At 33.3% G+C, this 57,671-nt stretch carries 62 protein-coding genes and 2 tRNA genes (1 of these 64 running past the window's edge); 40 read left to right on the top strand and 24 right to left on the bottom strand.

From position 1 onward, the window contains the following. Window positions 1-95 carry the beginning of a hypoxanthine phosphoribosyltransferase gene (gene hpt / locus C4F50_RS22180; protein ID WP_194140843.1) on the bottom strand. It extends 436 nt beyond the left edge of the window, so the window shows 95 of its 531 coding nt (coding positions 1-95); the start codon lies at window positions 93-95; its stop codon lies off the left edge, out of view. A 183-nt stretch (window positions 96-278) separates the two neighbouring features. On the opposite strand from hpt, the gene C4F50_RS22175 reads away from it, so the two are divergent. The 7 genes from C4F50_RS22175 to purE all read left to right on the top strand — a co-directional run bounded on the left by C4F50_RS22175 (window position 279) and on the right by purE (window position 8,381). Next, window positions 279-1,553 carry a PQQ-dependent sugar dehydrogenase gene (locus C4F50_RS22175; protein ID WP_194140842.1) on the top strand — a complete coding sequence of 425 codons (1,275 nt, stop codon included), beginning with the start codon at window positions 279-281 and terminating at the stop codon, window positions 1,551-1,553. 223 nt (window positions 1,554-1,776) lie between these two features. Then, window positions 1,777-3,879, top strand: a complete 2,103-nt coding sequence (locus C4F50_RS22170) for a TonB-dependent receptor (RefSeq protein ID WP_194140841.1) — start codon at window positions 1,777-1,779, stop codon at window positions 3,877-3,879. Window positions 3,880-3,904: 25 nt separating this feature from the next. Further along, the gene (locus C4F50_RS22165) at window positions 3,905-4,456 is read left to right on the top strand and encodes a hypothetical protein (protein ID WP_194140840.1); all 552 of its coding nucleotides are present in this window, start codon (window positions 3,905-3,907) and stop codon (window positions 4,454-4,456) included. Window positions 4,457-4,696: 240 nt separating this feature from the next. Continuing rightward, window positions 4,697-5,854, top strand: a complete 1,158-nt coding sequence (locus tag C4F50_RS22160) for a 5-(carboxyamino)imidazole ribonucleotide synthase (RefSeq protein WP_194140839.1) — start codon at window positions 4,697-4,699, stop codon at window positions 5,852-5,854. An 81-nt stretch (window positions 5,855-5,935) separates the two neighbouring features. Then, window positions 5,936-7,228 carry an AAA family ATPase gene (locus C4F50_RS22155; protein WP_194140838.1) on the top strand — a complete coding sequence of 431 codons (1,293 nt, stop codon included), beginning with the start codon at window positions 5,936-5,938 and terminating at the stop codon, window positions 7,226-7,228. 2 nt (window positions 7,229-7,230) lie between these two features. Further along, a complete protein-coding gene (locus C4F50_RS22150) occupies window positions 7,231-7,809 on the top strand; it encodes a hypothetical protein (RefSeq protein WP_194140837.1) in 579 nt (192 codons plus the stop codon). Between the two features lie 86 nt (window positions 7,810-7,895). Further along, window positions 7,896-8,381, top strand: a complete 486-nt coding sequence (gene purE, locus C4F50_RS22145) for a 5-(carboxyamino)imidazole ribonucleotide mutase (protein WP_194140836.1) — start codon at window positions 7,896-7,898, stop codon at window positions 8,379-8,381. A gap of 206 nt (window positions 8,382-8,587) precedes the next feature. Here purE and C4F50_RS22140 read toward each other — a convergent pair whose 3' ends face one another. Then, the gene (locus C4F50_RS22140) at window positions 8,588-9,256 is read right to left on the bottom strand and encodes a hypothetical protein (protein WP_194140835.1); all 669 of its coding nucleotides are present in this window, start codon (window positions 9,254-9,256) and stop codon (window positions 8,588-8,590) included. Between the two features lie 224 nt (window positions 9,257-9,480). Here C4F50_RS22140 and C4F50_RS22135 point away from each other — a divergent pair, with 224 nt between their 5' ends. Together C4F50_RS22135 and C4F50_RS22130 are read left to right on the top strand one after the other, a co-directional pair. Next, on the top strand, window positions 9,481-11,508 hold the full coding sequence (locus C4F50_RS22135; RefSeq protein ID WP_194140834.1) for a M3 family metallopeptidase: 2,028 nt from the start codon (window positions 9,481-9,483) through the stop codon (window positions 11,506-11,508). 127 nt (window positions 11,509-11,635) lie between these two features. Beyond that, window positions 11,636-12,295, top strand: a complete 660-nt coding sequence (locus C4F50_RS22130) for a SanA/YdcF family protein (RefSeq protein ID WP_194140833.1) — start codon at window positions 11,636-11,638, stop codon at window positions 12,293-12,295. Window positions 12,296-12,376: 81 nt separating this feature from the next. Here C4F50_RS22130 and C4F50_RS22125 read toward each other — a convergent pair whose 3' ends face one another. The 4 genes from C4F50_RS22125 to C4F50_RS22110 all read right to left on the bottom strand — a co-directional run bounded on the left by C4F50_RS22125 (window position 12,377) and on the right by C4F50_RS22110 (window position 15,648). After that, the gene (locus tag C4F50_RS22125; RefSeq protein ID WP_194140832.1) at window positions 12,377-13,639 is read right to left on the bottom strand and encodes a cation:proton antiporter; all 1,263 of its coding nucleotides are present in this window, start codon (window positions 13,637-13,639) and stop codon (window positions 12,377-12,379) included. Window positions 13,640-13,765: 126 nt separating this feature from the next. Next, window positions 13,766-14,248 (bottom strand): hypothetical protein, encoded by a 483-nt coding sequence (locus C4F50_RS22120; protein ID WP_228012115.1) that lies wholly within the window; start codon window positions 14,246-14,248, stop codon window positions 13,766-13,768. Between the two features lie 351 nt (window positions 14,249-14,599). Continuing rightward, a complete protein-coding gene (locus tag C4F50_RS22115; protein ID WP_194140830.1) occupies window positions 14,600-15,313 on the bottom strand; it encodes a hypothetical protein in 714 nt (237 codons plus the stop codon). Window positions 15,314-15,426: 113 nt separating this feature from the next. Continuing rightward, a complete protein-coding gene (locus C4F50_RS22110) occupies window positions 15,427-15,648 on the bottom strand; it encodes a hypothetical protein (protein ID WP_194140829.1) in 222 nt (73 codons plus the stop codon). A gap of 539 nt (window positions 15,649-16,187) precedes the next feature. Here C4F50_RS22110 and C4F50_RS22105 point away from each other — a divergent pair. The 11 genes from C4F50_RS22105 to C4F50_RS22055 all read left to right on the top strand — a co-directional run bounded on the left by C4F50_RS22105 (window position 16,188) and on the right by C4F50_RS22055 (window position 23,140). Continuing rightward, on the top strand, window positions 16,188-16,691 hold the full coding sequence (locus C4F50_RS22105) for a GbsR/MarR family transcriptional regulator (protein ID WP_194140828.1): 504 nt from the start codon (window positions 16,188-16,190) through the stop codon (window positions 16,689-16,691). Between the two features lie 67 nt (window positions 16,692-16,758). Next, complete coding sequence (locus C4F50_RS22100) at window positions 16,759-17,094, top strand: hypothetical protein (protein ID WP_194140827.1); 336 nt, start codon at window positions 16,759-16,761, stop codon at window positions 17,092-17,094. Window positions 17,095-17,489: 395 nt separating this feature from the next. Continuing rightward, window positions 17,490-18,563 carry a YqjF family protein gene (locus tag C4F50_RS22095; protein WP_348537027.1) on the top strand — a complete coding sequence of 358 codons (1,074 nt, stop codon included), beginning with the start codon at window positions 17,490-17,492 and terminating at the stop codon, window positions 18,561-18,563. Window positions 18,564-18,579: 16 nt separating this feature from the next. Then, window positions 18,580-18,861, top strand: coding sequence for a hypothetical protein (locus C4F50_RS22090; protein WP_194140826.1), 282 nt, complete (start codon window positions 18,580-18,582; stop codon window positions 18,859-18,861). Then, window positions 18,858-19,205, top strand: a complete 348-nt coding sequence (locus C4F50_RS22085; RefSeq protein ID WP_194140825.1) for a hypothetical protein — start codon at window positions 18,858-18,860, stop codon at window positions 19,203-19,205. Before C4F50_RS22090 ends, C4F50_RS22085 begins: the two co-directional genes overlap by 4 nt. A 17-nt stretch (window positions 19,206-19,222) precedes the next feature. Beyond that, window positions 19,223-19,609, top strand: a complete 387-nt coding sequence (locus C4F50_RS22080) for a hypothetical protein (RefSeq protein ID WP_194140824.1) — start codon at window positions 19,223-19,225, stop codon at window positions 19,607-19,609. Window positions 19,610-19,620: 11 nt separating this feature from the next. After that, window positions 19,621-20,439, top strand: a complete 819-nt coding sequence (locus tag C4F50_RS22075) for a DCC1-like thiol-disulfide oxidoreductase family protein (protein ID WP_194140823.1) — start codon at window positions 19,621-19,623, stop codon at window positions 20,437-20,439. A 96-nt stretch (window positions 20,440-20,535) separates the two neighbouring features. Further along, on the top strand, window positions 20,536-21,441 hold the full coding sequence (locus tag C4F50_RS22070; RefSeq protein WP_194140822.1) for a TIGR01777 family oxidoreductase: 906 nt from the start codon (window positions 20,536-20,538) through the stop codon (window positions 21,439-21,441). Between the two features lie 2 nt (window positions 21,442-21,443). After that, on the top strand, window positions 21,444-21,848 hold the full coding sequence (locus tag C4F50_RS22065; RefSeq protein WP_194140821.1) for a hypothetical protein: 405 nt from the start codon (window positions 21,444-21,446) through the stop codon (window positions 21,846-21,848). Window positions 21,849-21,890: 42 nt separating this feature from the next. Then, complete coding sequence (locus C4F50_RS22060) at window positions 21,891-22,673, top strand: fatty acid desaturase family protein (RefSeq protein WP_194140820.1); 783 nt, start codon at window positions 21,891-21,893, stop codon at window positions 22,671-22,673. A gap of 14 nt (window positions 22,674-22,687) precedes the next feature. Continuing rightward, the gene (locus C4F50_RS22055; RefSeq protein WP_194140819.1) at window positions 22,688-23,140 is read left to right on the top strand and encodes an SRPBCC family protein; all 453 of its coding nucleotides are present in this window, start codon (window positions 22,688-22,690) and stop codon (window positions 23,138-23,140) included. Between the two features lie 327 nt (window positions 23,141-23,467). On the opposite strand, the gene C4F50_RS22050 is transcribed toward C4F50_RS22055, so the two are convergent. Continuing rightward, window positions 23,468-23,875 carry a DUF1842 domain-containing protein gene (locus tag C4F50_RS22050; RefSeq protein WP_194140818.1) on the bottom strand — a complete coding sequence of 136 codons (408 nt, stop codon included), beginning with the start codon at window positions 23,873-23,875 and terminating at the stop codon, window positions 23,468-23,470. Between the two features lie 636 nt (window positions 23,876-24,511). Further along, window positions 24,512-25,324, bottom strand: a complete 813-nt coding sequence (locus C4F50_RS22045) for a hypothetical protein (protein ID WP_194140817.1) — start codon at window positions 25,322-25,324, stop codon at window positions 24,512-24,514. A 198-nt stretch (window positions 25,325-25,522) separates the two neighbouring features. Here C4F50_RS22045 and gcvP point away from each other — a divergent pair, with 198 nt between their 5' ends. From gcvP to C4F50_RS22015, 6 genes are all read left to right on the top strand, one after another. Then, complete coding sequence (gcvP, locus tag C4F50_RS22040; protein WP_194140816.1) at window positions 25,523-28,372, top strand: aminomethyl-transferring glycine dehydrogenase; 2,850 nt, start codon at window positions 25,523-25,525, stop codon at window positions 28,370-28,372. Window positions 28,373-28,921: 549 nt separating this feature from the next. Then, window positions 28,922-29,980, top strand: coding sequence for a 3-oxoacyl-ACP synthase III family protein (locus C4F50_RS22035; protein ID WP_194140815.1), 1,059 nt, complete (start codon window positions 28,922-28,924; stop codon window positions 29,978-29,980). Between the two features lie 226 nt (window positions 29,981-30,206). Next, window positions 30,207-30,734: a methyltransferase gene (locus C4F50_RS22030; RefSeq protein ID WP_194140814.1), complete on the top strand. Its 528-nt coding sequence runs from the start codon at window positions 30,207-30,209 to the stop codon at window positions 30,732-30,734. Between the two features lie 129 nt (window positions 30,735-30,863). Then, entirely contained in the window at window positions 30,864-31,712 is an 849-nt protein-coding gene (locus C4F50_RS22025) for a glycosyltransferase family 2 protein (protein ID WP_194140813.1), read from the top strand. Window positions 31,713-31,791: 79 nt separating this feature from the next. Then, entirely contained in the window at window positions 31,792-32,538 is a 747-nt protein-coding gene (locus C4F50_RS22020) for an MlaE family ABC transporter permease (RefSeq protein ID WP_194140812.1), read from the top strand. Continuing rightward, the gene (locus tag C4F50_RS22015) at window positions 32,538-33,299 is read left to right on the top strand and encodes an ABC transporter ATP-binding protein (protein WP_194140811.1); all 762 of its coding nucleotides are present in this window, start codon (window positions 32,538-32,540) and stop codon (window positions 33,297-33,299) included. Before C4F50_RS22020 ends, C4F50_RS22015 begins: the two co-directional genes overlap by 1 nt. A gap of 79 nt (window positions 33,300-33,378) precedes the next feature. Here the strand turns inward: C4F50_RS22015 and C4F50_RS22010 are convergent, their stop codons facing one another. The 5 genes from C4F50_RS22010 to C4F50_RS21990 form a co-directional block, all read right to left on the bottom strand. Next, window positions 33,379-33,978 (bottom strand): hypothetical protein, encoded by a 600-nt coding sequence (locus C4F50_RS22010; RefSeq protein WP_194140810.1) that lies wholly within the window; start codon window positions 33,976-33,978, stop codon window positions 33,379-33,381. 100 nt (window positions 33,979-34,078) lie between these two features. Beyond that, window positions 34,079-34,675 carry a SprT-like domain-containing protein gene (locus C4F50_RS22005; protein WP_194140809.1) on the bottom strand — a complete coding sequence of 199 codons (597 nt, stop codon included), beginning with the start codon at window positions 34,673-34,675 and terminating at the stop codon, window positions 34,079-34,081. A gap of 80 nt (window positions 34,676-34,755) precedes the next feature. After that, the gene (locus C4F50_RS22000; RefSeq protein WP_194140808.1) at window positions 34,756-35,433 is read right to left on the bottom strand and encodes an SDR family NAD(P)-dependent oxidoreductase; all 678 of its coding nucleotides are present in this window, start codon (window positions 35,431-35,433) and stop codon (window positions 34,756-34,758) included. 35 nt (window positions 35,434-35,468) lie between these two features. After that, window positions 35,469-36,446, bottom strand: a complete 978-nt coding sequence (locus tag C4F50_RS21995; RefSeq protein ID WP_194140807.1) for a M28 family peptidase — start codon at window positions 36,444-36,446, stop codon at window positions 35,469-35,471. Between the two features lie 142 nt (window positions 36,447-36,588). Further along, on the bottom strand, window positions 36,589-37,731 hold the full coding sequence (locus C4F50_RS21990; protein ID WP_194140806.1) for an acyl-CoA dehydrogenase: 1,143 nt from the start codon (window positions 37,729-37,731) through the stop codon (window positions 36,589-36,591). 494 nt (window positions 37,732-38,225) lie between these two features. On the opposite strand from C4F50_RS21990, the gene C4F50_RS21985 reads away from it, so the two are divergent. From C4F50_RS21985 to C4F50_RS21975, 3 genes are all read left to right on the top strand, one after another. Then, window positions 38,226-38,801, top strand: coding sequence for a chalcone isomerase family protein (locus C4F50_RS21985; RefSeq protein ID WP_194140805.1), 576 nt, complete (start codon window positions 38,226-38,228; stop codon window positions 38,799-38,801). 142 nt (window positions 38,802-38,943) lie between these two features. Next, the gene (locus C4F50_RS21980; protein ID WP_194140804.1) at window positions 38,944-40,170 is read left to right on the top strand and encodes a Glu/Leu/Phe/Val dehydrogenase dimerization domain-containing protein; all 1,227 of its coding nucleotides are present in this window, start codon (window positions 38,944-38,946) and stop codon (window positions 40,168-40,170) included. Between the two features lie 286 nt (window positions 40,171-40,456). Continuing rightward, a complete protein-coding gene (locus C4F50_RS21975) occupies window positions 40,457-41,401 on the top strand; it encodes an energy transducer TonB (RefSeq protein ID WP_228012114.1) in 945 nt (314 codons plus the stop codon). Between the two features lie 260 nt (window positions 41,402-41,661). On the opposite strand, the gene C4F50_RS21970 is transcribed toward C4F50_RS21975, so the two are convergent. Further along, on the bottom strand, window positions 41,662-42,057 hold the full coding sequence (locus C4F50_RS21970; protein ID WP_026728937.1) for an ExbD/TolR family protein: 396 nt from the start codon (window positions 42,055-42,057) through the stop codon (window positions 41,662-41,664). A gap of 3 nt (window positions 42,058-42,060) precedes the next feature. Next, complete coding sequence (locus tag C4F50_RS21965) at window positions 42,061-42,753, bottom strand: MotA/TolQ/ExbB proton channel family protein (protein ID WP_194140803.1); 693 nt, start codon at window positions 42,751-42,753, stop codon at window positions 42,061-42,063. Between the two features lie 131 nt (window positions 42,754-42,884). Here C4F50_RS21965 and C4F50_RS21960 point away from each other — a divergent pair, with 131 nt between their 5' ends. The 7 genes from C4F50_RS21960 to C4F50_RS21930 all read left to right on the top strand — a co-directional run bounded on the left by C4F50_RS21960 (window position 42,885) and on the right by C4F50_RS21930 (window position 48,520). Then, window positions 42,885-44,111, top strand: a complete 1,227-nt coding sequence (locus tag C4F50_RS21960; protein WP_194140802.1) for a bifunctional folylpolyglutamate synthase/dihydrofolate synthase — start codon at window positions 42,885-42,887, stop codon at window positions 44,109-44,111. Between the two features lie 178 nt (window positions 44,112-44,289). Continuing rightward, window positions 44,290-44,364: transfer RNA gene (locus C4F50_RS21955), tRNA-Val, on the top strand. 458 nt (window positions 44,365-44,822) lie between these two features. Beyond that, entirely contained in the window at window positions 44,823-45,344 is a 522-nt protein-coding gene (locus C4F50_RS21950) for a hypothetical protein (RefSeq protein WP_194140801.1), read from the top strand. Window positions 45,345-45,496: 152 nt separating this feature from the next. Further along, window positions 45,497-45,574: transfer RNA gene (locus C4F50_RS21945), tRNA-Val, on the top strand. Window positions 45,575-45,702: 128 nt separating this feature from the next. Next, window positions 45,703-46,110, top strand: a complete 408-nt coding sequence (locus tag C4F50_RS21940; RefSeq protein WP_194140800.1) for a helix-turn-helix domain-containing protein — start codon at window positions 45,703-45,705, stop codon at window positions 46,108-46,110. A gap of 363 nt (window positions 46,111-46,473) precedes the next feature. Continuing rightward, window positions 46,474-47,472, top strand: a complete 999-nt coding sequence (locus C4F50_RS21935) for a hypothetical protein (protein ID WP_194140799.1) — start codon at window positions 46,474-46,476, stop codon at window positions 47,470-47,472. A gap of 145 nt (window positions 47,473-47,617) precedes the next feature. Beyond that, window positions 47,618-48,520 (top strand): alpha/beta hydrolase family protein, encoded by a 903-nt coding sequence (locus tag C4F50_RS21930; RefSeq protein ID WP_194140798.1) that lies wholly within the window; start codon window positions 47,618-47,620, stop codon window positions 48,518-48,520. Window positions 48,521-48,550: 30 nt separating this feature from the next. On the opposite strand, the gene C4F50_RS21925 is transcribed toward C4F50_RS21930, so the two are convergent. Both C4F50_RS21925 and C4F50_RS21920 read right to left on the bottom strand, forming a co-directional pair. Continuing rightward, the gene (locus C4F50_RS21925) at window positions 48,551-48,913 is read right to left on the bottom strand and encodes a MerR family transcriptional regulator (RefSeq protein ID WP_194140797.1); all 363 of its coding nucleotides are present in this window, start codon (window positions 48,911-48,913) and stop codon (window positions 48,551-48,553) included. A gap of 320 nt (window positions 48,914-49,233) precedes the next feature. Further along, window positions 49,234-49,845, bottom strand: coding sequence for a hypothetical protein (locus tag C4F50_RS21920; protein WP_194140796.1), 612 nt, complete (start codon window positions 49,843-49,845; stop codon window positions 49,234-49,236). Window positions 49,846-50,078: 233 nt separating this feature from the next. On the opposite strand from C4F50_RS21920, the gene C4F50_RS21915 reads away from it, so the two are divergent. Next, a complete protein-coding gene (locus C4F50_RS21915) occupies window positions 50,079-50,465 on the top strand; it encodes a VOC family protein (RefSeq protein WP_194140795.1) in 387 nt (128 codons plus the stop codon). 307 nt (window positions 50,466-50,772) lie between these two features. Then, window positions 50,773-51,153, top strand: coding sequence for a hypothetical protein (locus tag C4F50_RS21910; protein ID WP_228012113.1), 381 nt, complete (start codon window positions 50,773-50,775; stop codon window positions 51,151-51,153). A gap of 54 nt (window positions 51,154-51,207) precedes the next feature. Here the strand turns inward: C4F50_RS21910 and C4F50_RS21905 are convergent, their stop codons facing one another. From C4F50_RS21905 to C4F50_RS21885, 5 genes are all read right to left on the bottom strand, one after another. Further along, window positions 51,208-51,732, bottom strand: coding sequence for a hypothetical protein (locus C4F50_RS21905; RefSeq protein ID WP_194140793.1), 525 nt, complete (start codon window positions 51,730-51,732; stop codon window positions 51,208-51,210). Window positions 51,733-51,737: 5 nt separating this feature from the next. Further along, on the bottom strand, window positions 51,738-52,454 hold the full coding sequence (locus C4F50_RS21900; protein WP_194140792.1) for a DUF6882 domain-containing protein: 717 nt from the start codon (window positions 52,452-52,454) through the stop codon (window positions 51,738-51,740). Window positions 52,455-52,528: 74 nt separating this feature from the next. Next, window positions 52,529-53,020, bottom strand: a complete 492-nt coding sequence (locus C4F50_RS21895) for a hypothetical protein (protein WP_194140791.1) — start codon at window positions 53,018-53,020, stop codon at window positions 52,529-52,531. Between the two features lie 27 nt (window positions 53,021-53,047). Next, on the bottom strand, window positions 53,048-53,560 hold the full coding sequence (locus C4F50_RS21890) for an alpha-ketoglutarate-dependent dioxygenase AlkB (protein WP_194140790.1): 513 nt from the start codon (window positions 53,558-53,560) through the stop codon (window positions 53,048-53,050). Between the two features lie 45 nt (window positions 53,561-53,605). Continuing rightward, the gene (locus tag C4F50_RS21885) at window positions 53,606-54,703 is read right to left on the bottom strand and encodes an acyltransferase family protein (RefSeq protein ID WP_194140789.1); all 1,098 of its coding nucleotides are present in this window, start codon (window positions 54,701-54,703) and stop codon (window positions 53,606-53,608) included. 179 nt (window positions 54,704-54,882) lie between these two features. On the opposite strand from C4F50_RS21885, the gene C4F50_RS21880 reads away from it, so the two are divergent. Next, on the top strand, window positions 54,883-55,407 hold the full coding sequence (locus C4F50_RS21880) for a hypothetical protein (RefSeq protein ID WP_194140788.1): 525 nt from the start codon (window positions 54,883-54,885) through the stop codon (window positions 55,405-55,407). A gap of 22 nt (window positions 55,408-55,429) precedes the next feature. Here C4F50_RS21880 and lpxA read toward each other — a convergent pair whose 3' ends face one another. After that, a complete protein-coding gene (gene lpxA / locus C4F50_RS21875; protein WP_194140787.1) occupies window positions 55,430-56,221 on the bottom strand; it encodes an acyl-ACP--UDP-N-acetylglucosamine O-acyltransferase in 792 nt (263 codons plus the stop codon). Between the two features lie 64 nt (window positions 56,222-56,285). Beyond that, the gene (locus C4F50_RS21870; protein WP_194140786.1) at window positions 56,286-56,849 is read right to left on the bottom strand and encodes a Crp/Fnr family transcriptional regulator; all 564 of its coding nucleotides are present in this window, start codon (window positions 56,847-56,849) and stop codon (window positions 56,286-56,288) included. Between the two features lie 242 nt (window positions 56,850-57,091). Between C4F50_RS21870 and C4F50_RS21865 the strand changes: the two genes are divergently transcribed. Beyond that, window positions 57,092-57,526: a hypothetical protein gene (locus tag C4F50_RS21865; RefSeq protein ID WP_194140785.1), complete on the top strand. Its 435-nt coding sequence runs from the start codon at window positions 57,092-57,094 to the stop codon at window positions 57,524-57,526. The last annotated feature ends 145 nt before the right edge of the window (window positions 57,527-57,671 follow it).

Genomic DNA, 57,671 nt, shown 5'->3' with positions numbered 1-57,671 from the left:
TCATCTTCTATCTGAGCTGCCATTTTAGTTAAAGCAAAATCAATTTCTTTAGCCGAAATAAACGGAACAAATTGTTTATCGTGAAGTTGTATCATTATTTTTCTTTTTAAAATAATGGACAAAGATACAGAATTACAACTTAATTGTAATGATCAAAAATAAGGACAGCACACAATTTTTTAGAAATGTTAAACATCGGTTAATATTTACAAAAATTTATTTCAAGCTGTTTTATAATTCTTAAATTGTTGTTAGTAAAATTCTTAACTATAACTAAAATGAAAAATACCACTCCAATACTTTCTCTGTTTCTACTAATATTATTTTCTGCCTGTAACGGACAGGTAAAAAAAGAAGAAAAAGAAGCTTTGGCAAAACAACCAGGAAATACTGTAAAAACTGCCATCGGCGATATTACACTCCCGCCGCCCTATGCAACAGAATCTAAAACGAATAATAGTAAAGTTGTAGGATGGCCAAACGGAATTACACCAAAAGCGCCTGAAGGTTTTAAGGTGACTAAATTTGGAGACGGTTTTGAGAATCCACGCTGGACTTACATTGCTCCAAACCAAGATATTTTTGTGGTAGAAAGCGGTACGCGTGCCAGCAAAAACCAGATTACGGTTTTGCGCGATAAAGACAAAGACGGGAAATTTGAAACTCGTGAAGTTTTTATTAAAGATTTGAATAAACCTTTTGGAATGCTGGTTTTAAAAGACTTTTTCTACATCGCCAATACCGACGGATTATACCGTTATCCTTATAAAAACAATCCGCTGAAACTGGAAACTAAAGGCGAAAAAATATTGGAACTTCCTGCTGGAGGCTACAACAATCACTGGACACGAAATTTACTGGCAAGTCCTGACGGAAGCAAAATTTATGTTTCTGTGGGATCTGGAAGTAATAATGCCGAACATGGTGTGGACAAAGAAGTGCGTCGTGCCGGAATTCTCGAAATCAATCCTGACGGAACAGGCGAAAAAATCTATGCTTCGGGTTTAAGAAATCCTGTTGGAATGGATTGGAATCCTGTTACCAAAGAATTGTGGACGGCAGTTAATGAACGCGATGAACTTGGCGACGATTTGGTTCCTGATTATATTACGAGTGTAAAAAAAGATGGTTTCTACGGATGGCCTTATTCTTATTTTGGAAATATTCCTGATCCAAGAATGAAAGGCGAAAGAAAAGATTTAGTCGAAAAAGCAATTGTTCCGGATGTTCCGGTTGGGGCACACACGGCTTCTTTGGGTCTGGCATTTTATACTAAAGATAAATTTCCCGCAAAATACAAAAACGGTGCTTTTGTAGGACAGCATGGTTCTTGGAACCGCGCAAATATTTCTGGTTATAAAGTTCTTTTTGTTCCGTTTAAAGATGGAAAACCTTCAGGAAAACCAGAGGATTTTTTAACTGGTTTTATTTCAGATCAAAATAAAGCAGAAGTTTATGGGCGTCCGGTTGCGGTTACGGTTATGAATGACGGATCGCTTTTGGTAAATGATGACAGCAGTAATACGATTTGGAAAGTGACTGCGAATAAATAAAGTTTTTTAAAAATAGAAATTCCAAATTCCAAATTCCAAATTCCAAACTATAAAAATTAAACACATAGAGACATAGATTTTTGTTTCTTAGATTAAGATTAAAAAGAAAACTCATTTTCACACATAGCTATGTGACTTTAGGAAAAGTGAAACGCCTTTTTTGCCTCAATGAAACCTATGTTTCTATGTGTTAAATAAAACTGCATTTTTAACCCAGCCATTTATGCCCTCCAAAAAATACCTTCTTCTTTTCTTTATTCTTTTTATTTCTAAAAACATTTTGGCACAGGAAAAAGAAGTTAAAAGTATTGATTCTGTAAAGACCCAAAAACTAAATGAAGTTTTAATAAGTCCGCTTCATATCAATCGTGATTTACAAAACAGTCCAGCTTCAATTGGTATTCTATCCGAAAAAGAATTACTTCAAAATAATACAACCGACATCAGCAACGTCATCAATACGATTCCTGGAGTTTTTATGCAGTCGTCTAATATTACTACAACCCGAATTTCGATTCGAGGTATTGGCGCCCGAACACCCTATGGAACCAATAAAATCAGAGCTTTTTACGGAAGTATTCCACTCACTTCTGGAAACAGCGAAACGGTTATTGACGATATTGATTTGCAAAATATAAAACAGCTTGAAGTGATAAAAGGGCCGCTTTCCAGCATTTACGGCGCGGGATTGGGCGGTGCTATTTTGATTTCTCCCCAATCGCTGCAAACAGCCCGCTATCAAACCGAAGTAAGTTCTGTTTTTGGTTCTTTCGGATTATTAAAGAATAGAGTCAGTTTTGATTTGAATCAAAAAAATGCGTCTTTAAATCTAAATTATCACAATCTCAAAACAGATGGCTGGCGCGAAAACAGCGCTTATAATCGAGAAGGGATTACGCTTTCGGGAGAATTATTTCGAAAAGAAAAAAGCAAACTAACTTATATTTCAAATTATACCTATTTAAAAGCTTACATACCGAGCTCAATTAACAAAACCACTTTTGAAAATAATCCGCAGTTGGGTGCACCGACTTGGGTCGCCTCAAAAGGATTTAAAGAATACAAATCGACTTTGGCGGGATTGGCTTATGATTTTAAGATTAATGAGCATCTAAACAATTCGACTTCGGTTTTTATTAATTACAAAGACAGTAACGAGCCGCGTCCTTTTGATATCTTGCGCCAATACACTTTTGCCTCAGGCTTGAGAACTCAATTTTCGGGAGATTTTACAATCGGAAAAATCAAAAATCAATTTATTGGAGGAATTGAATATTTCAGAGATAATTACAGCGGTAATACTTTCGAAAATCTCTATCAACAAAATAATGGAAACGGAAGTTTACAAGGCGATCCGCTAACGGCCTCAGATCAAAAAAGACATTTTTATAATATCTTTTCTCAAATTAGAACTTTGCTGACAGATCAATTTGAAGTTCAAGCAGGATTAAATTATAACAAAACCAAATTCGAACTTCAGAATGTTTTTGCCGCTTCTGCGAATGATCCGAAGGAAAATTATAGTTACGATGGAATTTTTTCACCACAGCTTTCTGTTTTATACAAACCCAACGAAGTTCGAACCTTTTATTTTTCTATAAGCCGTGGTTTTTCTCTTCCCGCAACCGAAGAAACTTTGACAAGCTCCGGAAACATTAACCCAAACATCAAACCAGAAACGGGTTATAATTTTGAGCTGGGCGGTAAACTTCATTTTTTCAATAAAAAATTGTATACTGAAATTGCCGTTTTTAGAATGGAAATAAAAGATTTATTGGTTGCCAAAAGAATAGGCGATGATCAATACGAAGGAGTAAATGCAGGCAGGACTTTTCATGAAGGAATAGAAATTTCCCTTAAACACAATTGGTCCATTAATTCCTTTTTAAATTTAAATTCGTACGCTGCGGCTTCAATTGGAAATTATGAATTTAAAGAATTCGATAATAACGGAAATAATTTTTCGGGAAATAAACTAACAGGAGTTCCTGCCAATACAGCAAGTGCAGGTTTTAATTTAAATACAAATTCTGGATTTTATATTGCGGCCGATTTTCAATTCACAGATAAAATACCATTAAACGATGCTAATACTGCTTTTTCTGATTCGTATGCCCTTTTGAATTTAAAAACAGGTTATCAATTTGAAATTTTATCGGGATTAAAAGCACGCTTAGATGCTGGCATAAATAATGTAATGAACGAAAAATATGCCTCAATGATTTTGACTAATGCTGCCGCTGTTGGCACCGCACAGCCCAGATATTATTATCCCGGCTTACCCATAAACTATTACGGAATTGTCTCTTTAAATTATTTATTTTAGCTCTAAAATCCCAAATTAATATAAAATGTTTTCTGAACTCCAATCGAAACTGGATTATGTCAACGCTTACCGAGAAAACCGGCTTAAAGCGGCGCAGGATATTTTAGAAAATCCGCTGCTTTTCGCAGAACTGGTTTCAATTTGTTTTTCGCCAGAAGACAAAAACAATCATAAAGCCTGCTGGATCCTAGAATTTGTCTCGTATGAAGAATTGCTTTGGCTCCAGCCGCATTTGGATTTTTTCTGTTCGAATCTGAAGGTTTTAAAAGACGAAAGTTCGCTTCGTCCCATTGCAAAAGTGGTACAGCTTTTAGTAAAATCGCATTACAAGAAAAGTGAAAACTGCATTAAACTTTCTGAAGAAAATCTGCAGGATTGTATAGAAGCTTCTTTCGACTGGCTGATTACAGATGTAAAAGTGGCCACAAAAGCCTATTCTATACGAACGCTATATGTTTTGGGAAATTATTACGATTGGATACATCCCGAACTCAAAGTAATTATCGACAAAGATTTCGGAGATCATTCTGCAGCCTATAAAGCAGTTGCCAAAGAGGTTTTGAAGAAAATAAAATAATTTGAGTCGCCACGAATTACACAAATTTCCACAAATTTTTATTTAACTCATTTTCTAAAATAATTCGTGCTGATTCGTGCAATTCGCGGCAAATAAAAAATCATTCTAATATTTTTAATCTGCACCAAAAGTTTAAAAAATTCGTGCTAATTAGTGCTATTCGCAGCAAAAAAACTGAACCCATAAAAAATTCGCGGCAAAAAAAAATTAAAAAGTATCTTTGCAAAAACACAACACAAAATGAATTATTTTTCTTCTGATTTTAAATTGGGAATATTAGGCGGCGGACAATTAGGTAAAATGCTTTTGTTCGATACACGCAAATTTGACATTCAAACCTACGTTTTAGACCCCAGCGATGAAGCACCAAGTAAAATTGCCTGCAACAAATTCTTCAAAGGCGATTTAATGGATTATGAAACAGTTTATAATTTTGGTAAACAAGTTGATGTTTTAACTTTCGAAATAGAATTGGTGAATCTTGAAGCTTTGACACAGTTAGAGAACGAAGGTGTAAAAGTATATCCGTCCCCAAAAACCTTAAAAGGAATTCAGAACAAAGGCATTCAAAAACAATTTTATACCGAAAATAATATTCCAACTGCTGCTTTCTTGAGATTTGAGAGTCCGGAACATTTACAAAAATCAGTTGGAAACAACGAAATCATCATTCCGTTTGTTTGGAAATGCACCGAATTTGGCTACGACGGAAACGGCGTAAAAGTAATTCGTCAAATCTCTGATATGGATGATCTTCCAAATGTAGAATGTATTGCCGAAACGATGGTTCCGTTTAAAAACGAATTGGCAGTAATTGTCTGCAGAAATCCGTCTGGAGAAATAAAAACGTATCCGGTTGTCGAAATGGAATTTCATCCAGAAGCCAATCAAGTTGAATATGTAATATGCCCTGCAAGAATTGACGAAAAAGTAGCAGAAAAAGCCAGAGCAATTGCTTTGAATGTTTCTGAAAGATTCAATCACGTGGGACTTTTGGCAGTAGAAATGTTCCAAACTGCAGACGACGAAATTTTGGTAAACGAAGTAGCACCACGTCCGCACAATTCTGGACATTATTCAATTGAAGCCAGTTATACTTCTCAATTCGAAAATCATTTACGCGCTATTTTAGATCTTCCTTTAGGAAACACCGACAGTAAAGTTGCCGGAGTTATGGTAAATTTAGTAGGTGCCGAAGGTTTTTCTGGAGATGTAGTTTACGAAAATATCGAAACGATCTTAGGATGGGATGGCGTTACACCACATATTTATGGCAAAAAACAGACTCGCCCTTTCAGAAAAATGGGCCACGTTACTATCGCAAACGAAGACATGCAAGAAGCAAGACGAATTGCAGAACAGGTTAAGAATACTATTAAAGTGATCAGCGGTCAGTAAAGTATAATGATCAGATTTTAGTCGCTGTTTACAGTTTCTAATAACAATCATTTTTTAATTAGCTTTGTAAAAACTCAATAAATGAAAATTTCAAAATTACATATCGATCAATTTAGACATTTAGAAAATCTAGATTTTGATTTTACTTATCAAAGTGGCGAACGTAAAGGTGAGCCTTTGGATAAAATATGTTTTATTGGACAAAGTGCTACTGGGAAGACTGGCTTATTGGAGCTAATTTATGAATACATCACAAACATTTTAGATCTAGAAATAGTAAATGGTCATTCTTTATTTGCACTTAAAAATTCTATACAAAAAAAAAATAATGAAATTGTTTTTTTATTTGATGATGAAATATTCCATCTAAGGAATCAAGAAATTTACTTTAAAAATCGTAGTTATAAGGAGGATTACAATAATGGAGGACAGGTAACTTCTTTAATTCCTTTTCAATATAAAGTAGATCCTCTTTACTTTAAGGCCAATCTTATTTCTGACAGAAACATTGATATTTTTTCTAAAAACCCAATAGATCTAATTGAAAAACATAATTCTGAACTTAAAGATATAGAAAAAAATTTCACTCAAAAGGACAATTTTGGATTACAATTCACTGATAGTGTTAATGATGAAGTTTGGCTATTTCTCCTAAATGAAATATTAAGTTACCGTAAAAATTTCACTCAGAAAGTTTCTGAGTTATTACATAAAGGTTTTATTGCTGATGCACAAAAGTTAAATAATGAATTTTTAAAATGGCAAAAAAACAATCCAAATCACTTAGAAATCTTTGCAGAAAAATTAAATCCAATATTAGAAAAATTAAATCTAGAAGTAGATCTAATTAATACTGAATATTCAATTCCTATTAAGAATAAAAGAAATGATGAAATAATTCCAATACAAAATACCAGCACAGGTACAAAAGGATTATTATTATCATTCTTGCCATTATTTAAACTAAATACCAAAAACTCTATTATTTTAATTGATGAACCTGAACGTTCATTATATCCAGACATGCAAATGGATTTAATAGATTATTATCAAAAACTTGCTCCAGAAGCACAATTTATAGTTGCCACCCATTCTCCTTTTATTGCAGCTTCATTTGAACCAGACGAACGATTTATTTTATATTTTGATGAAGAAGGAAAAGTCGCTGTGAGAAGAGGAACTTCTCCAATTGGTGATGATCCAAATGATATGCTTTATAATGATTTTGGAATCAATTATATTAACAAATACGGACAACAAAAACATCAAGAATATTTAGATTTAAAACAAAAAATACATTTTGAAACCGATCCTAAAAAGAAAGAAGAAATTTCAGAGCAATTGGAAAAGTTAGGTGAAGAATACAATTTCTAATTATGAAAAGAGTTTTTAAAAATCCTACTTCTGAAATCATTATCCAAAAAATAATTTACAAAAAAGGTGATAATAAAAAGCTGTCTTCTATTCTTTTAAAAGAACAGAAAAATTTTTGTGCCTACACTGAAGAATATATAGGATGTAATGATGCTGTTGACATAGAACATTTTAATCCGAATTTAAAATATTTAGAAACTGATTCTTATCAAAATTGGTTTATGGTAAAGCACAAACCAAATAATCTTAAAAGAACTGCTTGGATTGAACCCATACTTTATCCATCTGATGAAAATTTTGAAACAAGATTAATTTATTCTGATGGTTATTTCCTTCATGACCCTAAGGATATTGAAGCAAAAAACTTAATTGATCTTTTGAATTTAAATGATGAAATTTTTGTAAAAAACAGAAAGCGGTTTATTCAAAGAAGAAAGGAAAGAATCTCCGAAAAAGAAGTTTCTGCTTTTGTTTATTTTACTGAGAAAATAGAAAATGAAATAGAATCTTTGAAATATTTAAGAGCAATTCAAGAAGAATTTGAAATTGACATTTGGAACATGATTCCTCAACTAGAGTAATTATAACAAATTTTTGATTACAGTTTTCAATTTCCAACAACTTGAAACCTGAAACTTGAAATAAAACAAAATAAACAAAAAATAAAATGAGCAAAGTAGCCATTATAATGGGAAGCATCTCAGATATGCCAGTTATGCAGGATGCCATCGACATATTAAAACAATTTAATGTAGAAGTTGAAGTAGATATCGTTTCGGCACACAGAACGCCGGAGAAATTATTCGATTTCAGTAAAAATGCACATATACGCGGTATTTCGGTAATTATTGCTGGTGCGGGCGGTGCGGCACATTTACCTGGAATGGTGGCTTCGATGTCACCGCTTCCTGTAATTGGAGTTCCAGTAAAATCTAGTAACTCTATTGATGGATGGGATTCGGTTTTATCTATTCTTCAAATGCCGGGCGGCGTTCCAGTTGCGACAGTCGCGCTAAACGGAGCAAAAAATGCCGGGATTCTAGCAGCACAAATCATCGGAAGCCACGATAAAAAAGTATTGGATACTATTATTTCTTACAAAGAAGAATTGAAAGCTGCGGTTAATAAAGCTGCAGAAGGATTAAAAAAATAAATTATTCCGCAGAGATACACAAAGAAAACACAGAGATTCGCTAAGCTTTTTTAGATTATTATTGAAGAAAAACTTTGTGAATCTCTGTGTTTTTTTTTTAGCGATTCTTGGTGAAACTAGATTTAAGATAAATTAAAATCATCACATTAAAGAAGGCTTCACATTATGCGAAGCCTTTTTTTAATTAATATTTTATCTTTTTGAAATTACGCTGCATCCTCAACTTCTTCTAAAACAGATTCAAATTCAGATTCTGTTACATCTTCTTTATTGATCCAGTTTTCTGAAGTAACCAGATTGTAATTTATATTATCTTCAGTTGTCAATTCCCAAATAATACTTTCGGCTTCAGGAAATGGGATATTTTGAGAAATTTGATTTTCGAATAATCTCTTAATGAGATTTCTATCAGACAAACCGTTATTCAATAACTTCAATACATTTTCGGCTGTTAATTTTTGCACTTCGCCATCAGTTGGCTTCATTGAAAAATGAACAACAGAGGCTTTTGCGTTTGGAAATTTCCCGTTGTAGGCTTTAAAAAGCAATTGATTGACATGAAACAAAGTCCCTTGCATGTGTATTTCCGGATATTCCTCACAAACTTTATCAATCAACATATTGTTCGATATCTGCTCAATCTGTCCTTCACTTAGCTGCTCTCCTAATTTATATTCTAAAACAATCTGCGCAGCTTCATTAGGCTCATAATCAGAAATAGCCATTTCTAGTAATTCCGGTAAAGTCGATTTTTCTGCTGTAGCCCCGTCAGGATAATTGAATTTTTCTAATAAGGCAATCAAATCTTCATCAGACCAATATCCTTCTACTTCATTTACCGTATCTATATTATTTATAACAACTTGATAATTCATATCTTTTTATTTTTATAATTATGATTAGCATTTATATGCTAAATCCTATTTTCTCAATTTACGCTTTTAAAATCGCCTATAGGAATAAATAACATATCTATAACACAATTTAAGAGGATTTTATGCCGAGAATCGATTTTGTTTAGATGATTTGATTTTTATAAATTGCTATCTTTGGAATTCAAAAATTTCGACTTCAATTAATAAAAAAACAGTATATCATAATGAGTGTTTTACTTTCAAAATTTATAACTAAACATAACACTGCACCTTTTTCGCAGATTAAAATCGAAGATTACGTTCCGGCTTTTCAAGAAGGAATAACTTTGGCTAAAGCCGAAATTGATGCAATCGTAAATAATCCGGAAGCGCCGACTTTTGAAAATACAATTGCGGCAATGGATTTTTCGGGAGATATTTTAGATCGTCTTTCGAGTATTTTCTTCAATTTGAATTCGGCTGAAACCAATGACGAAATGCAGAAAATTGCTCAGGAAGTTTCGCCTCTACTTTCAGAATTTGGAAATGACATTCGCTTAAATGCCGATTTATTTGCGAAAGTAAAAGCAGTTTACGATCAAAAAGAGAGTTTGAATCTCAACCCAGAGCAAACAACTTTATTAGACAAAAAATATAAAAGCTTTTCGAGAAACGGAGCGAATCTGCCAGAAGACAAGAAAAATCAATTAAGAGAAATTGACAAAGAATTATCTAAACTGAGTCTGCAGTTTGGTGAAAATGTTTTGGCAGAAACCAACAATTTCGAATTGCATTTAACCGATCAAAAAGATTTGTCTGGTTTACCGGAAGGAACAATCGAAGCCGCTAGATTATTAGCCAAAAATCAGGAAAAAGAAGGCTGGATTTTCACTTTAGATCATCCAAGTTATGTTCCGTTTTTGACTTATGCGGACAATCGCGAACTGCGTAAAAAAATGGCAATTGCTTTTGGTGCAAAAGCATTTCAAAACAATGAATTTGACAATCAGGAAAATGTTCTGAAAATTGCGAAACTGCGTTTTGAAAGAGCCAATTTATTAGGTTACAAAACCCACGCACATTTTGTTTTGGAAGAAAGAATGGCCGAAAGTCCAGAAAAAGTTTTCTCTTTCTTAAATGATTTACTGGCAAAAGCAAAACCGGCTGCTCAAAAAGAATTTGCAGAATTGACTGCTTTCGCGAAAGAACTGGACGGAATCGAGCAATTAGAAAAATGGGACGGCGCTTATTATTCTGAAAAATTAAAACAACAGCTTTTTAATTTAGACGATGAAAAACTGAAACCTTATTTTCAATTAGAAAAAGTTTTGGACGGTGCCTTTACGGTTGCCAAAAAATTATACGGTTTAACTTTTACCGAGGTTTTTGATATTGATAAATACCACGAAGAAGTTACCACTTATGAAGTAAGAGATGCTGAAAACAATTTGGTTTCGATTTTCTACGCTGATTTCTTCCCAAGAAAAGGAAAAAGAAACGGTGCCTGGATGACTTCATTCAAATCACAATATGTAAAAGACGGCTTAAACGAAAGACCACACATTTCGAATGTTTGCAACTTTACAAAACCAACAGAAACAAAACCTTCATTATTGACTTTTAATGAAGTAACGACTTTATTCCACGAATTTGGACACGGTTTACACGGAATGCTGGCTGATACAACTTATCCAAGTTTATCTGGAACTTCTGTTTACTGGGATTTCGTAGAATTGCCAAGTCAGATTATGGAAAACTGGTGTTACGAACCAGAGGCTTTAGCTTTGTTTGCGAATCATTATGAAACGGGAGAAATTATTCCGATTGAATATGTTCAGAAAATTAAGGAAAGTGCTAGTTTCCAAGAAGGTTTGGCGACATTGCGCCAGTTAAGTTTCGGACTTTTAGACATGGCTTGGCACGGACAAGATCCAACCAATATTACAGACTTAAAAGCATTTGAAACAGAACAATTTGCCAACACACAATTGTATCCTGATGTAAAAGAAAATGCCATGAGTACGGCTTTTTCTCATATTTTTCAAGGCGGTTATTCTTCTGGATATTACAGCTACAAATGGGCAGAAGTTTTAGATGCCGATGCTTTTGAATATTTTCAGGAAAAGGGAATCTTCAATGAAGAAGTAGCGAAGAAATTCAAAGACAATGTACTTTCTAAAGGAGGAACAGAACATCCGATGACTTTATACAAACGTTTTAGAGGTCAGGAACCAAAACCGGAAGCTTTGTTGAAAAGAGCGGGATTGCTATAATTTTAGATCTCAGATTTTAGATTTTAGATCAAACCGAAGTATTTGTGCTTCGGTTTTTTTTGATTTTATCTGCAACTAAATTTAGTTATCTTCGCATTTTTAAATCTTAATCTTACAAAAAAATAAATTGAAAAAATATTTAAAAACCTTCCTTTACCTTGCAATTCTAGGATTCGTGGCAATTGTATCTGTAAATTATTACGTAAAATCTTCAACCAAAAAGAACATTTATTATTCGATTAAAAGATTTCCTAAAAATGATGTCGGAATTATTTTTGGTGCGGGAATTAACGGCAATCAGCCGAGTAAATATTTAAAAGATCGACTGGATGCAGGAATTATGCTTTGGAAGGCAAAACGCATCAATAAAATTTTACTTTCCGGAGATAACGGCCGTGAAGAATATGATGAATTAACGGTAATGAAAAACTACTGTTACAGACACGGAGTGGATACAACCAAAATTTTTATTGATTATGCCGGCTTCGATACGTATTCGACCATGTATCGCGCCAAACATATTTTTAAGATTAAAAAAGCAACTTTAATTTCGCAGGAATATCATTTGAACCGAGCGATTTATATCGGACAAAAACTCGGAATTAAATCGGTTGGATATTCGGCGAACAAAGGACAATATCTCGGATACCAATATGTAACGCTTAGAGAATATCTGTCAAGATTTAAATCTTTTCTGAATGTTTTAAGAAATCGAGAACCTCGCTTTTTAGGTCAAGAAATTAATATTAACGGAGAATCAAATTATTCAAAAGAAGATAAACGATAATAAAAAGCCTGCAAAAAATAATTCTGCAGGCTTTTTTTATCAAATTCTAAGAGCAAATCTTTATTCTATTTTCTTAATTCTTTACTCTTTCTCCAGAACCTTTTTAGCTACTTTTCCAACCGTTAATCCTTGGACTACGATTGAAAATAAAACGACTATATAAGTTATTTCCAAAAGCAGGTTTTTATATTCTCCGTCTGGTAATGAAAGTACCAAAGCAATAGAAACACCACCGCGGATACCACCCCAGACCAAAACGGTTAATGAGCCTTTATTATAAGCCGATTTAATTCCGAAGAATTTAAAGATATCGAAGAATTTCCAAGGTAAAACGATTGATGATATTCTAGCAAAGAGTACGATCAAAATAGTTACTAAACCAATTACCAATTGTTTCTCTAAGTTTGGCAGCAATAATAGTTCGAATCCAATAAACAAGAACAAAATCGCATTTAATATTTCGTCAATAAGTTCCCAAAATTTTTCCAAATAATCTTTGGTTACTTCGCTCATCGCAACTTTTTTACCATAATTACCAATAATCAATCCCGCAACCACCATCGCGAGCGGACTTGAAACGTGCAGACTTTTGGCGATCAAAAATCCGCCCATTACTATAGAAAGCGTTATGAGGACCGAAACTTTATAATCGTCAATTTTCTTGAGAACTTTTGAGGCTGTAAATCCTAAACCAGCTCCTAGTAAAAGCCCTCCGATTCCTTCTTTTGCAAAAAGCCAGGTAATAGAACCAAAACTCATGTCAAATGTTGGGTTGGTTGCCATTTCCATAACTACAGCAAACATTACCACCGCTACTCCATCATTAAATAAAGATTCTCCAACAATTTTGGTTTCTATTCTTTTAGGAACTTTAGCCTGTTTTAAAACCCCAAGAACCACGATCGGATCGGTTGGAGAAATTAAGGTTCCGAAGACCAAACAGAATAAATAGGGGATTTTTATCCCGAAAATCGGGGCAATATAAAAAAGCAGCATCGAAATAATTAAGGCTGACAATACTACAGAAACTGTAGAATAGATCATAATCGGGACTTTTTGTTCTTTAAGATCTGACATATTTACGTGCAGTGCGCCCGCAAAAAGTAGAAAGTTAAGCATGGCGCCCATTAGAATTTCGTTGAAATCAAATTCTTTTATAAGACCAAAAAAATGCTTTGTGGTTGCGGGAAAATAAGAATCTCCCAAAAGACGAATTGCTACAGAAACGAGCATCGCAATAATCATGATCCCAATTGTTCCTGGAAGTTTTAAAAATCTTAAATTTAAATAGGCGAAGAAAGAGGCCAGTACGATTAGTACTGAAAAAGTGTAGTATAATTCCATAAAATGTGATTTTTACAAAAATATCTTTCTCATTAGTTAATCAAAAATTCAGGACTTGAATTAACATAACTTTATAATTTTAAAAAACCATAAAAAATATTTTGAAAACTATTTGGAACTAATATATCAAATTACCAAAATATCACTAAGTGATGTACCAATAGGAATATTTGTTGCCCATGTTTGACTGTTAGAATTCCATCCTTTATTAATATCATAGGAAACAACTCTCGAATTATTAGTACTTCCGTTAAAATCAATTAGAAATCCTATATTTTCTGTAATTAGGATTACTGTATTATTTTGTATATCTTTTGTACTAAACATTACTAATATTTTATTTACTGGAGCAACAGAAATACCATTTCCTCCGTAAAGGGAAAAAGCACAACTGCCATAATATTGATCATCATTAATGCTGTACACACAAATTCCTGTAGAATACGCATCATGAGAATTATTTTGGATCAATACATTTTGAGAATCATTATTTGTATCAATCGTTACTTTTCCTAAATCCTCAATTAGCATTCGTTGCTTTAAATCTATTTTGTCATTAGAACCCGATATATTTTTTGTGACGGTATATCTCGTAGAATTTTGAGACATTGAAGATTGAGGCTGGGGAATGTAAACAACTCCTCTATCGACAATTGGACTTGTAGATAAATAAGCTGAGAGATCAAATTTCCATTCCACTAATACTGATCTTAAAAAATTCTTACTAGTGGTATTCCAGCATAAAGGATAGCATAAAGCATTATTAGATTTAGAAGCCAGAAAACAGCATAAAGTATAATTACCTTTATTTAGTATCTCAACTGTTTGTTGTGATAAATTAATTGTTAATGAGCTTTTCATTTCCTTCTTATTAAGTTAAATAGAATATCTTGATTTTATAAAATAAAAGAATTACTCTTCATCAAAAATTTGATGAAGAGTAATTCTGGGTCCTCAAAATTAAACCGCGAATTTCTCGCTGATTTCTCTTTCCTGCTTAGAAGTATTTTCAATTAACAATGTTTTTAAATTGGTAAGAGCATTAAAGTTTTTCAACCATGTTGCTCCTCCTGCGCTCCATCCGCTATTTACAGAATAATTAGTTTCACGTGAATTTACACCTGTAAGGTTAATAAATGCACCAGCCGACATTGCTTTTGTAATTACAGTAGCTGTTAAGATTTGCTCCGTAGAGAAAATTAATGCTATTTTGGTAATTGGAGTAATAACTCTAGAAGAACCAGCTCCTAAAATAGGGAATGCACACAAGATATTTGATTTTCCATTTACCAACTGATTGATTCCAACAGTAAATTGCTGTTTGTCGTTGTTAAGAAAAGCTACAGCGCCATCAATACCATCTAAACTGGATTCTAAATTACCAGATCCTTCTTCTATTGTAACTAAATGGCCTAAATCTGTATCAATAGTGTTGCTTGCCTCAATTACTGTCTTAGGCAGAATTGTACTTGTTGAATTATAAGCTTGATATTCTTCTTGCCAAGTAATTACCGTTTTAGTTAATAATTTATCTGCTGGAAGATTAAACCAAACCGTAGGAGCTCCATCACCAGAAGCAGATACAGATTTAAATCCGTATAAAGAATATCCTTGACTTTTTAAAATTTTTACATCTTCTGGGCTAATGTTGATTGTTGTGCTAAAAGTTGCCATAATTTATATTTTTGATTTGTTTGTCCTTACTCATAGGCTTTTCAGGTTTCGCCCTGCATTATTTTCTGAATGCAAACAGTTCGTTTTTTAAGTGGTTTCTTCTCCACCATTAATTATCTTGTAAATGTTGCAGTAGTTCCTGCTTTTGCAGTACAAGTGCGGCCAGTCATGTGAGTGTTATCATCAAGTCCTACCATATATTCTCGTCCAATAACGATTAATTGTGCCGGATCAAGATTGGTTACTCTCAAATCATGTGCGCCAATAGGATCATTGCTTCTTGCAGTTGCAATTGGCGCTGTACCCATTTCATTTTTAATTAATACATCAATCATAATTTTGTTTTTACATTAGACAATAGTATGAGGCTTTCTGATCTCTATTGTAAAACCTCAAATTGTGGTTTCTTTTCTAAGAATTAACAATCAGAAAAATAATCTGTATCGAACAGCTGTACTTTTTCTTTTTTTATTGAGATAAAAATCTCATTTACATTGTTGAATAAGATTCAATTTTCGGTGTTAATGCTTTTCTCATTCTCTGATCTGCAGTATCAGTTTTCGAGTGTTCAAATTCCAATCGTTCCATTCACAAGTGATTAATTTGTGAGACCATTTGAATTTTATAACATTGTGTTTAAAAATAGTTTTGAGAACTAATTTCATTTCAAAATTATATCTTATCTAAAATTATCTTTTACAATATGTTATAGAGGCTAAATATTTGGTTATGAAATAGATAAAACTTGTTACAAGATATTTTCAATCGAAAAAAAACAATATCCATATTAATTTTATTCGTAAAAATTGACCCTTTCTTAAACAAACTTTCAATTATTTTTGAAAGTTTAAAAACTTTTACATACATTTGTTTCATGGAATTCAAAGAAGCAAAAAATAAATTCGTTCAGACTTGGGGAGCTTTAGGTTCTCAATGGGGAATTAATAAAACCATGGCACAAATTCATGCCTTATTAATGGTCTCAAACGAAGCTGTTTCTATGGAAGACATTATGGAAGAATTACAGATTTCCCGCGGAAACGCAAGTATGAATCTTCGTGCTTTAATGGACTGGGGAATTGTCTACAAGGAATACAAAGCCGGAGAACGCAAAGAGTTTTTTACAGCCGAAAAAGATTTAGACGAATTGGCTTCTAAAATTTCGAGAGAAAGAAGCAAAAGAGAAATCAAACCAGCGCTTAAAATTTTAAAAGAGGTTTCGACTATTGAAGCTAAAGATTCTGAAGAAGAAAAACACTTTGTAGATCAGACTTCGAAATTGTACGACTTTGTTTTAAAAGCAGATAATATGCTGGATAAAATGACTGAGTTTAATGATAACTGGTTGGGAAAACTGGTTATAAAAATGATGAAATAAAGCCCAAACTAAAAAAATTTAACCAAAACTTTCATTTTTTTCTGAAAGTTTAAAACAATCAATAATCATGAAAACTATAAAATATATCAATACGTTTGCAGTTTCACTTCCGTTTGTAATCTTGCTTTCGTATCCTTTTATTGAAGAAGGAGCTTTAATTTTTAGTCTATTATCAACAATGGCAACGGGATTTCTTCAAGTTATGATTGCATTTAAAATGCTGTATGATGGAAAATGTGATAGTAAAATTTACATCTATTTTGCAGGAGTGACACTTTTCTTCATCTTATGGTACAGCTTTCCAAACACAAACTATACTTTTTTGATATTTTCTCTACCGCTAATATTAGCCATTTATCTTTCCATATTGGTATATTCTGAGAAACAAAATGTTACTGAATAAAAAAATTTAAAACAATGTTTCATTATTTTCTGAAAGTTCAAAATGAAAAATAAAATAAGCACGCTGAGACAAATTAATATTATTGCTTTTACAATCTGTATACTGCTTTGTCTGACATGTTATGGAAGATTTACTGGGCAGCTATTTCTAAGCTTTGTGCAAGTTCTTTCAGCAATAGGAATTACCATACAGTACGTAATGACACCTGATCAAAAGGATATTAAAAATCGAATTAAAACATATTGGATGATAACTATTGCGAACGCTGTAATACTGTTTTCGCTTTTTGAAACCATTATGTGGAATGACTTTTTACAAGTGTTTTTCATAAACATTATTCCAAATATTACCGCTGTCTATTTTATCAAAACTTTAATTCTAATCGAAAAAGCATCATGAGACTATTATCAAAACTTCATAAAATCAACAAAATCTTTTATTTTATTACGCTTGCATTATATCTATTGGTATATCCTGGAATGTTATTTCAGATCGTTCTTGGAATGGTTCAAATCACGATAGCCACTATTTTATTGGTAGAAATGGAAGAACTTGATCAAACAAAAAAGAACAAAATCCGCCTTTACTGGGGTTTAGTTGTAATTGCTTTTCTGTTGATTTTCCTCAATTATAAAGCTGGAAATGATTTAGGGAATTTTATCACTCTTTTTCTATTTCCAATGTCAATTGCTACTTATTTCTATTTTTTAACAGCCAATCTTACTTCTGATTCTTTCTTAAAAGCAGAATGGAAAAATTTAGCCTTATTTAATTATGAGGTTGCTCCACAAGTTTTAGAAAAATACCTTCCGGCGGGAACTGAGATTGACATCTGGAACAACAAATGTTATGTAAGTCTTGTTGGGTTTATGTTTAAAAACACAAAAATACTGGGAGTAAAAATTCCTTTTCATATCAATTTTGAAGAAGTGAATTTAAGATTCTATGTCAAACGTTTTGAAAATGGCGAATGGAAACGCGGTGTCGTTTTCATCAAAGAAATTGTTCCGAGAAAAGCGATCACTTTTATAGCGAATACTTTGTATCGAGAACATTATGAAACACAGCAAATGAAACATCAAATCGTCGAAAATAAAGATACCGACACTTTTATTTATCAATGGAAAAATGGAAAAAAATGGAATACAATTGAGGTAAAGACGAAAAAAGATCTAAATAAAATAGAAGTTGGTTCTGAGGCCGAATTTATTACAGAACATTATTTCGGATATACCAAAATCAGTGAGGAAACAACTTTTGAATATGAAGTGACGCACCCGCGCTGGGAACAACTGGAAGTTTTAAATCATAACACAGTACTTGATTTTAGAGAAACTTACGGCGAAGATTTTGAGTTTCTGCAGCACATAAAACCAACTTCTGTTCTTTTGGCAAAAGGTTCTGAAATTGGCGTAAAGAATAAAAGAAAATTAAACATTAAAGAAAGAGTTTACGAAATAGCCGTCTGAACCAAATTTAAAAAACATGAAAACAGCTTTTAAAGTAATTGAAATAACCAATGTCTGCGCCTTAACTTTTATGCTTGCTGGAGGGTACGGATTACCAGTGACAGGTTTTTTACAAGTTTTGACTGCAATTCTTTTTTTAATCGTCTTTCCAAAAAACAAACTGATTTACATTTATTTTGGTCTGGTCATTTTTTTCTTTTTAATCTGGGACGGCGTTTTTAGCTGGCTAATGTTACTGCCCATTTCGCTAGCATTTTTCTTGACGTTTATTATTTACAATCAAAAAAAGAAATTATGAACCTCAACATAACAGCATACTTGATCTATCTCTGCATAACGATTTTTATTATTGTGAAAGTTGGAAAAGTCTGCTACAAAAACGGAAATATTTATGTTGCCGCATTAATTCCCGATCATATTGATCTCTGCCAAAAACTAAATCAGGTTTTACTTTTGGGCTATTATCTCTTAAATATTGGGTATTGCGCGATGACTTTAATTTCCTGGCAGAAAATCGTTTCAGCTGCTCAATTGATTGAAGTAATCTGCATCAAAACAGCTGTTATTATTTTTATTATTTCATTCCTGCATTACCTCAATATTATTGTTATAACAAAATACATTCAAAAACTAATCAAATAACTTAAAATCAAAATCTTATGGAAACTACAAAAATATTAATCGGTTACAGCATTTATTTACCAGTTGCATTGTTTTTAACCTATTATGTTTCTAAAACACTTTTTAAAAACGGAAAAATCTTTATGCTGGATATCTTCAAAGGACGTGAAGATATTGCAGAGGCAACCAACAGACTTTTTGAAACTGGTTTTTATCTTTTAAATATTGGTTTTGCTCTGATGATTTTAGAATTAAATTTATACAACAACAGCTATCAGGAATTGGTCGAAAGATTAAGTTACAAAATTGGCGGTTTTGCTATTTATTTAGGAATAATGCTTTTCTTTAATTTGTATTTCTTCTTTAGAGGAAAAAGAAAAGCCAAAGAAGCACAAAGAGAAGAGAGACTGGTTTTTAAAGCCTAAAACATATAGTCATGAAAACGCTCGAAAACCAAACTTTGCTTTACGATGAAGATTGTCCGCTTTGCAATTTATATACCATTGGATTTGTAAAAAGCGGTATGTTAGATCAAAACGGAAGAAAATCTTACTGTCAATTGTCTGCAGAAGAACAAAATTTTATAGACTTAAATCGTGCTTCAAATGAAATTGCTTTGGTTAATAACAAAACCAAAACGGTGATGTACGGAATTGACAGTTTGATCAAAGTTCTTGGAAATTCTTTTCCGTGGATTGAAAAAATTGCGAATGTAAAACCAATTCATTTTACATTAAAAAAACTCTATTCTTTTATTTCTTACAATCGTAAAGTGATTATTCCAGCAAATGCAAAAGAAGAGAATAAGCTGCAGTGCATCCCTGATTTCAATTACAAATATCGTTTTATGTTTATCGGATTTGCTGTAACTATTACGACTTTGGTTTTATTTGGATATTCTAATTTGATACTGATTTTACCTAAAACAACCATTTGGAGAGAAATTGTTTTAGCTTGCGGACAAATTGTTTTTCAAAGCTTGTTTCTTTTAAAATTCGACAGAAAAACAATTTTGAATTATGCTGGAAATCTAATGACAGTGTCTTTGATGGGCTCTCTTGTTTTAGTTCCGATTTTGATTCTGAGTAAATTTATTATTGTTCCTGAATTGATAGTTTTAGGATGGTTTGGAGTAACGGTTTTCATAATGTTTGCGGAGCATTTTAGAAGAACAAAAATTTTGAAACTTCCATTTTATCTTTGTTTCACATGGATACTATACCGATTTATCGCTTTATTTTTAATATTAAACTAATTTTCAAAAAAGAGTCTGCCACGAATTTGCAAACGGGATATTTTTTACTTTAAAAAAAAATTAAATCCGTCAATTCTCGGCTAAAAAACAGATCGCATGAGTAAACTTATTATAGCAGCCGGAACAGGATTTCTAGGACAGGTCTTAGTCAGTCATTTCAAAAACAAATTTGAAGAAATTGTAATCCTGACCAGAGGAAAATCACAAATTATTGACGGAATTAAATATGTAAACTGGAATGCCAGAACTTTTTCTGGCTGGGAAAAAGAATTAGAAAACGCCGACGTTCTAATAAATCTTGCAGGAAAATCAGTTGATTGTCGTTATACTCAAAAAAATAAAAGAGAAATTTTATTATCCCGAATTGAAAGCACCAAAATTCTCAACAAAGCAGTTTTAAGTTGCAAAAATCCGCCGAAACATTGGCTGAATTCCTCAACAGCGACAATCTACAGATTTTCATTAGACAAAGAAATGGATGAAGTTGATGGCGAAACTGGAAATGATTTCTCTATGAATGTCGCGCTTTCTTGGGAAAAAGCATTCTTTAAAACTGAAACTCCAAATACATTAAAAACCGCTTTGCGAACTTCTATTGTTTTAGGAAAAAATGGCGGCGCTTTAATTCCGTTAAAGACTTTGGCAAAGTTTGGTTTTGGCGGAAAACAAGGAAAAGGCAATCAATTTGTAAGCTGGATTCATGAAGAAGACTTTGCGCGTGCAGCTGCTTTTATTATTGAAAAAGAAATGAGCGGAAAAGTAAATGTCGTTGCTCCAAAACCCGTTCGAAACATTGATTTTATGTTTAAATTGAGAAAAGCAGTTCGCGCTCCTTTTGGAATTCCATTAAATAAAACACTTTTAGAAATTGGCTCTTTTTTCATTCGAACAGAAACCGAATTGGTTTTGAAAAGTAGAAATGTAGTTCCGAAAAGACTTTTAGAAAACGGTTTTACATTTCAGTTTGAAAATATTGATAATGCTTTTAAAAATTTACTTTAAGAATGAATTGGATTTATTTAGTAAGATTATGGATTTTAATGCTTATCAGCGGACCAATTGTTTTTATGATTGAAATGGCAATAGCAACACAAAATCCAAGCGGATCAAATCTCTTTACCAACATCAAATTTTACTTTCTGGCGCTCGTTATTGGTGGTCTATTCTCTATTCCAACTTTTCTGTTTGCTATTTCTCTTTTCGTTTTTTTAGAAAACCATAACCTTAAAAGTAATTATATAAAAGTAATTTTAACTTCAACTTTTGTGATCGGCATTTTCTTAACCTTAAAAATTATAGGCGGCACAATTGCAATGAATATTGCTGTATCTTATTCGATACCGGCAATCATAATAGGATCATTTTTTAAGCTAAAATCAAGCAATGATCCAGAATCTTTAACCAAATAAAACCAATCAAAAAAACAAAACTAAACCTAAGCCAAAAACAAAATGACACATCAGGAAATACTCAAAAAAGTGCAATGGAAAGATTTAAAAACCCTTACATTCAAAGAAATGCTGATCGAAAACAACCTTACTATTCCGTGGTTTTTGGCTTCTATGGCACTTTCTTATTTTGGTTATTATCTGCTTGCGCTTCCGTTTTCAGCCTTTTTCTTTTTGGCAGGTTTGCGTCAAGTTCACAATGGTTTTCATAATTCATTAGGAACAAATAAGTTTTTAACTTGGTTGACACTTTACACCAATAGTATATTATTAATGGTTTCTATTCATGCCGTAAAATTTAATCACATCAGACATCATAAATATTGTTTGACCGAAGACGATTACGAGGGAAAATCTGCAAGAATGACTTGGTACGGCGCTATTTTGTATGGGCCTGTTCATATGTTTTTAATTCATAAAATCACGTTGCAGCTGGGGAATAAAAATTATGTCAAAAATGTAATTTTAGAACTTACTTCAATTGCAATCGTCGCTTTTTTGGTTTTCTATTTTAATATTCACTTTTTGATGTACCACATTATTGTAATGGTTTTTGCCGAATTCTTAATGGCTTTTTTCGCCGTTTGGACTGTGCATCATGACACCGAAGATTCACCAGAATATGCCAGAACGCAACGCAAAGGCTGGAAAAACAAAATCACTTTTAGCATGTTTTATCATTTAGAACATCATTTATTTCCTGCAGTTCCAACGATTAAATTACCTGAATTGGCAAAAAGAATTGATGAAGCATTACCTGAAATCGAAAAGAAAAATACTTTTTAATTTATTTGAAAATTATGACAACAATTCAACTCACAACCAAAATAAATGCGCCGATACAAATCGTTTTTGATACGGCAAGAGATATCGATCTGCATCAAAAATCTACAGCATCATTAAATGAAAAAGCGATTGCCGGTGTCACAACCGGATTAATTAATGAAGGTGAAACGGTAACCTGGAAGGGCAGGTATTTCGGATTTTACTTAACTCACAAAACCCGAATTATTAAAATGGAGCTGTATAATTATTTTTTGGATGAAATGGAAGAAGGGAAATTCAAATCCTTTAAACACAAACATTATTTTAAAGAAGTAAACGGAGTTACAATCATGACAGATCTCCTGCAGTATGAAACTCCGTTTGGGATTTTCGGGAAATTGTTTGATGTTTTAACTTTAAAAAAACACCTTACCAAATTCCTTTTAGAAAGAAATAAAATCTTGACTGAAACAGCCGAAAAGAATTAATTATTTTTTACTAATTTGACTTTGTGCAATGAATCGGCTGCAACGCTGGTATATGCAGAAGGAATCATTTTCCTTAGTATTATCGCTCTATTGTGATAAATAGCCAGCAATACACTTGTTATGATAACAATGCACACTATACCAAAAACAATAGCTTTTCTTATCATTTTTTTATTTTTAAAGTGATGGGGGAATTCAATTTTTTGAGAATTTAAAACAACTTTGCTTTAATAAAAAACCGCCCAAATCAGGCGGCTTTTGTATTGTAACTCTTATTGAGTCAGGAATCGCTATGCTGATTCACAGAATTCCTTTTCTAAAGTTTCCTTATACCAATTCTGCTTTTCTAGCAGAAGCAACTGGTACATTTTCGATATGGTGTTGGTAGTAAGAGAAACCTCCAACTCCATTCCATTCATCATCAATAGCTAAATGAGCATCGAAATCTGCTGGGAAAGCTCCAATTGCCGGCGGCGGGAAAGATTGTATATATTGCCCGTGAAGACTTACTACCTGAGTAATTTTTCCAAGTCCAGTATGATATATTTTTCCTTTTACTTGAACTACAATATGACTACTAGGACCTTGAACAGCCTGGGTAATTACAACTGTACCAGTTACTGAATGCTGTGACGGTACAACAACTAAATTAAATGTTGCGATTGGAGCGCCTGGAGTTCCCACATTTCCGATTGTGCCTTTTGCTAAGTAAGCACCTGCTAATAAATCTGACATAATTTTTGTTTTTAGGTTTCCTACTCGTATGGCTTTTCGGAACCGCCTCGTTTTTTTTCGTGGGGTCTGCTCCACTTGTTTGATGGGTATTTTTAATGTTTTTGGAAAACTTTAACTAACTGAAAATCTGGAATTAAAAACCCAATAACTTTCTTTTAGCTGTATCAAAACTATATCAGATTTGTAGAGATTAGAGGAAAAATGTCATAGAATGGCTATTCTTTGACATGAAGTGAGATTTAAAATGACACCAGATAGTGAAATTGCCAGCACAGATTAGATTAGAAATCTGCGTTAATAAAGTAACAAAGCTCCGGAGGAATTAAATATTTATAAAAAAATACCATTGCAGGCTTGAGCTCCAGCGGAGCGGTACATTTTTAGAATCGTATCTATCTACCTTTAAAGGCTCTATTCAATCACACATTGGATTTCAATAAATAGTTAACTCCGTTCGAGCTCTTTGTTTTTTGTCTGTTTGAAAATGATTTTTCTCGTTTTACGTCTGCGTGAGGGATAGGAGCTGGCTGCCGAAGCAGCGCGGATAGCCCGACCCCGTTTTGGTAAGCGGGCGAATAAGCGCAAAGTATTTTGCCCGTTTACCGAAACGGGGTCACGCCCAAAATAAATTTATTGCTACAGATAAACAATCATTAGCCACCAGAAAATCGGAACGCTTTCGACCCAAAAAGAAGTATAATATTTGGAACGGTTTGGATTGGCAAAAAAGATAAACAACATTAACATTACAACCATTATCAAATTTATAATGGCATCGTGATAATTAAAAGACGAAATAAAAATCTCTAAAAACCAAAACGGAATCAATAATAAAAAGCCTAAAAGTTTGGTTTTTTTGACTCCGATTGTCTGCGGAACGGTTTGCAAATGCGGATCGTCATTGGCAAGATCTAAAATTTCGAAAACTAAAATCAATACAAAAACCAATACAAAACGCTGTATGCATTTGATAAAGAAATCTATAGAAAACGGAATTTCAGCATTTATTAAAGGCAAAACCAAAGTGGCTCCAACCCAGCAAATGGCCACAATATAAATTTTTACGCCTGCCCAGTTTCTGGCATTTCTTCTGTTCGGAAAAAAGGGTAAAGTATAAAGTGCTGTTATGGCAAAAATTCCGAAAGAGACAATTTGTGTAATCCGTTTTAATTGAAAAAAATAATAGCCGACCAAAAGCAGCGAAATAAAACTTAAAAAGGCAATGATTTTTAACTGTATTCCGATTGGTTTTTTCTTTAGTCGAACGAGCGCATCGTATTTTACAAAGTTATACCCTACAATAGTTCCAAAAAAAACAAATAAAGTCATGGCTTCATCATACTGAATATGAAACACATGGAAAGTTATATGAACCAGAGCATAACATGACAAAGCCACGTGAATACTGCTGTTTAAATAAAAATCTAATAGTTGTTTTAGAAGTTTCATAGCTCAAATCTAATCAATTAGTAACAAATCAACTCTTTAGTTAGAAATTTGATAAAAATTGAAGTTAAAAATACCTATTAAATTATTAATAATACTTAATTTTGCGCCACAAAAAAACAACACATTTACTTTCAAATGTTATTTGCCCCATAAAACTGAGGCTGATGGCATTGACCTTAAAAAATTAGATAGCTACAAATGAGAACAGATGCTTTTGCTTTAAGACACATTGGCCCAAGAGAAACCGATCTTCCGTACATGTTGAAGACTATTGGAGTTGACTCTATTGAACAACTTGTTTATGAAACCCTTCCAGATGATATTCGTCTAAAAGCACCTTTGAACTTAGATCCTGCGATGACAGAATACGAATTCGCAAATCATATTCAGGAATTAGGAAAGAAAAATAAAGTATTCAAATCGTATATCGGTTTGGGGTATCACCCAACTATTGTTCCGGCTCCGATTCAAAGAAACATCTTCGAAAACCCAGGATGGTACACGGCTTACACGCCTTATCAGGCAGAAATTGCTCAAGGTCGTCTTGAAGCAATTTTAAATTTCCAGACTACAGTTATCGAATTAACGGGAATGGAAATCGCAAACGCTTCTTTACTTGACGAAGGAACGGCTGCAGCTGAGGCGATGGCGTTATTATTTGACGTTCGTACCCGCGATCAAAAGAAAAACAATACACACAAATTCTTCGTTTCTGAAGAAATTTTACCACAGACTTTATCTGTACTGCAAACACGTTCGACTCCAATCGGAATTGAATTGGTTGTTGGAAACCACGAAAACTTTGATTTTTCAAATGAGTTCTTCGGAGCCATTTTACAATATCCAGGAAAATACGGTCAGGTAAACGATTATAGCGCTTTTGTTGCTAAAGCAAAAGAAAACGAAATTAAAGTTGCCTTTGCTGCTGATATTTTATCATTGGCTGCGTTAACTTCTCCAGGAGAAATGGGAGCTGCTGTAGTGGTTGGAACTACACAGCGTTTTGGTGTACCAATGGGTTACGGAGGTCCTCACGCTGCTTTTTTTGCAACTAAAGACGAATACAAACGCTCTATGCCGGGTCGTATCATCGGAGTTTCTATTGATGTAAACGGAAACCGCGCTTTACGTATGGCATTAGGAACTCGTGAGCAGCACATTAAACGTGAAAAAGCAACTTCAAATATTTGTACTGCTCAGGTTTTATTAGCAGTTATGGCCGGAATGTACGCGGTTTACCACGGACCAAAAGGTTTAAAATATATTGCAAACAAAGTTCATGCATCTGCAGTTACTGCTGCCGAAGCTTTAAATAAATTAGGCGTTTACCAAACCAACACGGCTTACTTTGATACTATTTTGGTAAAAGCAGACGCTCAAAAAGTAAAAGCTGCTGCAGAGAAAAACGAAGTAAACTTCTTCTATCCTGATGCTGACACGATTTCGATTTCATTCAACGAAACGACTTCAATTGCCGACATCAACCAAATTATTGCGATTTTTGCTGAGGCTGTTGGAAAAGAAACTATTACCGTTTCTGAATTAACTGCAGCAAGTCAATTACCGGCTTCATTAGAGAGAACATCTTCTTTCTTAACGCATGATGTTTTCAATAATCATCATTCAGAAAGTCAGTTAATGCGTTACATCAAAAAATTAGAGCGTAAAGATTTATCATTGAATCACTCAATGATTTCATTAGGTTCTTGTACGATGAAACTAAACGCAGCTTCTGAAATGCTGCCTCTTTCAATGCCAAACTGGAACAGCATTCACCCATTTGCACCAGTAGAGCAAGCAGAAGGTTATATCACGATGCTTAAAAAATTAGAGCAGCAATTAAACGTTATTACCGGATTTGCGGGAACAACTTTACAGCCAAACTCTGGAGCTCAGGGAGAATATGCTGGTTTAATGGCTATTCGTGCTTACCACTTATCAAGAAACGAAGGCCACCGTAATGTATGTTTAATTCCTTCATCTGCTCACGGAACCAATCCTGCTTCTGCAGCGATGGCTGGAATGAAAATCATTGTTACTAAAACGACTCCAGAAGGAAACATTGACGTAGAAGATTTAAGAGAAAAAGCAATTGAACATAAAGATGATTTATCTTGTTTAATGGTAACGTATCCTTCTACTCACGGAGTTTTCGAATCTTCAATTATTGAAATTACTAAATTAATCCACGAAAACGGCGGATTAGTATATATGGATGGTGCCAACATGAACGCACAAGTTGGATTAACAAATCCTGCAACAATTGGCGCTGACGTTTGTCACTTAAACTTACACAAAACATTCGCTATTCCTCATGGTGGCGGCGGACCTGGAGTTGGACCAATTTGCGTGAACGAAAAACTGGTTCCGTTTTTACCAACAAACCCAATTTTAAACGTTGGCGGTGAACAAGCCATTACAGCTATTTCATCTGCACCTTACGGATCTGCTTTGGTATGTTTGATTTCTTACGGTTACATCACAATGATGGGTGCTGAAGGATTAAAAAGCGCTACAGAACACGCGATTTTAAATGCCAACTACATGAAAGCACGTTTTGAAGGTCACTACCCAATTCTTTACACAGGAGAATGCGGCAGAGCAGCTCACGAAATGATTTTAGATTGTCGCGCATTTAAAGAAAACGGAATTGAAGTTGGTGATATCGCAAAACGTTTGATGGATTACGGTTTCCACGCTCCTACGGTTTCTTTCCCTGTAGCAGGAACTTTAATGATCGAGCCTACTGAATCTGAAGATTTAGCAGAATTAGATCGTTTTTGTGATGCCCTTATTTCAATCAGAAAAGAGATCGAAGCTGCAACAGCCGATGATAAAAACAACGTATTGAAAAACGCACCGCACACATTAGCAATGTTAACTACAGACGCTTGGGATTTCCCTTACACAAGAGAAAAAGCAGCTTACCCATTAGATTACATTGCCGAAAATAAATTCTGGCCATCAGTTCGTCGTGTAGATGATGCTTACGGTGACAGAAATTTAGTTTGCAGCTGTGCTCCTATCGAAGCTTACATGGAAAACTAAGAATTAGTTTTTCTTTAAATATTTTAGAACCCGACAGGAAATCTGTCGGGTTTGTTTTTTTGTTTCATGTTTCAAGTTTCAGGTTTTTGCATAACCTGAAACTTGAAACATGAAACTTGAAACATGAAACTTTTCTAATCTAAAGTCATCTGGGCGTGCCACCATCCCGATAAGAGGGCAAAAAATACTTTGTGTATATACGCCCTCTTATCGGGATGCTGTCGGGCTATCCGCACTGCTTGGGCAGTTTGCTCCTATCCCTCACGCAAGAAAAACAAGACAGGTTTAAAATTAATTTCAGATTTCAAGACTCCCATTTTAAGTTCTGTGAGGCAGCTTAAAACATGAAAATTGAAACTTTTTTAAAATATTTTACTTTTCTTCAATCGTTTGAAATCTCGGAAAAATTAAAAAATCATTAAAAAATAAACAATATATATACTAAATAATAGTTATTTCATAATTATATGCATGCATAGTATTTTTTATGATAGTTATCATAATATTATTTATACTTTAGCAATAAATTTATCGGATAAACGGGAAAAAATGAAAATTAAAATAATCGGTACAGGAAGTTATATACCTACTAAATCAGTCAGTAATACTGACTTTGGCGACCATGTTTTTTTAAATGAAGACGGAACACCTTTTGGTTATCCGAATGAAGTGGTAATTAAAAAATTCAAAGGAATAACTGGTATCGAAAACCGCCGTTATGCCGAAGATCAATATAATGCTTCGGATTTAGCATTTTTTGCTGCCGAAAAAGCAATTGAAAATGCCGCTATTGACAAAGAATCTTTAGACTATATTATTTTTGCTCATAATTTTGGTGATGTAAAAATAGGAACAAATCAAACGGATATTCTTCCAAGTTTAGCCACTAGAGTAAAAAACAAATTGGGTGTAAAAAATCCAAAATGTGTAGCTTACGATATTCTTTTTGGCTGTCCAGGCTGGATCGAAGGAGTTTTGCAGGCTAATGCCTTCATTAAATCTGGAATGGCTAAGCGCGTTTTGGTTATTGGTGCCGAAACATTATCAAGAGTGGTTGACGACCACGACCGCGATTCAATGATTTATTCAGATGGTGCGGGAGCTTCTGTATTGGAACTTTCAACAGATGAAGCTGGTTTACTGTCTTACGAAAGTGCCACTTTTGCCAATGACGAAGCTAATTTTCTTTACTTCGGAAAATCATACAACCCAGAATTAGACCCAGATATTAAGTACATTAAAATGTACGGTCGTAAAATTTACGAATTTGCTTTAAGTCAGGTTCCAAATGCAATGAAAAGCTGTCTAGATAAAAGCGGTATCGGAATCGAGGAAGTAAAGAAAATCCTGATTCACCAAGCCAATGAGAAAATGGACGAAGCCATCATCGAGCGTTTTTACAAACTTTACGACAAAACCCCTCCTAAAGACATTATGCCAATGAGCATTCACGATTTAGGAAACAGCAGTGTAGCAACTGTACCAACACTTTTTGATTTAATTCTAAAAGGAGAAATAGAAAATCACGAAATTAATAAAGGCGACGTTGTCATTTTTGCTTCAGTTGGAGCCGGAATGAATGTCAATGCCTTTGTTTACAGATATTAATTTATAGTAATCAGTGTTCAGCTTTTAGTATGCAGTTCCATTTTACGCAGAATTTAATTTCCGTTTAAAAAGGACTAACTAATTACAATAACTAAAATCTGAACACTGTTACTCTAATCTAAATGACTACACCGTTCACTAAAAACTTAACACTGAATACTTTTTTAGTATATTTGCGACCTAATTAAAATCAAGAACGAGAGCTGTTCCGTTCCTCGCAATAACTATGTACGAAAAAACGTTTCCGAATAAAAGATTCAAACTTACCTTAGAGTTTTTACAAAAGCACGTAAGCACATCAGAAACCATTTTTGATTTTGGCGTACCCAATCCGTTTTCTAAAATAATGGAAGAGAATGGTTATACAGTAAAAAACACAAAAGGCGAAGATTTAGATAACGATCAAACGGCTTTACAAACAGAACAATATACCGTTTTTACAGCATTTGAAATTTTCGAACATCTGCTAAATCCATACACCATTTTACAAAACGTAAAATGCGATAAATTGTTAATTTCAATTCCGTTGCGTTTATGGTTTTCTCCGGCATATCGTTCTAAAACAGATATGTGGGACAGACATTACCATGAATTTGAAGACTGGCAGTTAGACTGGCTTTTAGAAAAAACAGGCTGGAAAATAACAGACCGCCTGCAATTTACACATCCGGTAAAAAAGTTTGGATTAAGACCCTTATTAAGATATTTCACGCCTCGATATTATATCGTAGTCGCGGAAAAAATAAAAGCCTAAAGGCAAATTCCAAAAAATAAAATTCCAAATTCCAATTGAAGCATATTTAATTGGAATTTGGAATTTAAAAAAGTTGGGATTTATTCTCAAGAATTGGAATTTGGAATTTAAAAAAATTGGAATTTAAAAATGAAATATTACATCGTCATTCCCGCGCACAACGAGCAGGATTTAATTGGCCTGACTTTACAATCTTTGGTTTCTCAGACTGTCTTACCTGCAAAAATTGTGGTTGTGAATGATAATTCAACTGATAAAACAGAGGAAGTCGTATTGAGTTTTGCAAAAGAGAATCCTTATATTTCTGTGGTCAATAAAACTTCAGATGCGATTCATATGCCCGGGAGTAAAGTAATTCAGGCATTTCAAAAAGGTTTTGAAACTTTAGATTCCAATTACGATATCATTGTCAAAATTGACGGCGATTTAATCTTTCCTCCCAATTATTTCGAAACGATAATCAAACATTTCGAAGCTGATGCAAGAGTTGGAATGGCCGGCGGATTTTGTTACATCGATAAAAACGGCGAATGGGTTTTGGAAAATTTAACCGATAAAGACCATATTCGCGGTGCCTTGAAAACATATCGCAAAGAAACGTTTCAACAAATTGGTGGTTTACGACCAGCTATGGGCTGGGATACAGTTGACGAATTATTATGTAAATATTATAATTGGAAAATCGTAACCGATGAATCCTTACATGTAAAACACCTCAAACCAACGGGCGCAAATTACAACAAAACAGCTCGTTACAAACAAGGCGAAGCTTTTTACACTTTAGGTTATGGTTTTTGGATTACGGCAATTGCTTCTGCAAAACTAGCCATGATGAAGAAAAAACCATTTCTTTTTTTAGATTATATCAGAGGCTTTTGGAAAGCCAAAAAAGCCAAAACACCTTTATTAGTTACCACCGAACAAGCTAAATTTATTAGAAAGTACCGTTTGCAAAAAATGAAACAAAAGTTAATATAATTCGACAAACTGCCGAAAAATAGCAACTCATACCCCAAAACTCGTAACTTCTTTTTAACTTAGCCAATATTTAAAACTTATGATGCTAATTCGTTATTTATCTCAAATAGGAAGATATTTTTTAATGCTTAAAGAAATTTTCAATAAACAGACCAAATGGCCTGTAATGAAAAACTTAATTTTAAAAGAAATTGACGATCTTATTATTGATTCACTTGGAATTGTATGCTTTATCTCTTTCTTTATCGGAGGAGTTGTTGCCATTCAAACTGCTTTAAACTTAACCAATCCCCTAATTCCTAAATATTTAATCGGATTTGCTACACGCCAATCGGTTATCTTGGAGTTTGCTCCTACTTTCATTTCTGTTATTATGGCAGGAAAAATGGGATCTTACATTACCTCAAGTATCGGAACAATGCGTGTTACAGAACAAATTGACGCGTTGGAAGTAATGGGGGTTAATTCTTTAAACTATCTTGTTTTTCCAAAAATTATTGCTTTGCTAATGTATCCGTTTGTAATCTGCATTAGTATGTTTTTGGGTATTTTTGGAGGATGGATGGCTTCTGCTTATGGCGGATTTTCTACTAGTCAAGACTTTATTGCGGGAGCTCAAATGGAATTTATACCTTTCCATATTACCTATGCTTTCATCAAAACTTTAATTTTTGCTATGTTGTTAGCAACAATCCCATCTTTTCACGGATATTACATGAAAGGCGGTGCATTAGAAGTAGGTAAAGCAAGTACGGTATCATTTGTATGGACATCGGTTTGTATCATTCTTTTTAATTATATATTAACTCAATTATTATTAGGATAATGATAGAAGTAAAAAACATAGAGAAATCATTTGGTGACAGTAAAGTTTTAAAAGGTGTTTCGACCGTTTTTGAAACTGGAAAAACTAATTTGATTATCGGACAGAGTGGATCTGGAAAAACGGTTTTATTAAAAACCCTGTTAGGAATTCATACTCCAGATTCTGGAACAATCGAATTTGACGGAAGAATTTATTCTGACTTAGATAAAGACGAAAAAAGGGAATTACGAACTGAAATCGGAATGGTATTTCAGGGAAGTGCGTTATTTGACTCGATGACTGTCGAAGAAAATGTTGCGTTTCCGCTAAGAATGTTTACTAGTGATAATAAAGCAAAAATTAAAGAACGTGTTGATTTTGTTTTAGAAAGAGTAAATCTTGTCGAGGCGCACAAAAAATTGCCATCAGAAATTTCGGGAGGAATGCAGAAACGTGTGGCAATTGCCCGCGCTATCGTAAACAACCCAAAATATTTATTTTGTGACGAACCTAACTCAGGATTAGACCCAAATACCTCAACTTTGATCGATAATTTGATTCAGGAAATTACCAAAGAATACAATATCACAACGGTTATCAATACGCACGATATGAACTCGGTTATGGAAATCGGAGAAAATATCGTTTTCTTGAAAAAAGGTTTAAAGGCTTGGCAGGGAACCAAAGAAGAAATCTTTAGAACTGATAACAAAGACATTGTGAAGTTTGTTTATTCTTCGAACCTCTTCAAAAAAGTAAGAGAAGCATATTTGAAAGGGTAAAAAAATTAAAAAAATCCCAGTCCCAAATTCCAATTGTAAAAGTTGGGGTTTGGGATTTTTTTTGGAATTTGATTTTTAGCTATTCCTCATATTTTTTATTAAGTCCTAAACCTAATGTTAATCCAGCTCCAACGAAAACATTCTTAGATATCGAACCAAATACTTTAAGACCAACACTAGGGGTTATTGCATTCAATATTAAACTGGACTTTCTTTTGGGTTTAAACCATTTAAAATTAGCTTCAAAAGGAACGGCATAATATCTTTCATATCTCAGATAGCGGTTATGCTCAAAATCTCTTCTGGTTGTTTTTAAATTATTAGAACTTACTCCGGCAGAAACACTAAAAGAATGACTGTTTCTCGTCCATCTTCTTCCGTACATTACAGCATATTCATCATTATCTTGTACATTTTGAAAAGAAAAAACACTATCTCTTTGTACATATCCTGTCAAATGGGAATATCGCAAAGTAAATAAACTTTTTTTGTACTGGTAATTCACTTCTCCCCCGCCGGCTAAACCAAAATAATCCATACAGGCAAAACCTCCAAAAGCCTCAGCATAAATAATCGGATTAGATCGGTGTTCTTTTATTACAGCATCCTTAATTTCCTGCGAATAAATTGAATTTGAAAGTGATAGAACAAAAATAATCTTAAGTAGTTTTTGCATCATAATCCGTTTTATTTTTATTTATAAGTTACTTAAAACTCCCATAAAAAAATTCCAAATTCCAGCTGATAACATTGGAACTTGGAATTTATATTAATGAAATTTATTGAATGATTTCTACTTCCGCATTTGGATTAAAGAGATACGTTTTTCCAGAGCTTATTTCGATGCATTCAAAACGTTTTGTCCTTACGGCAAGTTTCTTGAATACCTTTCCGTTTTTTATTCTAAAAACACTTCCAAACGGAATTTCAAAAACATAACTCTTATCGCTGTCTGTGTCATATTGTTTTAATGCCAAGGACAAAGTAGTATCGGTATCACTGCTTGCCGAAGGGTTTTTAAAATGTCTGGCAAGCAAAGGCAGAATCTGGCTCGGAAATATCTCTGGCCGAATAAACGGAACCATTAAACGCTGGAAAGTAAATTTCCATTCATTTCCGTGCGGTTTTATATTCCGTCCAAATTTTTCAAAAGCAACCAAATGTGCAATTTCATGAATTAACGTAATTAAAAAACGATACTTATTTAAGCTGGCGTTTACCGTTATCTCATGTTTACCGCTTGGTCCGCGTCTGTAATCACCATGACGCGTCTGACGCTCATTTACGATTTTCAGATGAACCTGATTACTAACAATCAAATCAAAAACAGGTTTGACTGCATGTTCCGGTATATATTTGGCTAAAGTTTCGCTCAATGTGTGTTAAAAGTTATTTGTTAAAAGTTAAAAGCCTTTTCGCAAACATTGGAATTTGGATTTTTAACTTTGGGATGTAACTACGGATTAGTTGAAGAAACTTCTAAAACCTTTCCGTTAAAATATTTATTCCCATTTAAGGTAAAGTCATAAATATAATTTGCCATTCCTGCTGCTGAAATTGGTGCCTGATAACCCGGAAAAGCTTCTTGCAGCATTTCGGTTTGAACAGAGCCAAGGGCCAATACGTTAAAAGAAATACCTTTCTCTTTATATTCTTCGGCTAATAATTCGGTTAAAGTAATAACAGCGCCTTTACTTGAACTATAAGCTGCCAATCCTGCAAATTTTAAACTTCCTCTCACACCGCCAATCGAACTAATGGTTACGACATGACTTCCGCTTTCTAAATAGGGAAGACAAATACGGGTTAAGTTTGCCACTGCAAAAACATTCACTTTATAAATACTTTCAAAATCTGCTTGTGTTGTTTCTGCAAAAGGTTTTAAAAGCAAAGCTCCAGCATTATGAACAACAGCATCTACTTTTTTCCAAGTTGAAGAAAGAAAATGTTCTACTTCTTGAAGCGAATCTTCTACTGATAAATCAACCGAAAGACAACTCACATTGGGGTGTTCTATTAATATTTGAGGGACTTTTCTTGAAATAGCCAAAACTTGATGACCAGCATTGGCGAATTGCAATGCCAATTCATATCCAATTCCTCTGCTGGTTCCTGTAACAATAATATTTTTCATGAAACAAAAATAATCAAATGCAGCAAAACGTACCGCTATTTAGTCATAGTAATTTCCTGTGTTGGTGAATCCGTAATTTTGGTTACTGCCGGTAATAATTCCTGAGTAAAAGAAGTTATGTGCGGAATATCCATTACTTTAAATTCATCTGAAACATGGTGGTAAAAATCAAAATTTTCAAAATCAAATGTGCTTATCGATTGGCACGGTTTTCCAAAAGCCTGAAAAAACGAATAGTTATCTGATCTGTAAAATAATTTGTACTCTGCTTCTTTAGGTAAAAATCCGATAGTGTTTTTACCTGTGTATTCGTTTATCTTTTGTGCCATGTTCGATAAATCAAATCCAGTTATGTAAGCCAGATAATCTCTTTTCATTGGCACACCAATCATTTCGATATTCAATTGAGCGTATAAATCAAAACCTCTTGCTTTAAGTTTTGGTGCCAGACTTTTTGAACCCAGCAGTCCTTTTTCTTCTCCAGCAAAAAACACAATCAAAACACTTCTTTTATTCGATTTTGTTTGACTAAAATATTTCGCCATTGCAGCAACAGAAGTTACGCCCGAAGCATCATCATTAGCTCCATTGTTAATCATATCAGGCTGTTGTTTTTTTTCTAAACCAATGTGGTCGTAATGCGCACTCAAAACGACAAACTCTTTTTTAAGCTCCGGATCTGTTCCTTCGATCACGCCGACAATATTAAAAGCTGGGGTTTTAAAATTGGTAAGGGTATCTCTGTAGGTTTTAAAATAAGGTTTGACATTGTTTTTCTTTAAATAATCTTCTAAAAAAACTGCCGCTTTTTCGATTCCCTTTGTTCCTGTTTCACGACCTTCTAATTCATCAGAAGAAAGATATTTCAAGAAATCCGAGATCTCTGTTTCATTAACTTTATAAGTGACTTCAAGAGGTTTTGAAGTTGATTTTGATTCTTTTTCTGCCGTTGTTGAAGTACTCGATTTACAAGCTAAAAAGACTAATGGAAGTAAAAAGTAGAGTTTTTTCATTATATATCAGTTTAAGTTAGTTTTTTTTTAGAAGATGAAAACAACATTTAATCTATAAACTTATGAAAACTTACAGAATAATCATAAAAAAACCCTTTCAATCTATAAAGTCGAAAGGGTTTAAAATATTTATAAGAGATTATTATCCTGCGATAACTGATCTTGAAATTACAATTTTCTGAATTTCAGAAGTTCCTTCGTAAATCTGAGTAATTTTTGCATCACGCATAAAACGCTCTACATGATATTCTTTTACATATCCGTTTCCTCCGTGAATTTGAACGGCTTCTACCGAAGTATCCATTGCAACCTGCGAAGCAAATAATTTTGCCATCGCACCGCTGACATCGTAATTTTTATGCTGGTCTTTGTCCCAAGCTGCTTTCATACATAAATGACGGGCCGCTTCAATATTAACAGCCATGTCCGCCAATTTAAAAGCAATTGCCTGATGATTGCAGATCTCCGTTCCAAATGCTTTACGCTCTTTAGAATATTTTAATGCTAATTCGTAAGCTCCAGAAGCAATTCCTAAAGCCTGAGAAGCAATTCCGATTCTTCCTCCTGCAAGTGTTTTCATTGCAAATTTAAATCCGAAACCATCTTCTCCTATTCTATTTTCTTTAGGGACCTTAACATCTGAAAACATCAAAGAATGTGTATCAGAACCTCTAATTCCCATTTTTTGTTCTTTTGGACCAACAGAAAAACCAGGCATGTCTTTGGTCATAATCAAAGCATTGATTCCCTTATGTTTTAATTCTGGATGGGTTTGTGCTATAACTAAATATACAGAAGCAGTATTTCCGTTAGTAATCCAGTTTTTAGTACCGTTTACCAAATAGTGATCGCCCATGTCAATGGCTGTTGTTTTTTGAGAAGTGGCATCACTTCCTGCTTCTGGCTCACTCAAGCAAAATGCACCATGAATTTGTCCTGAAGCTAAACCTGGCAAATATTTTTGTTTTTGTTCTTCGGTGCCATATTCCTGTAATCCCCAGCAAACTAAAGAATTATTTACAGACATGACCACAGAAGCAGAAGCATCTACTTTAGAAATTTCCTCCATTGCAATTACGTATGAAACAGCATCCAATCCGCTTCCTCCATATTTAGGATCCACCATCATTCCCATAAATCCTAATTCACCCATTTTCTTAACCTGTTCGGTAGGAAAAATTTGTTTTTCGTCTCGTTCAATAACTCCAGGCAGTAATTCATTTTGAGCAAAATCTCTTGCCGCCTGCTGAATCATTAGATGTTCTTCAGTAAGATTAAAATCCATAATCGTTTATTTTATTGTTTTTGTTCAGCTTGGTTTTAATTAAACTTTGAGCTGTCGGTTTATTTTTTTGTTTTTTGTGTTTAACAGGACCTTCTCATCTATTTGAAGGCTTTCAAAGATACTTTTTAAAAGTCAAATTTACAATGCGCGCATATAAAATTACAAGATCAGCAACGATCACGATAACGTTTTCGTTAATGTGCAGGTTTTCGCAATTTTGAAGAAGAATTTTGCAGCGAATTTTCTAAAAATGATGAATCATAATAACGGTCAAAAAACATAAAATGAGGGTTATTTTTGACTAATTTTTCTACTACCAATATTAAACAATCCTTAAAATACGTAAAACTACGTAAAATAAGTCTTACTAATTTGATTATTAATATAATACAAATTATAAATGTAAAAACTACAAGAAAAAAACATTCGAAAAATGAACCAAATATTAAGAAATTAACATTATTTTTGACCAAAAAATAAACATTTGACAGAACATGAAAAAGATTTTACTACTACTTACACTCCTTTTAAGCTTACAATTTTCAACCGTTTCTGCGCAGACTCAAATTGATGTTAATGGTGTTACAGTTCCTAGAAAAATAGATATTCAAGGCAAGACTTTACAGCTTAACGGTGCTGGCGGCAGATCTAAAATGTGGTTAGAAGTTTATGTTCAAGCTCTTTATTTATCACAACTGAGCCAAGACCCAAAATTCATTATTGACAGTGATACCGAAATGGCTGTGCGTATCGAAATTACCTCGTCTATGGTTTCTTCAAACAAATTAACAAAAGCGATGAACGCAGGTTTTGAAAAATCTGCTGGAAGTAATCTTGAAGCGCTGCGTCCAAGAATTGAGCAGTTCAAAACTTTTTTAAGCGATGCAATAACAGAAAAGGACGTATTTGTTTTATTCTACAATCCGTTTGATCAAAGTCTGACTGTAATTAAAAATGAAGTTCCAAAAGGAAAAATTACAGGATTTGACTTTAAACAAGCATTATTTGGCATCTGGCTTTCTGATAAACCAGTTGACGAAACTTTAAAGAAGAATTTGCTTGGAATGTAATTTCCAGTATTTAATACTATTTGAAAGCCGAAAACTACAACGTTTTCGGCTTTCTTTTTTTACTTGCTAAAATTTGCCTAAAATACATTATTCGCATTATTCTATTTTATACTTTTACGCAAACTAAACATATCTCAAGAAAATGAAAGATTTATTACAACAATTTGAAAATAAAGAACCTGAAATTGTTTTTAACTGGAAAGACTCTGAAACTGAAGCTGAAGGATGGACTGTAATTAATTCGCTTCGCGGCGGAGCAGCAGGCGGTGGAACAAGAATGAGAAAAGGCTTGGATATGAATGAAGTTTTGTCTTTGGCAAAAACAATGGAAGTAAAATTTTCTGTTTCTGGACCGGCTATTGGCGGTGCAAAATCGGGTATTAACTTTGACCCAAACGATCCTCGTAAAAAAGGTGTTTTACAACGCTGGTACAAAGCGGTTTCTCCTTTGTTAAAAAGTTATTATGGAACGGGCGGCGATTTAAATGTTGATGAAATTCATGAAGTGATTCCAATGACAGAAGAATGCGGGGTTTGGCATCCGCAGGAAGGGGTTTTTAATGGGCATTTTAAACCTACTGACGCTGACAAAATCAACAGAATTGGACAATTGCGCCAAGGTGTAATTAAAGTAATCGAAAACCCAAAATTCTCCCCAGATGTAACCAGAAAATATACAGTTGCCGATATGATTACTGGTTTTGGTGTTGCTGAAGCTGTAGGTCATTTTTACGGAATTTACGGGGGTGACATCAAAGGTAAAAAAGCAATTGTACAAGGTTTTGGAAACGTTGGTTCTGCTGCTGCTTTTTACTTGGCTGAAATGGGTGCAAAAGTTATCGGAATTATAGATCGCGATGGCGGTTTAATCAACGAAGACGGTTTTTCTTTTGAAGAAATCAGAACATTGTTTTTAAATAAAGACGGAAATAAATTAGTTGCAGACAATATAATTCCGTTTGAGGAAATCAACTCTAAAATATGGACCATTGGTGCGGAGATTTTTACGCCTTGTGCCGCTTCAAGATTGGTAACACAAGATCAAATTGAAAAATTAATTGCAAATGGTCTAGAAGTTATTTCTTGCGGAGCGAATGTTCCGTTTGCAGACAAAGAAATTTTCTTTGGTTCTATTATGGAACAAGTAGACAGCAAAGTAAGTTTGATCCCTGACTTTATTTCAAATTGCGGTATGGCAAGAGTTTTTGCTTATTTTATGGAGAAAAAAGTACAAATGACAGATGATGCTATTTTTAGCGACACCTCAGAGACCATTAAAAAGGCAATTGTAAAAGCTCATGCCTTAAATTCGTCAAAAACACATATCAGTGCAACTGCTTTTGAAATTGCATTGAAACAATTAGTGTAAACTTATATTATACTTTAAATATAAACGGGTCAAATATTTGGCTCGTTTTTTTTATGGTTTAACCGCAAAGTTCGCAAAGCTATTTTTTAATCTCGCAAAGTCGCGAAATCGCAGAGAAAAACTTAAAAAAGAAAAACTTTGCGACTTCGCGACTTTGCGAGAAATAAGTTAGCGTTCTTTGCGTAAACCTTTGCGAACTTCGCGGTTAAATCCTCGCTTTGTTTCTAAACAATTTTTAGTACTTTTAAGCGTTTTTATTTAATACAATTACAAAATTCACAATCAAATGAGTTCCATGAAGGTGAACCCAAATAAAATTAACCCAAACAGAGCAAACGCTTCTAATTCTTCTGACAAAAAGAAATCATTGGCGCTTACTACTGGTATATATGCATTGCTTATACTTTTGCTGTTCTTTATCCGTTTTTGGCCTCCCTATAATCCCGAAAATAATGTTGCACTTGCAGAAGGCGGCGGTGGCGGCGGTGGTGTAACGGTAAATTTTGGGGATAGCGATTTAGGTTCTGGCGCTAATTACAAAAGTGAGGTTTTGGATGTAAAAAACAATGCAAAACAAGCACCTGCAAAAGCAGTAGAAGAAGAAGCTATTATTTCTCAAGAAAATACAACAGCCGATAATGACGTCGTTATTCCGACAAAAGAAAAACCGAAAAAGCCTGTTCCTGTAAAAGTAGATCCTAAACCTGTTCCCGAAAAACCAAAAGTTTCGAATTCTACAAACGATGCTTTGGCGAGTATTATGAAAGGTTCGAACAAAGGCGGTGACGGAGATGATAAAACTGCAGGAAATAAAGGAAAATCCAACGGAAGTTTAAATTCTAATGGCTATTACGGAAGTGGCGGCTCTGGCGGCGGAACCGGAGGCGGTAACGGAACCGGAAATGGTATCGGCACAGGAAGCGGTTACGGAGCTGGAAGCGGCGGCGGTTCTGGAGGCGGATCTGGTTATTCTTTAGGAAACAGAAAGGCTCTTTCTAAGCCTGCACCAAAATATACTTGTAATGAAGAAGGAAAAGTGGTTGTTGAAGTTACCGTTGACCAAAACGGAAAAACTGTTAGCGCAACGGCCGGTATAAAAGGAACTACGAATACTGCAAGATGTCTATTGGATCAAGCGAAATTGGCAGCAATGAACACCAAATGGGAATCTGACAGTGATGCTCCTGCAAAACAAGTCGGGAAAATTATTTATAATTTTAGTTTGGATTAAAAACACGAATTTCACGGATTTACACCAATCTGTTTTTATAAGAAAAGGCTTTCTGAAAAAATTTCAGAAAGCCTTTTTTATTTTCGGCTAGTTTTGTCATTTCTGAAATTACAAAAGTCTGTTTGCGTGAGGGATAGTAGCTGGCTGCCGAAGCAGCGCTCCCGATAGCTATCGGGACGACCGCAATAAAAAAATGGGCAAATCAACGTTATGCTGATTGGCCCATTTTCTTTATTGGGGTCACGCCCTGATAATCATTCTTATTTCGGACTCGTAGCAATTACAAACTTCAAATTGTTCTTTACACCTATCTGCAAAACATCAACTAAATCCTGTACTTGCAGGTTAAACGGAATTCGAACTACAACGGTCTGTTCTTTGTCGGTTCCTATTTTTGACATTAACGAAGTTTCTAGGTTTTCAAAATCAACTGGTTCTTTGTCAATGTAAAACTTTTTATCTTCTGTAACCGACAAACTGATTAATTGTTTGTTGGTTTTTTCATTTGCTTTGGCTTTTGGAAGCGTCATTTTAATGACATTTGGGTTTGCCAGTGTTGAAATAATAAGGAAAAACAACAGCAGGAAAAACATAATGTCACTTAAGGACGAAGTCGCCACCTCTGCGTGAAATCTTCTTTTTCTTTTGATAGACATAGCTTATGATCTTTGAATGATGTTGACAAATTCTAAAATCTGCTTCTGAATTTTTAAAGCAAAATCATCAATTTTTCCATTTAATAAGTGGTAGGCACTGTAAGCAATGATCCCTACGATTAGTCCAGATCCTGAACTGATCATTTTCTCGTACAAACCTCCAGAAATATTTCCGATACTGATATTTTCTGTAACCGAAATACTGTAGAAAATTTTGATTACCCCAGAAATAGTTCCGATAAAACCTAGTGTTGGAGCGATACCGGCAATAAGTCCAAGATGTCCCAAACGTCTTTCCATTTCACCAATTTCGATATCGGCAGCACGGTCCATGTTGGATTCAATTTCGGCAATTGGCCTTCCGATTACCAAAACACCTTCTTTTAAGATATTCGCAGCTGCGGTATCGTTTCTTTCTACAATGGTTCTTGCTAATTCGATATTTCCAGAATTTAATTTATCACCTACATCCTGCATCAAACGGTTGTCAATTTTAGACGCTCGGCTGATGTACATATAACGCTCAAAAATTACGTAAATAGTATAAAACAATAGAATCGCAATCGGAATTAGGAAAACTCCACCCTTCATAATAAACCCAAACATAGAAATTTCGTTCTCTGGTGCAATCTTTTCGATCACTACATTTGAAGCATTTGCGATTGTATCTGTTTGTAATTGAATAAAACTAAACATATATTAATTCTGGTTTTTAATAATTAATTCTAAAAAATATTTGAAATTTGCAATAAAGATAATTTTCGCTGTAATATTAAACTACAAAAATCGAAATTTATTTCAATCAACAACCATTTTATCACAAATAAATGAACTATCAAGAGACAACGAACTGGATGTTTAATCAGCTTCCAATGTACCAGCTTCAGGGCGCTTCGGCTTATAAAGAAGATTTGACTAATATTAGAGTATTGGCGGCTCATCTTGACAATCCGCAAAACCTTTTAAAATGCATTCATGTAGCGGGAACAAATGGTAAAGGTTCGACCTCTCACATGCTGTCTTCTGTTTTGCAGGAAGCGGGTTATAAAGTCGGTTTGTATACTTCTCCTCACCTTAAAGATTTTAGAGAAAGAATTAAAATAAACGGTCAGGAAATCTCTGAAGATTTTGTTATTGAATTTATCGCGAAACACAAAGACTTTTTTGAAGCAAACGATATGAGTTTCTTCGAAATGTCGGTTGGTTTGGCGTTCGATTATTTTGCAGCCGAAAAAGTGGATATTGCAATTATTGAAGTTGGCCTTGGCGGCAGATTGGATGCTACTAATATTATTACGCCGTTGGTTTCGGTAATTACAAATATTGGTTTAGATCACACACAGTTTCTTGGAAATACATTGGAAGCTATTGCTGGCGAAAAAGCGGGAATCATTAAACCAAATGTTCCAGTTGTTATTGGCGAATATACAGATGAAACAAAACCTGTTTTTCTGGCTAAAGCCGAAGAGAATAACGCTCCGATTTATTTCGCATCTGATTTGATTGACCAGATTTATTTGTCTGATTTGATCGGCGATTATCAGTTTCATAATAAAAAGACGGTGCAGCAGACCATTTCGATTCTGAATAATGAAACTGATTTTAATATTTCGAATGAACAATTGCAAGAAGGTTTACTGCATGTTGTCAAAAATACCGGCCTGCAAGGAAGATGGCAGCAATTGGGCGAAAATCCAAAAATTATCTGCGACACGGCGCACAATAAACACGGATTATCGGTTGTGATGAATCAGCTGAAAAACGAAAAATTCGAAAAGCTTCATATTGTTTTGGGAGTTGTAAACGATAAAGATCTGGATTCTATTTTACCGCTTTTTCCAAAAGAGGCTCATTATTATTTCTGCAGTCCAAATTCTTCTCGTGGATTGAGCACCGAAATTTTGCAAAGCGAAGCCAAAAAGTACGATTTGATTGGCGAAAAATATGATTCTGTCGAAAGCGCTTTCGCGGAAGCCAAGCAAAACGCCTCAGAAAATGATTTTATTTACGCTGGCGGAAGTACTTTTGTTGTTGCCGAAGTGCCTCTGGACTAAAATATACTTTTGATTTAGAAAAAAACTTAAAAATTTCATTTTAATAACAAATTCATAAACAAATAGATATAAGTTATTTTTAAAAATGTTTTATTTTTTATTCGTTTTTCTTTGGAGAACTCAAAAACAGGCGTATATTTGCACTCGCAATCACAAACGATAGCAACCTAGTAAAATAGGGCGATTAGCTCAGCTGGTTCAGAGCACCTCGTTTACACCGAGGGGGTCGGGGGTTCGAACCCCTCATCGCCCACAAAATTCCAAAAACTCCAAAGTCATTTGATTTTGGAGTTTTTTCTTTTATTACTATTTATGAATTTCGTTGTTTACATTTTATTTAGCGAAAGCAAAAACATCAGCTGGCTCAGAGCATTCCGATTCCATCGGAAGCAGTCGGGGGTTCGAACCTTCCGATGAATCGGAACAAGCTATCATCGCCCACTAAATTCCAAAAACTCCAAAGTCATTTGATTTTGGAGTTTTTTTCTTTTATAAGCATTTATGAATTTCGTTGTTTACATTTTATTTAGCGAAAGCAGGAATAAATTATTTTAACGCAGAGTGCTGTAAGAATTACGCAGAGTTCACAAAGCTTTGAGTTTTTGCTTTTGCTAAAAAAGAGCACAAAGCTTTGTGAACTTTATTTATTTTTGTGAAGCTTTATAAATTGAACCTTTGCGATCCTTGTGGTCATTTTAAAATAATTAAGCTATGAGTTTCATCATAAATGTAAGCGAAGAACAAATATTACCTGAAAACAGATTTTTAGTAATAGACTCTCTGTATACTTTTGAATTTCCAAAAACTGTAGAACAATTAAATAAAAATCGTTACCCTAATACAAGTGACGAAGAGTTTGAATTGATAAAACAAGAGTTTGAATCTTTTGTGAGAGAAAATAACAATCCTAATTTAATTTCAGTTGGGAATTATAAGTCTTATGCAGATATTCATTTACCAAAAGTGTATGAAATTATTTTTGATTTACACAATAAAGAAAGATTTTGGAAACAAAAGACAATTATAAAATATGCTTATAACTACAGAGATGTTTTTCACCCAAATTTATGGCAAGGACATTCTTCTCATCTAATAATTGAAATCATCGGAAAACCGCCAATTTTATTTGAAGAGTTACCTATAAATCATAAGCGTGACAATAAAAACAAAACAGTTATCGGAATATGCAGTGAGAGTGATTGGGAAATTATTAGAAAGAAAAGCATCTTCTAAGCGAGAAAGAGAAATTAAATCACATTAAATAAAATAAATAAAAACTTACAAAAATATTTAAAAACTTACAAAAGTTAAAAATTCCTTGCAGAAATCAAAAACAAACGTATATTTGCACTCGCAATCACAAACGATAGCAACCTAGTAAAATAGGGCGATTAGCTCAGCTGGTTCAGAGCACCTCGTTTACACCGAGGGGGTCGGGGGTTCGAACCCCTCATCGCCCACCAAATTCCAAAAACTCCAAAGTCAATTGATTTTGGAGTTTTTTCTTTTATATAATATTGTATCTTACAAATTCAAGCCTGTTAATTACAAAATCTAAAAAAATCTCATGAATTTTAAATATCTTTGAATTATGAGCACACTATCAAAACCAAAACATATCGGAAGAAATATAAGCCGCATTCGCGAACTTCGTGATATGAAACAGGAAGCATTGGCGCAGGCAATGGGAACTAATCAGCAAGCTATTTCTGTTCTTGAAAACAGCGAGACAATTGACGATGCAAAACTAGAAGAAGTTGCAAAAGCTCTTGGCGTAACTGCTGAAGGAATTAAAAACTTTTCAGAAGAAGCCGTTTTGAACATTATTAGCAGTCATGATGACTCAACACTAAATAGTACAATTAATATCCAGCCAACCTTCAACCCACTTGATAAAGTTGTAGAACTTTACGAGGAAAAGGAAAAACTTTACGAACGCTTAATCCAAGCTGAAAAAGATAAAGTTGAATATCTCGAAAAAATAGTAAAAGGAAAATAACCTTTTAAGCATAAAAAACTCCATTAGAAATAATGGAGTTTTTTGGATCATGCGCAAAGCTGGAGATCAGGCAAAAAAATTAGATAATCTGAACAAGAAAAAGCCTGTCTTCCTTACTTCTCTAAATCGGCTTTTAAATACTTTTATTTTGCATTAAAATGTTCTGCCAAAGCACTTGTGCTTATGTGCTCCTTACAAAAATTGAGGCGTTTTGTTTTTCTTGAGTACAAAACATTATTTTCTAAAAATAAATCTCACTATAAAAAACTTTCATCACAGTATTCCTTTTTTGCGTAGTATTGTATAACACAAAAACATTTATAAACTGCAGACATTTTCATTTTTTACAGGCATTTAGAAAATATGAAATCACAGAACAAAAAAACAGTAATTATCGCCATATATTTTTTAAGTTTATTAAGTTCATATGCTCAAAATGACATTAATAAGTTATTCTTAAATCTACCTCTAGAAGCAAGCAGAGATACTATCTACTCTGCAATTAAAAAATATGGATTTATAGAAAAAAAGTCCAATGGAATTGTAACCCGAGATGACGAAATCGTTAAAACATTTTTTGGTTATTTAGATCCAAAAACATCCAAAAACACTGTAGCAGACAGCATCTACGTTGAATTAACAACAGGAAGCGTCTCTACACTAAATGAAAAACATTACCACGATTTATTAACTCTGCGGTGTCATTATCATTTTTCAAATCCCAGAGCAGCTAAAATTTTTTATAGAGATCAGAATATAGAAATAGAAAAAATAAACTCTCAAAAACTACTGCGTTACCAAAATTATATTGATAATTTAAAACCAGGAACTATCGCAAATTTTAACGACGCTGAAGACGGCAAGAATGTTTCTATTGCGTTTACAAGAAAAAAACCTGGATATATTGTGGTCACTTTAGAATATCAAAGATATGAAGGAGAAAAAAAAATCTTTCGCCAATTTAGACCGAAGAAAGAATTAGTGTTTCGAGAAATAGAACCAAAGAATTTATTTAATTATAATAATGTAGAACAAGTTCCGGTTACAAAGAAATGCTCGAACAAAAATGATAAATCTAAAAAATGTTTTATTGAAAGCATCTGGAAACACATTTCTTATGATGTATATTTTGAAGATTACAATCTAACTCCTGGAGACCATCGAATTGGTTTAAATTTTATCATTACCAAAAATAATGAAATCGTCAACATCAAAGTATCGCACAAAAACCAAAAGCTTTGTGAAGACGTTGCGCAAAGTATAAGCGAAATAAAAATTCTAGAACCAGCTGTCAACAATGGAATAAAAGTCGACTTTTTATTTAATTTCCCCCTAACTTTTCACTGGTCAGTAAAACTTTAAATTTTCTAGGAGAATGAGTTATATACAGAAAAAGACGTCAGACTGTTATGAGGCAAAATTTAATCACTAGTCAACGCAGTCATTACATACACATTAAAACACTATTAGTAAGGACAATTCAAAACGTTTTTAAATTAAACCCAAAATGAACAATAACTTTTTCTCCAACGTACTCGTTTGTTTACTATTAATAGTTTTACCAGAAATAGTATTTTCTCAATCTTTTGACTTTACCATTCAAGACGTAAAATTTGAAAGTCAAGGAATCACTCTTGCAGGTTCCATTTTAATGCCTAAAAAACCATTTGCAGCCGTTGTAATTGTTCATGGATCTGATCCTGTAAAAAGAGAAATAGAGTTCGCAAAACGTCTTGCCAAAGAAGGCATTGCTGTACTAACCTATGACAAACGCGGAGTGGGAGAATCTGGAGGCGTTTATGCAGGCCCAACTGTGGGAACAAATAATATTGACACTACCAATCTTAATTTATTATCTCAAGATGCAAATGCAGCGGTAAACACGTTTCAAAGTCATTTGAAAAATAAAAAATTACCAATCGGATTAGTTGGTTTTAGTCAGGCAGGATGGATAATGCCGATTGCTGCAAGTAAAAATCCACAAATAGATTTTATGGTTTTATTTAGCTGTCCAACTATTACAACTCTAGAGCAGCTTCGCTTTCAGTTTTATACCAACGGAAACAATCATTTTTGGGAAAATCATACCGATTCAGATGCCCGTGAACACACTAAAAATGATCCAGACAGGTATCAATTTACTGCGACCGATCCAAAAACTTCCCTGAACACGCTTTCCATTCCTGGGCTTTGGCTTTTTGGAGAAAAAGACATACAGATACCTGTAAAATTATGCATTGAACAGTTAAACACTTTAAAATCTCAAGGCAAACCTTTCGAATACACTTTGTTTCCTAAATTAGGCCACAATACTGTCTCTGACAATGACACAACACCTTTTGATATTTCAGTTCAATGGATAAAGCAGAAAGATTTTAAAAGCAAGAAACTTAAAACATCAAATAATTAGAAAGAAACACTTTCTTATTTTTAAAAAAGCCTAATTCTCATCATTCTGCAGTTTTTCGCAAACTTTTTCAAGAAGCTTTCTGGTCTGTTTGAAATATTTTATTTTATTATCAATCTCTTTTATTTTGGTTTGAAAAAGCTCCAGCGTTTCGGGTTTCGAATCGATACTTTCGAACCAAGCGGTCAATATCTTTTTGATTTCTGCTAAAGTAAAACCAACTTCCTTTGCTTCTATAATAATTTCTAGTCGCTCAACCACATTATCATCATAATGTTTGTAATTATTAGATTTCACCTTTTCATTAGACAATCCCTCGATCATTCCTAAGTTTTCATAATATCTGATCGTATGAATTGATAACCCCGTCCTTTTTGATAATTCGTTTATTAACATAGCTTTACTTTTAATATAAAAACAATAAAGTATAGAGTATAGTCTATACTTACATCTTGTAAATATAGAAATTATTTTTGCTTTTCTAGATTTTAAAACATTAGAAATGAGACGCAAAATAATTTTAACAAGAGGAAGCACAAACGAAATCGAATCTAACGGCCTAAAAACCAAAATAAAAACCTGTTTTTAATCTTCTTAATTTCAAGGAAAACCAAATAATGTTTCGCAATTTAAAATTAGAATCAGAACAGTTTTGTGTGTTTACTGGAATTATATAGGACAGGAAAGAATATTGAATCAAACAAAAATCTACCTTATCAAATCCTTTTTAATTCCCAATTTCGTACAATATAGTAATTCCAAATTCCTTTCTGGATCGTAATTTCTACTTGATAGTCTTTCGGGCTGCGGTTACGATTTTCTCGATTCATTTCAGAATCAACACTAAAGACTTCTGTTCGGTTATTAAATTCAAAAGAAACATCTGGATTTTTCTTGGTATAAAAGCCTGTTACGTTACAGCTTATTATCTCAATCTTGCTTTTTTCTGCAGCTCTTTTATTTAAATAATTCCATGTTACAGTTGCAATTTGACCAAAGCTCAAATAAGAAACTATAACACCTTGCAATAAATAAAATCCTATCACATAGATTCTAGCATACGTGTCTTTAACACTTAAATATGCTCTAAGTAAAAATGCTCTTCTATAAATTCCAAAAAATAATATTCCAATAATTACAGATACACAAAAAACGTAAATAACATATCTTACATCGTGTCCAATCGTACTCTTTTCAAAAAAAACATAGTAAAAAATAAAAAAAAACAGGGACAAGATTAGGAGAGAATAGTGTATTTGCTCTCTCTTTTTCTCTTTGTTATTAAACTTTTTTCGTTCTAATTTCTTTAATTTTCTTTTATCTCTCAAATTTTTAATATCAAAATTGATTTCTGTTTTAAATATCTAAATACTATTTAGCTTGTGGGTTAGCTAAAGTAGCAATAATTTTATGTTGATTTGTTTTATATTTATAGCTAAATAATAATCTACTGATTATGATTTACTTTAAAAAACAAAACATATAAACAACACTGATTAAAAAAAGAAATATAGGATTTTAAATTACGCTAAGCTGATAAGTAATACAAAATGAAAACACTATGACTGAAAACACGACTTCTATAAAACCCTTTTTAAGTGTAAACGACGGCATAAAAGCTGTTGACTTTTATGTTTCGGCTTTTGGAGCCGTTGAATCTAAAAGATTTGAACTTGAAAAGAATAAAATATCATCGGTTATTAAAATAGAAAATGCCGTATTCTATCTGAGTGACGAAGCGCCTTGCAATGGCACTTTAAGTTCTGATTTGACTATTAATCCGCCAATTCGAATCATTTTGGAAACCAAAAACGCTGATACAATATTTGAAAAAGCTCTAAAATTTGGCGCTGTAGAAATCTGCCCGATGACAACTGAAGAAGATTGGAGAATCGGAAAATTGAAAGATCCTTTTGGACACATTTGGGAAATTGGATATTCTTTTTAACAACTATTGTAAAAAAATACCTATTATATCCAAAATCAATTATCTTCGAATTGAACAGATTTAATTTACCTTTTTTGGGAATAGCGATTAATTTTATCTTTGACAACAGCTTAAAATTAAAGCGATATCAAATATCAGTATTTTATAAAGTAAAAATCGCTTATAAAAATGAACAACTTAGAATTAAACTTAAAAAAAGCCACTGCACAATTATTAGAGATGGCGCAAAATTCTTGTTGGAATAAAATTTCTGAAAATACTGTATTTATCATTTCTGAAATTACAAATGAGCACCCAAATTTTTTCGATGCAAGAAAAGCCCGAAAAAAAAGCAAACGATAAAAAAACACCAAGATCTCTTGCTGAAGTTTCCGCTGCATTAAATGAAATTTATAAAAATCTGTACGACATCAATTTATACATTTATAAAAGCAAAAGGAAAAGTACGATTATCGAGATTCAGTATTATCCAAAATCGAGATTGGATATTGATTTTTATGAAACTAGTAAAGATCGAGATCCTATGATACATTCTAAAATTGGAATTCCGCCTTATGCATCCGACAAAAAAAGAAAATACGATGTCAATTGGGAACTAGGCGGTATGCGCTATCAGTGGAATTCGTTTTTATACTCCCTAAAATTTAGAATAAAATACCATAACCGAATAACTGCAAAAGATTTTTAAGTTACTATCATCTTTGCTTCCGGCTAAAACTTACTTTTATTTATTTTTAAAAATCTACACGAGTCCAATTTGAGGAAAAACAATTTCTTTGATATATTCCAGTATGTTTTCTTCACAAGCTTTAATCCTGTCTTTCAATCGAATCAGTTCAGGACGAATTACAGCCGCACGTTGCTCTCTTTTTATATTTTCTTCAAAAGAATATTCATCTGAAGGCTCCGTATTGTCATACAACAGTACACAAAGTGCTTCCAGAAGTTTTTCTATTTTACGTTTCAGATATTTATTTTCTTCAATCGAAGATAAAATTAATGGCAGATAATCCATTTCTGCCAAGATTATTTCTTCGTCCTGTTCGTTCAAATATAACTTTTCATTACAACCCCATAGATCTAAAATTTCCTTATCAATAGCAACAAATGATTTTGATAAAGAATAAAAGGCTGTTGATTGGCAATTTGAACATGCTTTATTCCAGATTGCTCTCAAATTAAGCTCAAAAGCACATTCAATTTTTGTAAGTTCAATAATATCTTCGTTTCTGCAGTCTTTACAGGTCCGGATTAGTTGATAATTCAAATTATTTAACCGTTTAATTTAGTAAGTCTTTCAAGTTCGTCAAATTCGGCCGTAATTGTTTCATCGTTTTTAGAAGCAGTCAGTTTTTTTCCATTTTCTGAAATAGTATACCCTTTGTCTTTCAAATAATACGTCAAGGCTTTATTATGATTGACCTCATACTGCGAAATAAGCTGCGGAAAAACAGTCATTATTCTTAAATGATTATCGGTTCTTGTTTTTTCAATTTCGTTACTTTTTATCGTTACTACCATTGCACCTTGTCCATAATCACAAATATAATAAGCACTAGAATTATGAATCCCAGACGCAACAAGTCCCATTAAATGCAATTCTTCAGCTGTAAAACCGAAAGTATCATTTTTTAAAAGATCAATCTGATTTTCTTCTCCATATTTTTTCAACGCTAAAGCATCCTGAATAATACTTTCTGGAAGTCCCGATTGCGTATTTGCCCAAGCCCAAAGCCAGGTTTGAGAAGAATGCGAAATGGTACCTAAAACCTGAATAGGAAAAACAAACTCATCGCCGAAACTAATTGCTGCGTTAGCAATATTAATATTCCAATTGTTATCGCCGATAATATCTCCAAAATGAAGTTGTTTGTCTAATACAATTCCGCCGTATCTTTCGATAAGTTCTTTTTCCGATTGAAATTGTTTTCGACTTTCTTGTGGTTTTGCTTTTTCGGTTTGACCGAATATTTTATCAAATAATCCCATAATTAAATTTCTTTTTTTTAGGTTAACGAATGATATTTAAACTTTTTAATTAGTCTCAACTGACTACACAATTTTCAGCTCCTTTTTCTCTTTTGATTATACATCAAATTGTATTCTTTCTTTTTATTCTTATACTTTTTTCTCTTTTTAAATTTGAAATAATAGTAATAAGAGAGTATAATTACGATAAGCGATATCAACATTAATAAATCAAAAACGCCATAATAGCTATCCACTTTTTTTCCATTAACAGACAGCACTTTTGCATTTGTCTCATTGATATACAAATTTTTGAAAACAATGCTGTCACCTGTTTGAATATTGTAATCTAAAGTTTCGTAAGCTGTTAGAAATAGTTTCTTTTTATCATTATTGATTTCAAATTCATACGCGTTCAAATTTCGCCCATTAGAAAAAACCGTTTGAAGATTGACTTTTGAAACTTTTCCAATTCTTATATCACTTTGATCATAAAATCTAATATTATTAAAAGTCGTCAAAAATGCAGTAGTAAAAACTACAACTGCAATCAGGTTTAAAAAAATATTAGCAATATAGAATCTCAAAATTTTAAACGATTATAAAAATTTAAACTACAAGATTTGTCTAAAAGTCAAACTTATCCTCCCATTTTCTGTATCCGATTTTGGAATGGCGTGCTGCCAAGAATCTTGAATTTCCTGTGTCATATAAATCAAACTTCCAGACGTTAGTTCGTAAGAAACAAATTCTTCCGGGTTTTCAATGTTTCTAAACTTAAGCGTTCTCGTTTCTCCAATAGAGACAATTGCAATACCGGTATTTTTTTCTAAAATATCAGTTTGATCAGAATGATAGCCCATTTTAGATTTTCCGTCTTCATAATAATTAATCAAACAATTATTGGCTTCAAATCCGATTATTGGTTTTAACTGCTGTATTATATTTTGCAGTTCTGGTAAAAATTCTTGATACGGATATTCAATTTGAGAATAATTATAAGCTTTTCCAAAACTTGCTGTTTTACGTGCGGTCATTCTTCCGTCCCATTTTACAGTCGTTGTTAAGAGATCAAACAAATGATCTGGATTTTGGATGAAATTTTCTATATGCGTTACCCCATTCATTAGGCTCTATTTTTTAAATTTTTATTTTTAAATCAAATACTTTGCTTAGTTCTTTATCGATTTTTTAATCCACTTATCCGCTAAATATTTCCTAATCGGAATATCGTACAATACCATTACCAAATAAGCAAACACAACTAATACTACAATTGAAGACCCCACAATAAAAACAAGATGCGTACTATCTGGTTTTTGACTGATATAATAATTACCGAACATCCATAAAACGGCATAATGCGTCATGTACAACGGATACGAAATTTTACCCGAAAAGACACAAATCTTTTCTAAACCTGATGATAAGACAGCCCCAGCTCCCAAAGAAATCAATAACGGAAAATAGAACAAAACAACAAGAGGTTCAGATAACCAATTCCATTCTGAGAAAGGCATCACAAAAGCCAAAAGCAACAAAAGGGTCAAACCAAAAAAGCCTAATTTATTTTTGATAATCCAGTTAGAACGATAAATAAGTAATCCCGCCAGAAAAGAATAAGAGATTCGTGCGCAGCCGTCCCAAAAAGTCGGACCGCTCCAGCCTCCTAATAAATTACCCGAATTATAAGCTACAAAACAAATGGTTGCTGCAGAAAGCAAAGTAAGCAAAAACAGAAAACCACGTTTAATTCTAGACAATGCAAACGCATATACTATATTGGCTATATACTCCCAAAATAAAGACCAGGCTGGCGCATTAAAACTAAACAAATTAAAACCTCTGTCGGCTATAACCGGCAGCGGAATAAGAAATAAGGAGCACAAAAAAGTTAGAAAAATTTTGCTCTTACTATACAATTCCAAATGCCCTCCAAAAGGATCAAATAAAAATGCCAGCAAACCCAAAACCGATCCAGCCACCACCAACGGATGCAGCCTGATGATTCTGGAAACAAAAAATTTCCAGATTCCCATTTTTGCAATTCGATCATCATAGGCATAACCAATTACAAAACCCGAAAGACAAAAAAAGAAATCGACAGCAAGAAAACCATGACCGATAAAATTTTTACTCGGATCTGTATAGATCCATTCCATAAAATGAAATACAACTACAGCCAATGCTGCAACACCGCGTAAACCGTCAAGAATTTCAAAATGTTGTTTGGTCCGCAGGATTATGGCAGGTTTTTCATTTAAATCCATACTAATATAAAATCTTCAAATTAAGTTTAGTGTAAAATAATAGCGTTTTGGGTTTTGTTGCAAATTATAGAAATTAATAATGAAATCAAACGTCTTTCTTACGGTTTAATAATCTATAACTCTGCAAAAAATATTATGCTCAAAAAATCGTACATTCGTTAAAGCTTAAAAGTCTGGACATGTCTAAAATCACTAAAGCAATCAAAAAGTTTTTTATAAATAATATGATAGAGAAAACCCAAAGATCTACTCATTTTATGGATAAAAGATACGGTGAAAAAGTAGTGGTTAAAACAAGCATTAAGTCTATTTTAGGTTTGCTCTTTCTATCTCTTTTTGGCACTTTTTGCATTTTTAATTACATGCCAAATCAAAACAACAAATTACTTATTTTCTTATTCTGTGCAGCGATTATTCTATATCCTGTATACCTTCTTTTTCAGCCAGAAATAAAACTAATTTTAACAAAGGACGGAATATCTTTTGGTAATAATCCCCAATTATTTAAATGGGACGAAATACAAGAAACAACTATCGAAGTTAGAGATCCTAATGATGTTGCCGAAAGCTATCGCTTATTAGTGAAATTACAAACAAATGAAATAAGAAAAACAGCGTTGGACAATCTCAATTTTTCTGCAGAAGAAATATCTCATATGGTTGAATATTTTAAAGCAAAGGAAAAAATCAGAGATGAATATTGAACAGCATCTTTCATTCCTGTTTTTACTGTAAACCTGGATTTATTTTTTCCAGTCCTTTCAAAATTCCTCTTTCAGAACATTTAATAAAACTCAAAATTTGGTTTCTTTCTCGAGTTTCTTCAAAATCTCTTTCAACAATTTCAATCGCTGCACTTGTATTTCTGCCTTTTTCAAAAATAACCTGATAAATAGCTTTTAGTTCCAAAATTTTATCCGAGCTAAATCCTCTCCTTCTTAAACCAATACTATTTAATCCCATATAACGCAACGGTTCTTTCGCGGCAGTTATAAAAGGAGGAATGTCTTTCACAATTTTGCTTAAACCACTTATCATCGAATGATCTCCAATTCTCGAAAACTGATGTATTGCTGTCAAACCACTAATATTTACCCAATTTCCAACATGAACTTCTCCTGCTACTCCAACACTAAAACCAATTATATTATTATCTCCAATAAAAGAATCATGACCGATATGAGCATTTGACATGATTAAATTTCCATTTCCAATAATTGTACATCCTTTTGATCGTGTACCGCGGTTTATTGTAACAAATTCCCTTATGATATTTTGATCTCCGATCTGCAATACAGAATATTCTCCATCGAATTTGAGATCTTGAGGTATACCGCCCAAAACACAGTTGGAATGAATTTGGCAATTATTTCCAATCGTAGTTCCATTCAAAATAGTAACATTATTTCCGATCCGGGTATTTTCCCCAATTGTAACGCCGCTTTCTATACAAGAAAAATTTCCTATTACTACATTGCTTCCTATTTCTGCTTCTTTGCTTATTAAAGTATTTTGCATCAATTCAATAATTTTATTAGGTGCAAAACTGCAGTAAAACCAGCATATATTTTTTGATGTAATGTCAAATAATTGAAGCGCGAATACGGCTTAAAGTTTCTTGACTAACGCCAATAAACGATGCTATATGTTTTAATTTAGCTTTTTTCACAATCTCTGGGAAAGATTGCAGCAAAAAAACATATTTTTCCTGAGCCGTCATATGCGTAAAAATATGGTGGAATTCATTTAGCTTAGACAAATAAAGCCGAAGAAGCTTTATATGAAATTTAGCAAAAAGAGGCTGATCCAATAATTTCAATTCATCTTTATAAGAAAGAGAATACACTATGGTAACATCGCTGGCAACAATAATTTCAGAAGAAGGCTTTTGTTCAAAATAACTGCTTAAAGAAGTACAAAATTGATTGTTTGTATAAATCCACTTGATAATTTCCTCTCCATTTTCGACACAAACCCTTCTTAGTAAACCTGATTTAATAAAATAAATTTTATCACATATTGTACCGTGGTTTAGGAGAATCTCTTCCTTACCAAATTTTTCTTCAACAAAATAAAATTTAATAAGTTCTCTTGTTTCATTGTCTAATTCTTGAAAACCCTCAATTACGTTTAATAATGTTCTCATTCTACAGATTAAGTTGGCTGAAACAAATATATAAGGAATAAAACAAAAAAGAACTAAAAACAGCATTTAAAGCTCTTTTATCAGCTCAACAAGTCTAAACCTCTAGAACAAGTAAGAAGAGCTCAAATCGAATCCGAATAACGTTAATATACTGTTTAATATATGGCATAGAATTAGCTTAATTAAAACGTAATAAAATTTTCCACCACTACTGCTATAAACAAATTACAAACGATACCATTATGAGCTTGATACAAAGAAATGCATTGTTATGTATATTCATCTTAATCTTCCAAAATACAGAAGCAAAAAACGCTCAACCAAAAATAAAAGACCATTGCCTGGAAGAAAATATTAAAATAGTAACAGAGCTCAAATTAAGATATAAATATTTCTTTTTTAGACGAACAAGCCATAAAAAGGTAAAAAGAATTGACAAAGTTGTTAATCAAAATGGAAAAGTAATCATGAAAATTGTAATGAAATCAACGGAAACCAATGATTACTCTTGGTTTCGAAAATTTCATAGAGTCGTGATCATAGGAGAAGAGATTCATGAAGCCACCATTTTAGTTAATAAAGAAAAAGGAAAACTTACTATTTACAACTTTTGCGGTGAAAAAATAAAGGAACAAAATTTAAAGGCAGAAGAATTATATGAAAAATATAGATTTTAAAGATTATTTATTGGAGCCTTTCCTCCGGACCGGGCTGTGCGTTAGCAGACAACGTTAGCGCGGATTTGCAATCCGTGCCCGCAAAAGCGAGCCGGCAACTATTTTAACGCAAAAATAAAAGTTTTTAGAAGGCAGAGGCGTAAGA

It is taken from the genome of Flavobacterium hungaricum (assembly GCF_015182285.1).
GTDB classification, from domain to species: Bacteria; Bacteroidota; Bacteroidia; order Flavobacteriales; family Flavobacteriaceae; genus Flavobacterium; species Flavobacterium hungaricum.
The sequence above is the reverse complement of the archived record's forward strand: the minus strand, read 5'-3'. Positions and strand labels throughout refer to the sequence as shown.

Excerpts from the sequence above, each read along its gene's own strand:
- C4F50_RS22175 (WP_194140842.1), top strand. The coding sequence starts at position 279 with ATGAAAAATACCACTCCAATACTTTCTCTGTTTCTACTAATATTATTT.
- C4F50_RS22170 (WP_194140841.1), top strand. The coding sequence starts at position 1,777 with ATGCCCTCCAAAAAATACCTTCTTCTTTTCTTTATTCTTTTTATTTCT.
- C4F50_RS22165 (WP_194140840.1), top strand. The coding sequence starts at position 3,905 with ATGTTTTCTGAACTCCAATCGAAACTGGATTATGTCAACGCTTACCGA.
- C4F50_RS22160 (WP_194140839.1), top strand. The coding sequence starts at position 4,697 with ATGAATTATTTTTCTTCTGATTTTAAATTGGGAATATTAGGCGGCGGA.
- C4F50_RS22155 (WP_194140838.1), top strand. The coding sequence starts at position 5,936 with ATGAAAATTTCAAAATTACATATCGATCAATTTAGACATTTAGAAAAT.
- C4F50_RS22150 (WP_194140837.1), top strand. The coding sequence starts at position 7,231 with ATGAAAAGAGTTTTTAAAAATCCTACTTCTGAAATCATTATCCAAAAA.
- purE (WP_194140836.1), top strand. The coding sequence starts at position 7,896 with ATGAGCAAAGTAGCCATTATAATGGGAAGCATCTCAGATATGCCAGTT.
- C4F50_RS22140 (WP_194140835.1), bottom strand. The coding sequence starts at position 9,256 with ATGAATTATCAAGTTGTTATAAATAATATAGATACGGTAAATGAAGTA.
- C4F50_RS22135 (WP_194140834.1), top strand. The coding sequence starts at position 9,481 with ATGAGTGTTTTACTTTCAAAATTTATAACTAAACATAACACTGCACCT.
- C4F50_RS22125 (WP_194140832.1), bottom strand. The coding sequence starts at position 13,639 with ATGGAATTATACTACACTTTTTCAGTACTAATCGTACTGGCCTCTTTC.
- C4F50_RS22120 (WP_228012115.1), bottom strand. The coding sequence starts at position 14,248 with ATGTCTCAAAATTCTACGAGATATACCGTCACAAAAAATATATCGGGT.
- C4F50_RS22115 (WP_194140830.1), bottom strand. The coding sequence starts at position 15,313 with ATGGCAACTTTTAGCACAACAATCAACATTAGCCCAGAAGATGTAAAA.
- C4F50_RS22110 (WP_194140829.1), bottom strand. The coding sequence starts at position 15,648 with ATGATTGATGTATTAATTAAAAATGAAATGGGTACAGCGCCAATTGCA.
- C4F50_RS22105 (WP_194140828.1), top strand. The coding sequence starts at position 16,188 with ATGGAATTCAAAGAAGCAAAAAATAAATTCGTTCAGACTTGGGGAGCT.
- C4F50_RS22100 (WP_194140827.1), top strand. The coding sequence starts at position 16,759 with ATGAAAACTATAAAATATATCAATACGTTTGCAGTTTCACTTCCGTTT.
- C4F50_RS22095 (WP_348537027.1), top strand. The coding sequence starts at position 17,490 with ATGAGACTATTATCAAAACTTCATAAAATCAACAAAATCTTTTATTTT.
- C4F50_RS22090 (WP_194140826.1), top strand. The coding sequence starts at position 18,580 with ATGAAAACAGCTTTTAAAGTAATTGAAATAACCAATGTCTGCGCCTTA.
- C4F50_RS22085 (WP_194140825.1), top strand. The coding sequence starts at position 18,858 with ATGAACCTCAACATAACAGCATACTTGATCTATCTCTGCATAACGATT.
- C4F50_RS22080 (WP_194140824.1), top strand. The coding sequence starts at position 19,223 with ATGGAAACTACAAAAATATTAATCGGTTACAGCATTTATTTACCAGTT.
- C4F50_RS22075 (WP_194140823.1), top strand. The coding sequence starts at position 19,621 with ATGAAAACGCTCGAAAACCAAACTTTGCTTTACGATGAAGATTGTCCG.
- C4F50_RS22070 (WP_194140822.1), top strand. The coding sequence starts at position 20,536 with ATGAGTAAACTTATTATAGCAGCCGGAACAGGATTTCTAGGACAGGTC.
- C4F50_RS22065 (WP_194140821.1), top strand. The coding sequence starts at position 21,444 with ATGAATTGGATTTATTTAGTAAGATTATGGATTTTAATGCTTATCAGC.
- C4F50_RS22060 (WP_194140820.1), top strand. The coding sequence starts at position 21,891 with ATGACACATCAGGAAATACTCAAAAAAGTGCAATGGAAAGATTTAAAA.
- C4F50_RS22055 (WP_194140819.1), top strand. The coding sequence starts at position 22,688 with ATGACAACAATTCAACTCACAACCAAAATAAATGCGCCGATACAAATC.
- C4F50_RS22050 (WP_194140818.1), bottom strand. The coding sequence starts at position 23,875 with ATGTCAGATTTATTAGCAGGTGCTTACTTAGCAAAAGGCACAATCGGA.
- C4F50_RS22045 (WP_194140817.1), bottom strand. The coding sequence starts at position 25,324 with ATGAAACTTCTAAAACAACTATTAGATTTTTATTTAAACAGCAGTATT.
- gcvP (WP_194140816.1), top strand. The coding sequence starts at position 25,523 with ATGAGAACAGATGCTTTTGCTTTAAGACACATTGGCCCAAGAGAAACC.
- C4F50_RS22035 (WP_194140815.1), top strand. The coding sequence starts at position 28,922 with ATGAAAATTAAAATAATCGGTACAGGAAGTTATATACCTACTAAATCA.
- C4F50_RS22030 (WP_194140814.1), top strand. The coding sequence starts at position 30,207 with ATGTACGAAAAAACGTTTCCGAATAAAAGATTCAAACTTACCTTAGAG.
- C4F50_RS22025 (WP_194140813.1), top strand. The coding sequence starts at position 30,864 with ATGAAATATTACATCGTCATTCCCGCGCACAACGAGCAGGATTTAATT.
- C4F50_RS22020 (WP_194140812.1), top strand. The coding sequence starts at position 31,792 with ATGATGCTAATTCGTTATTTATCTCAAATAGGAAGATATTTTTTAATG.
- C4F50_RS22015 (WP_194140811.1), top strand. The coding sequence starts at position 32,538 with ATGATAGAAGTAAAAAACATAGAGAAATCATTTGGTGACAGTAAAGTT.
- C4F50_RS22010 (WP_194140810.1), bottom strand. The coding sequence starts at position 33,978 with ATGATGCAAAAACTACTTAAGATTATTTTTGTTCTATCACTTTCAAAT.
- C4F50_RS22000 (WP_194140808.1), bottom strand. The coding sequence starts at position 35,433 with ATGAAAAATATTATTGTTACAGGAACCAGCAGAGGAATTGGATATGAA.
- C4F50_RS21995 (WP_194140807.1), bottom strand. The coding sequence starts at position 36,446 with ATGAAAAAACTCTACTTTTTACTTCCATTAGTCTTTTTAGCTTGTAAA.
- C4F50_RS21990 (WP_194140806.1), bottom strand. The coding sequence starts at position 37,731 with ATGGATTTTAATCTTACTGAAGAACATCTAATGATTCAGCAGGCGGCA.
- C4F50_RS21985 (WP_194140805.1), top strand. The coding sequence starts at position 38,226 with ATGAAAAAGATTTTACTACTACTTACACTCCTTTTAAGCTTACAATTT.
- C4F50_RS21980 (WP_194140804.1), top strand. The coding sequence starts at position 38,944 with ATGAAAGATTTATTACAACAATTTGAAAATAAAGAACCTGAAATTGTT.
- C4F50_RS21975 (WP_228012114.1), top strand. The coding sequence starts at position 40,457 with ATGAGTTCCATGAAGGTGAACCCAAATAAAATTAACCCAAACAGAGCA.
- C4F50_RS21970 (WP_026728937.1), bottom strand. The coding sequence starts at position 42,057 with ATGTCTATCAAAAGAAAAAGAAGATTTCACGCAGAGGTGGCGACTTCG.
- C4F50_RS21965 (WP_194140803.1), bottom strand. The coding sequence starts at position 42,753 with ATGTTTAGTTTTATTCAATTACAAACAGATACAATCGCAAATGCTTCA.
- C4F50_RS21960 (WP_194140802.1), top strand. The coding sequence starts at position 42,885 with ATGAACTATCAAGAGACAACGAACTGGATGTTTAATCAGCTTCCAATG.
- C4F50_RS21950 (WP_194140801.1), top strand. The coding sequence starts at position 44,823 with ATGAGTTTCATCATAAATGTAAGCGAAGAACAAATATTACCTGAAAAC.
- C4F50_RS21940 (WP_194140800.1), top strand. The coding sequence starts at position 45,703 with ATGAGCACACTATCAAAACCAAAACATATCGGAAGAAATATAAGCCGC.
- C4F50_RS21935 (WP_194140799.1), top strand. The coding sequence starts at position 46,474 with ATGAAATCACAGAACAAAAAAACAGTAATTATCGCCATATATTTTTTA.
- C4F50_RS21930 (WP_194140798.1), top strand. The coding sequence starts at position 47,618 with ATGAACAATAACTTTTTCTCCAACGTACTCGTTTGTTTACTATTAATA.
- C4F50_RS21925 (WP_194140797.1), bottom strand. The coding sequence starts at position 48,913 with ATGTTAATAAACGAATTATCAAAAAGGACGGGGTTATCAATTCATACG.
- C4F50_RS21915 (WP_194140795.1), top strand. The coding sequence starts at position 50,079 with ATGACTGAAAACACGACTTCTATAAAACCCTTTTTAAGTGTAAACGAC.
- C4F50_RS21910 (WP_228012113.1), top strand. The coding sequence starts at position 50,773 with ATGCAAGAAAAGCCCGAAAAAAAAGCAAACGATAAAAAAACACCAAGA.
- C4F50_RS21900 (WP_194140792.1), bottom strand. The coding sequence starts at position 52,454 with ATGGGATTATTTGATAAAATATTCGGTCAAACCGAAAAAGCAAAACCA.
- C4F50_RS21890 (WP_194140790.1), bottom strand. The coding sequence starts at position 53,560 with ATGAATGGGGTAACGCATATAGAAAATTTCATCCAAAATCCAGATCAT.
- C4F50_RS21885 (WP_194140789.1), bottom strand. The coding sequence starts at position 54,703 with ATGGATTTAAATGAAAAACCTGCCATAATCCTGCGGACCAAACAACAT.
- C4F50_RS21880 (WP_194140788.1), top strand. The coding sequence starts at position 54,883 with ATGTCTAAAATCACTAAAGCAATCAAAAAGTTTTTTATAAATAATATG.
- lpxA (WP_194140787.1), bottom strand. The coding sequence starts at position 56,221 with ATGCAAAATACTTTAATAAGCAAAGAAGCAGAAATAGGAAGCAATGTA.
- C4F50_RS21870 (WP_194140786.1), bottom strand. The coding sequence starts at position 56,849 with ATGAGAACATTATTAAACGTAATTGAGGGTTTTCAAGAATTAGACAAT.
- C4F50_RS21865 (WP_194140785.1), top strand. The coding sequence starts at position 57,092 with ATGAGCTTGATACAAAGAAATGCATTGTTATGTATATTCATCTTAATC.